Origin of the sequence: Streptomyces sp. NPDC050145, assembly GCF_044460245.1 — a bacterium.
GTDB lineage: Bacteria > Actinomycetota > Actinomycetes > Streptomycetales > Streptomycetaceae > Streptomyces.
Genome location: NZ_JBITJS010000011.1, coordinates 108,578 through 161,811 on the forward strand (window position 1 = coordinate 108,578; position 53,234 = coordinate 161,811).

The 53,234-nt window shown below is 72.5% G+C and carries 60 protein-coding genes and 1 riboswitch (1 of these 61 cut by a window edge); of the genes, 25 read left to right on the top strand and 35 right to left on the bottom strand.

What is annotated here, in order from left to right; genetic code table 11:
* Positions 1-106 precede the first annotated feature (106 nt).
* The 3 genes from ACIBTU_RS22855 to ACIBTU_RS22865 form a co-directional block, all read right to left on the bottom strand.
* The gene (locus ACIBTU_RS22855; protein WP_399128191.1) at positions 107-1,120 is read right to left on the bottom strand and encodes a hemolysin family protein; all 1,014 of its coding nucleotides are present in this window, start codon (positions 1,118-1,120) and stop codon (positions 107-109) included.
* A complete protein-coding gene (locus tag ACIBTU_RS22860) occupies positions 1,117-2,463 on the bottom strand; it encodes a hemolysin family protein (RefSeq protein WP_399128192.1) in 1,347 nt (448 codons plus the stop codon). The genes ACIBTU_RS22855 and ACIBTU_RS22860 overlap by 4 nt, the downstream gene beginning before the upstream one ends.
* 174 nt (positions 2,464-2,637) lie before the next feature.
* Positions 2,638-3,066, bottom strand: coding sequence for a GNAT family N-acetyltransferase (locus ACIBTU_RS22865; RefSeq protein ID WP_399128193.1), 429 nt, complete (start codon positions 3,064-3,066; stop codon positions 2,638-2,640).
* Positions 3,067-3,191: 125 nt separating this feature from the next.
* On the opposite strand from ACIBTU_RS22865, the gene ACIBTU_RS22870 reads away from it, so the two are divergent.
* Both ACIBTU_RS22870 and ACIBTU_RS22875 read left to right on the top strand, forming a co-directional pair.
* Positions 3,192-3,431, top strand: a complete 240-nt coding sequence (locus tag ACIBTU_RS22870) for a toxin-antitoxin system HicB family antitoxin (protein WP_399128194.1) — start codon at positions 3,192-3,194, stop codon at positions 3,429-3,431.
* A 46-nt stretch (positions 3,432-3,477) separates the two neighbouring features.
* Entirely contained in the window at positions 3,478-3,816 is a 339-nt protein-coding gene (locus ACIBTU_RS22875) for a fic family toxin-antitoxin system, toxin component (protein WP_399128401.1), read from the top strand.
* 16 nt (positions 3,817-3,832) lie between these two features.
* Here ACIBTU_RS22875 and ACIBTU_RS22880 read toward each other — a convergent pair whose 3' ends face one another.
* The 4 genes from ACIBTU_RS22880 to bioB all read right to left on the bottom strand — a co-directional run bounded on the left by ACIBTU_RS22880 (position 3,833) and on the right by bioB (position 7,806).
* Positions 3,833-4,504, bottom strand: coding sequence for a class I SAM-dependent methyltransferase (locus tag ACIBTU_RS22880; RefSeq protein ID WP_399128195.1), 672 nt, complete (start codon positions 4,502-4,504; stop codon positions 3,833-3,835).
* A gap of 89 nt (positions 4,505-4,593) precedes the next feature.
* Entirely contained in the window at positions 4,594-5,313 is a 720-nt protein-coding gene (gene bioD / locus ACIBTU_RS22885; RefSeq protein WP_399128196.1) for a dethiobiotin synthase, read from the bottom strand.
* 11 nt (positions 5,314-5,324) lie between these two features.
* Positions 5,325-6,614, bottom strand: coding sequence for an adenosylmethionine--8-amino-7-oxononanoate transaminase (locus tag ACIBTU_RS22890; RefSeq protein ID WP_399128198.1), 1,290 nt, complete (start codon positions 6,612-6,614; stop codon positions 5,325-5,327).
* Positions 6,607-7,806, bottom strand: coding sequence for a biotin synthase BioB (gene bioB, locus ACIBTU_RS22895; protein WP_399128199.1), 1,200 nt, complete (start codon positions 7,804-7,806; stop codon positions 6,607-6,609). The genes ACIBTU_RS22890 and bioB overlap by 8 nt, the downstream gene beginning before the upstream one ends.
* Before the next feature lie 157 nt (positions 7,807-7,963).
* On the opposite strand from bioB, the gene ACIBTU_RS22900 reads away from it, so the two are divergent.
* The gene (locus ACIBTU_RS22900; protein WP_399128200.1) at positions 7,964-9,148 is read left to right on the top strand and encodes an 8-amino-7-oxononanoate synthase; all 1,185 of its coding nucleotides are present in this window, start codon (positions 7,964-7,966) and stop codon (positions 9,146-9,148) included.
* Here the strand turns inward: ACIBTU_RS22900 and ACIBTU_RS22905 are convergent.
* Both ACIBTU_RS22905 and ACIBTU_RS22910 read right to left on the bottom strand, forming a co-directional pair.
* On the bottom strand, positions 9,129-9,362 hold the full coding sequence (locus ACIBTU_RS22905) for a DUF397 domain-containing protein (protein WP_399128202.1): 234 nt from the start codon (positions 9,360-9,362) through the stop codon (positions 9,129-9,131). The two genes, ACIBTU_RS22900 and ACIBTU_RS22905, sit on opposite strands and share 20 nt — an antisense overlap.
* Before the next feature lie 50 nt (positions 9,363-9,412).
* A complete protein-coding gene (locus tag ACIBTU_RS22910) occupies positions 9,413-10,264 on the bottom strand; it encodes a helix-turn-helix domain-containing protein (protein WP_399128203.1) in 852 nt (283 codons plus the stop codon).
* A gap of 279 nt (positions 10,265-10,543) precedes the next feature.
* On the opposite strand from ACIBTU_RS22910, the gene ACIBTU_RS22915 reads away from it, so the two are divergent.
* On the top strand, positions 10,544-10,984 hold the full coding sequence (locus ACIBTU_RS22915) for an ATP-binding protein (protein ID WP_399128204.1): 441 nt from the start codon (positions 10,544-10,546) through the stop codon (positions 10,982-10,984).
* A 50-nt stretch (positions 10,985-11,034) separates the two neighbouring features.
* On the opposite strand, the gene ACIBTU_RS22920 is transcribed toward ACIBTU_RS22915, so the two are convergent.
* The 4 genes from ACIBTU_RS22920 to ACIBTU_RS22935 all read right to left on the bottom strand — a co-directional run bounded on the left by ACIBTU_RS22920 (position 11,035) and on the right by ACIBTU_RS22935 (position 13,572).
* Positions 11,035-11,523 carry a DUF6328 family protein gene (locus ACIBTU_RS22920; protein WP_399128206.1) on the bottom strand — a complete coding sequence of 163 codons (489 nt, stop codon included), beginning with the start codon at positions 11,521-11,523 and terminating at the stop codon, positions 11,035-11,037.
* Positions 11,524-11,591: 68 nt separating this feature from the next.
* A complete protein-coding gene (locus ACIBTU_RS22925) occupies positions 11,592-12,065 on the bottom strand; it encodes a C40 family peptidase (protein ID WP_399128207.1) in 474 nt (157 codons plus the stop codon).
* Between the two features lie 3 nt (positions 12,066-12,068).
* Positions 12,069-12,195, bottom strand: a riboswitch (cyclic di-AMP (ydaO/yuaA leader).
* A gap of 422 nt (positions 12,196-12,617) precedes the next feature.
* Complete coding sequence (locus ACIBTU_RS22930) at positions 12,618-12,926, bottom strand: hypothetical protein (protein WP_399128208.1); 309 nt, start codon at positions 12,924-12,926, stop codon at positions 12,618-12,620.
* A gap of 7 nt (positions 12,927-12,933) precedes the next feature.
* On the bottom strand, positions 12,934-13,572 hold the full coding sequence (locus ACIBTU_RS22935) for an ATP-dependent Clp protease proteolytic subunit (protein ID WP_399128209.1): 639 nt from the start codon (positions 13,570-13,572) through the stop codon (positions 12,934-12,936).
* A gap of 135 nt (positions 13,573-13,707) precedes the next feature.
* Between ACIBTU_RS22935 and ACIBTU_RS22940 the strand changes: the two genes are divergently transcribed.
* The 8 genes from ACIBTU_RS22940 to ACIBTU_RS22975 all read left to right on the top strand — a co-directional run bounded on the left by ACIBTU_RS22940 (position 13,708) and on the right by ACIBTU_RS22975 (position 20,662).
* Positions 13,708-13,998, top strand: a complete 291-nt coding sequence (locus ACIBTU_RS22940) for a type II toxin-antitoxin system Phd/YefM family antitoxin (RefSeq protein WP_399128210.1) — start codon at positions 13,708-13,710, stop codon at positions 13,996-13,998.
* 247 nt (positions 13,999-14,245) lie between these two features.
* Entirely contained in the window at positions 14,246-14,548 is a 303-nt protein-coding gene (locus ACIBTU_RS22945) for an urease subunit gamma (protein ID WP_188340228.1), read from the top strand.
* A gap of 17 nt (positions 14,549-14,565) precedes the next feature.
* The gene (locus ACIBTU_RS22950) at positions 14,566-14,877 is read left to right on the top strand and encodes an urease subunit beta (RefSeq protein WP_399128211.1); all 312 of its coding nucleotides are present in this window, start codon (positions 14,566-14,568) and stop codon (positions 14,875-14,877) included.
* The gene (locus ACIBTU_RS22955; protein ID WP_399128212.1) at positions 14,870-16,591 is read left to right on the top strand and encodes an urease subunit alpha; all 1,722 of its coding nucleotides are present in this window, start codon (positions 14,870-14,872) and stop codon (positions 16,589-16,591) included. The genes ACIBTU_RS22950 and ACIBTU_RS22955 overlap by 8 nt, the downstream gene beginning before the upstream one ends.
* A gap of 18 nt (positions 16,592-16,609) precedes the next feature.
* Positions 16,610-17,284, top strand: a complete 675-nt coding sequence (locus tag ACIBTU_RS22960; protein ID WP_399128213.1) for an urease accessory protein UreF — start codon at positions 16,610-16,612, stop codon at positions 17,282-17,284.
* A 147-nt stretch (positions 17,285-17,431) separates the two neighbouring features.
* Positions 17,432-18,112, top strand: a complete 681-nt coding sequence (gene ureG, locus ACIBTU_RS22965) for an urease accessory protein UreG (RefSeq protein ID WP_399128214.1) — start codon at positions 17,432-17,434, stop codon at positions 18,110-18,112.
* A complete protein-coding gene (locus ACIBTU_RS22970; RefSeq protein WP_399128215.1) occupies positions 18,109-18,897 on the top strand; it encodes an urease accessory protein UreD in 789 nt (262 codons plus the stop codon). Before ureG ends, ACIBTU_RS22970 begins: the two co-directional genes overlap by 4 nt.
* A 130-nt stretch (positions 18,898-19,027) precedes the next feature.
* Positions 19,028-20,662, top strand: coding sequence for an alpha/beta hydrolase (locus ACIBTU_RS22975; protein ID WP_399128216.1), 1,635 nt, complete (start codon positions 19,028-19,030; stop codon positions 20,660-20,662).
* A gap of 84 nt (positions 20,663-20,746) precedes the next feature.
* Here ACIBTU_RS22975 and ACIBTU_RS22980 read toward each other — a convergent pair whose 3' ends face one another.
* Positions 20,747-21,784, bottom strand: a complete 1,038-nt coding sequence (locus ACIBTU_RS22980; RefSeq protein WP_399128217.1) for an NAD-dependent epimerase/dehydratase family protein — start codon at positions 21,782-21,784, stop codon at positions 20,747-20,749.
* A gap of 73 nt (positions 21,785-21,857) precedes the next feature.
* Complete coding sequence (locus ACIBTU_RS22985) at positions 21,858-22,577, bottom strand: lysophospholipid acyltransferase family protein (protein WP_399128218.1); 720 nt, start codon at positions 22,575-22,577, stop codon at positions 21,858-21,860.
* A 205-nt stretch (positions 22,578-22,782) separates the two neighbouring features.
* Between ACIBTU_RS22985 and ACIBTU_RS22990 the strand changes: the two genes are divergently transcribed.
* On the top strand, positions 22,783-23,175 hold the full coding sequence (locus ACIBTU_RS22990) for an SSI family serine proteinase inhibitor (protein WP_399128220.1): 393 nt from the start codon (positions 22,783-22,785) through the stop codon (positions 23,173-23,175).
* 22 nt (positions 23,176-23,197) lie between these two features.
* Here the strand turns inward: ACIBTU_RS22990 and ACIBTU_RS22995 are convergent, their stop codons facing one another.
* The 5 genes from ACIBTU_RS22995 to ACIBTU_RS23015 form a co-directional block, all read right to left on the bottom strand.
* Positions 23,198-23,356, bottom strand: a complete 159-nt coding sequence (locus tag ACIBTU_RS22995) for a hypothetical protein (RefSeq protein ID WP_188340237.1) — start codon at positions 23,354-23,356, stop codon at positions 23,198-23,200.
* Between the two features lie 96 nt (positions 23,357-23,452).
* Positions 23,453-24,406, bottom strand: coding sequence for a cytochrome c oxidase assembly protein (locus ACIBTU_RS23000; RefSeq protein WP_399128221.1), 954 nt, complete (start codon positions 24,404-24,406; stop codon positions 23,453-23,455).
* A gap of 136 nt (positions 24,407-24,542) precedes the next feature.
* On the bottom strand, positions 24,543-25,568 hold the full coding sequence (locus tag ACIBTU_RS23005) for a 6-phosphofructokinase (protein ID WP_188340239.1): 1,026 nt from the start codon (positions 25,566-25,568) through the stop codon (positions 24,543-24,545).
* Between the two features lie 177 nt (positions 25,569-25,745).
* Positions 25,746-26,477: a type 1 glutamine amidotransferase gene (locus ACIBTU_RS23010; RefSeq protein WP_399128223.1), complete on the bottom strand. Its 732-nt coding sequence runs from the start codon at positions 26,475-26,477 to the stop codon at positions 25,746-25,748.
* Between the two features lie 41 nt (positions 26,478-26,518).
* Positions 26,519-27,757, bottom strand: a complete 1,239-nt coding sequence (locus tag ACIBTU_RS23015; protein ID WP_399128224.1) for a MurT ligase domain-containing protein — start codon at positions 27,755-27,757, stop codon at positions 26,519-26,521.
* Positions 27,758-27,899: 142 nt separating this feature from the next.
* Between ACIBTU_RS23015 and def the strand changes: the two genes are divergently transcribed.
* Positions 27,900-28,448: a peptide deformylase gene (gene def / locus ACIBTU_RS23020; RefSeq protein WP_399128225.1), complete on the top strand. Its 549-nt coding sequence runs from the start codon at positions 27,900-27,902 to the stop codon at positions 28,446-28,448.
* Between the two features lie 7 nt (positions 28,449-28,455).
* Here def and ACIBTU_RS23025 read toward each other — a convergent pair whose 3' ends face one another.
* A complete protein-coding gene (locus ACIBTU_RS23025; protein WP_399128226.1) occupies positions 28,456-29,109 on the bottom strand; it encodes a TetR family transcriptional regulator in 654 nt (217 codons plus the stop codon).
* Positions 29,110-29,272: 163 nt separating this feature from the next.
* Between ACIBTU_RS23025 and ACIBTU_RS23030 the strand changes: the two genes are divergently transcribed.
* On the top strand, positions 29,273-30,499 hold the full coding sequence (locus ACIBTU_RS23030; RefSeq protein ID WP_399128227.1) for an acyl-CoA dehydrogenase family protein: 1,227 nt from the start codon (positions 29,273-29,275) through the stop codon (positions 30,497-30,499).
* A 20-nt stretch (positions 30,500-30,519) separates the two neighbouring features.
* Here the strand turns inward: ACIBTU_RS23030 and ACIBTU_RS23035 are convergent, their stop codons facing one another.
* The 6 genes from ACIBTU_RS23035 to ACIBTU_RS23060 all read right to left on the bottom strand — a co-directional run bounded on the left by ACIBTU_RS23035 (position 30,520) and on the right by ACIBTU_RS23060 (position 38,407).
* Complete coding sequence (locus ACIBTU_RS23035; RefSeq protein WP_399128228.1) at positions 30,520-31,275, bottom strand: SDR family NAD(P)-dependent oxidoreductase; 756 nt, start codon at positions 31,273-31,275, stop codon at positions 30,520-30,522.
* Complete coding sequence (locus ACIBTU_RS23040) at positions 31,272-31,811, bottom strand: cupin domain-containing protein (RefSeq protein ID WP_399128229.1); 540 nt, start codon at positions 31,809-31,811, stop codon at positions 31,272-31,274. The genes ACIBTU_RS23035 and ACIBTU_RS23040 overlap by 4 nt, the downstream gene beginning before the upstream one ends.
* Positions 31,808-33,037, bottom strand: coding sequence for a cytochrome P450 (locus ACIBTU_RS23045; RefSeq protein WP_399128230.1), 1,230 nt, complete (start codon positions 33,035-33,037; stop codon positions 31,808-31,810). Before ACIBTU_RS23045 ends, ACIBTU_RS23040 begins: the two co-directional genes overlap by 4 nt.
* Complete coding sequence (locus ACIBTU_RS23050) at positions 33,034-34,116, bottom strand: type III polyketide synthase (protein WP_399128232.1); 1,083 nt, start codon at positions 34,114-34,116, stop codon at positions 33,034-33,036. Before ACIBTU_RS23050 ends, ACIBTU_RS23045 begins: the two co-directional genes overlap by 4 nt.
* A gap of 134 nt (positions 34,117-34,250) precedes the next feature.
* Entirely contained in the window at positions 34,251-35,594 is a 1,344-nt protein-coding gene (locus ACIBTU_RS23055; protein ID WP_399128233.1) for an SWF or SNF family helicase, read from the bottom strand.
* Positions 35,594-38,407, bottom strand: a complete 2,814-nt coding sequence (locus ACIBTU_RS23060) for a DEAD/DEAH box helicase (protein WP_399128234.1) — start codon at positions 38,405-38,407, stop codon at positions 35,594-35,596. Before ACIBTU_RS23060 ends, ACIBTU_RS23055 begins: the two co-directional genes overlap by 1 nt.
* A 356-nt stretch (positions 38,408-38,763) precedes the next feature.
* Between ACIBTU_RS23060 and ACIBTU_RS23065 the strand changes: the two genes are divergently transcribed.
* Both ACIBTU_RS23065 and ACIBTU_RS23070 read left to right on the top strand, forming a co-directional pair.
* The gene (locus ACIBTU_RS23065) at positions 38,764-39,831 is read left to right on the top strand and encodes a fatty acid desaturase family protein (protein WP_399128235.1); all 1,068 of its coding nucleotides are present in this window, start codon (positions 38,764-38,766) and stop codon (positions 39,829-39,831) included.
* A gap of 137 nt (positions 39,832-39,968) precedes the next feature.
* Positions 39,969-40,151, top strand: a complete 183-nt coding sequence (locus ACIBTU_RS23070; RefSeq protein WP_151475341.1) for a hypothetical protein — start codon at positions 39,969-39,971, stop codon at positions 40,149-40,151.
* On the opposite strand, the gene ACIBTU_RS23075 is transcribed toward ACIBTU_RS23070, so the two are convergent.
* The 4 genes from ACIBTU_RS23075 to ACIBTU_RS23090 form a co-directional block, all read right to left on the bottom strand.
* A complete protein-coding gene (locus tag ACIBTU_RS23075; protein WP_399128236.1) occupies positions 40,148-41,554 on the bottom strand; it encodes a tannase/feruloyl esterase family alpha/beta hydrolase in 1,407 nt (468 codons plus the stop codon). The two genes, ACIBTU_RS23070 and ACIBTU_RS23075, sit on opposite strands and share 4 nt — an antisense overlap.
* Positions 41,555-41,677: 123 nt before the next feature.
* Positions 41,678-42,532: a hypothetical protein gene (locus ACIBTU_RS23080; protein WP_399128237.1), complete on the bottom strand. Its 855-nt coding sequence runs from the start codon at positions 42,530-42,532 to the stop codon at positions 41,678-41,680.
* A gap of 352 nt (positions 42,533-42,884) precedes the next feature.
* Complete coding sequence (locus tag ACIBTU_RS23085) at positions 42,885-43,205, bottom strand: hypothetical protein (RefSeq protein ID WP_399128238.1); 321 nt, start codon at positions 43,203-43,205, stop codon at positions 42,885-42,887.
* Positions 43,206-43,334: 129 nt separating this feature from the next.
* Complete coding sequence (locus ACIBTU_RS23090; RefSeq protein ID WP_399128239.1) at positions 43,335-43,889, bottom strand: PadR family transcriptional regulator; 555 nt, start codon at positions 43,887-43,889, stop codon at positions 43,335-43,337.
* Between the two features lie 130 nt (positions 43,890-44,019).
* On the opposite strand from ACIBTU_RS23090, the gene ACIBTU_RS23095 reads away from it, so the two are divergent.
* On the top strand, positions 44,020-44,772 hold the full coding sequence (locus ACIBTU_RS23095) for an alpha/beta fold hydrolase (RefSeq protein WP_399128240.1): 753 nt from the start codon (positions 44,020-44,022) through the stop codon (positions 44,770-44,772).
* Between the two features lie 33 nt (positions 44,773-44,805).
* On the opposite strand, the gene ACIBTU_RS23100 is transcribed toward ACIBTU_RS23095, so the two are convergent.
* Positions 44,806-45,405 carry a class I SAM-dependent methyltransferase gene (locus ACIBTU_RS23100; protein WP_399128241.1) on the bottom strand — a complete coding sequence of 200 codons (600 nt, stop codon included), beginning with the start codon at positions 45,403-45,405 and terminating at the stop codon, positions 44,806-44,808.
* Positions 45,406-45,623: 218 nt separating this feature from the next.
* On the opposite strand from ACIBTU_RS23100, the gene ACIBTU_RS23105 reads away from it, so the two are divergent.
* The 5 genes from ACIBTU_RS23105 (at position 45,624) to ACIBTU_RS23125 (ending at position 50,587) form a co-directional block, all read left to right on the top strand.
* Positions 45,624-46,397, top strand: coding sequence for an MHYT domain-containing protein (locus ACIBTU_RS23105; RefSeq protein ID WP_399128242.1), 774 nt, complete (start codon positions 45,624-45,626; stop codon positions 46,395-46,397).
* 45 nt (positions 46,398-46,442) lie between these two features.
* The gene (locus ACIBTU_RS23110; protein ID WP_399128243.1) at positions 46,443-48,986 is read left to right on the top strand and encodes a nitrate- and nitrite sensing domain-containing protein; all 2,544 of its coding nucleotides are present in this window, start codon (positions 46,443-46,445) and stop codon (positions 48,984-48,986) included.
* Positions 48,983-49,420, top strand: coding sequence for a roadblock/LC7 domain-containing protein (locus tag ACIBTU_RS23115; RefSeq protein ID WP_399128244.1), 438 nt, complete (start codon positions 48,983-48,985; stop codon positions 49,418-49,420). The genes ACIBTU_RS23110 and ACIBTU_RS23115 overlap by 4 nt, the downstream gene beginning before the upstream one ends.
* Before the next feature lie 203 nt (positions 49,421-49,623).
* Entirely contained in the window at positions 49,624-49,968 is a 345-nt protein-coding gene (locus ACIBTU_RS23120; RefSeq protein ID WP_399128402.1) for a DUF742 domain-containing protein, read from the top strand.
* Positions 49,949-50,587, top strand: coding sequence for a GTP-binding protein (locus ACIBTU_RS23125; protein WP_399128245.1), 639 nt, complete (start codon positions 49,949-49,951; stop codon positions 50,585-50,587). The genes ACIBTU_RS23120 and ACIBTU_RS23125 overlap by 20 nt, the downstream gene beginning before the upstream one ends.
* A 10-nt stretch (positions 50,588-50,597) precedes the next feature.
* On the opposite strand, the gene ACIBTU_RS23130 is transcribed toward ACIBTU_RS23125, so the two are convergent.
* Complete coding sequence (locus ACIBTU_RS23130; RefSeq protein ID WP_399128246.1) at positions 50,598-51,026, bottom strand: PPOX class F420-dependent oxidoreductase; 429 nt, start codon at positions 51,024-51,026, stop codon at positions 50,598-50,600.
* A 113-nt stretch (positions 51,027-51,139) separates the two neighbouring features.
* On the opposite strand from ACIBTU_RS23130, the gene ACIBTU_RS23135 reads away from it, so the two are divergent.
* The gene (locus ACIBTU_RS23135) at positions 51,140-51,553 is read left to right on the top strand and encodes a roadblock/LC7 domain-containing protein (protein WP_399128247.1); all 414 of its coding nucleotides are present in this window, start codon (positions 51,140-51,142) and stop codon (positions 51,551-51,553) included.
* A gap of 169 nt (positions 51,554-51,722) precedes the next feature.
* A complete protein-coding gene (locus tag ACIBTU_RS23140; protein WP_399128248.1) occupies positions 51,723-52,610 on the top strand; it encodes a DUF6397 family protein in 888 nt (295 codons plus the stop codon).
* 25 nt (positions 52,611-52,635) lie between these two features.
* Here the strand turns inward: ACIBTU_RS23140 and ACIBTU_RS23145 are convergent, their stop codons facing one another.
* Both ACIBTU_RS23145 and ACIBTU_RS23150 read right to left on the bottom strand, forming a co-directional pair.
* A complete protein-coding gene (locus tag ACIBTU_RS23145) occupies positions 52,636-53,139 on the bottom strand; it encodes a tetratricopeptide repeat protein (RefSeq protein ID WP_399128403.1) in 504 nt (167 codons plus the stop codon).
* A gap of 77 nt (positions 53,140-53,216) precedes the next feature.
* Positions 53,217-53,234, bottom strand: partial view of an acyl-CoA thioesterase gene (locus ACIBTU_RS23150; protein ID WP_399128249.1) — the end only. 855 nt of this gene lie beyond the right edge of the window; the window shows 18 of its 873 coding nt (coding positions 856-873); its start codon lies beyond the right edge, outside the window; its stop codon occupies positions 53,217-53,219.

Genomic DNA, 53,234 nt, shown 5'->3' on the forward strand with positions numbered 1-53,234 from the left:
TTTTTTTTGACTCCCACACACATACCCCCCCCCCCCCCCCCCCCCCCCCCCCCCCCCCCCCCCCCCCCCCCCCCCCCCCCCCCCCCCCCCCCCGGTCCGAGGGGCGTCAGGCGGGCTGTCCGAACAGCTCGCGCAGCACGTCCTCCATGGTCACCATGCCCGCGAGCCGGCCGTCCGCGCCGAGCACGGCGGCCACATGTGTCCGGCTGCCGCGCATCGCGGTGAGCACGTCGTCGAGCGGCGTCGCCTCCCGCACGCGCGCGATCGACCGCATGTCCGGCACCCGGAACGGAAGGTCGCGCGGCATCGCGTCCAGCGCGTCCTTCACATGGAGGTAGCCGACGATGCGCCGGCCCTCGTCCACGACCGGGAAGCGCGAGAAGCCCGACTCGGCGGACAGCCGCTCCAACTGCTCCGGAGTGACGCCCACGCGCGCGTAGACGACCTTCTCGAGGGGGAGCACGACGTCCTTGACGGGGCGGCGCCCCAGCTCCAGGGCGTCGTGCAGCCGCTCCTGGGCGCGGTCGTCGATGAGCCCCGCGTCGGAGGAGTCCTTGACCATGCGGGCCAGCTCGTCGTCCGAGAACGTCGCCGCCACCTCGTCCTTGACCTCCACCCTGAGCAGCCTCAGCAGGCCGTTCGCGAAGGCGTTGATCGCGAAGATCACCGGACGCAGGGCGCGTGCCAGGGCCACCAGCGGCGGGCCGAGCAGCAGCGCCGAGCGCACCGGCTCGGCGAGCGCGATGTTCTTGGGGACCATCTCGCCGAGCAGCATGTGGAGATACGTCGCGAGCGACAGGGCGATCACGAACGAGATCGGATGGATCAGCCCGTGCGGCACCCCGACCGCGTCGAACACCGGCTCCAGAAGGTGCGCGATGGCGGGCTCGGCCACGATGCCCAGCACAAGGGTGCACAGCGTGATGCCGAGCTGCGCCGCGGCGAGCAGCGCCGACACGTGCTGCAGCCCCCACATGACGCTGCGGGCCCGCCGGTCGCCCTCCTCGGCGCGCGGCTCGATCTGGCTGCGGCGCACCGAGATCAGGGCGAACTCGGCGCCGACGAAGAACGCGTTGACGACGAGCGTCGCCAGGCCGATCAGCAGCTGGATCGCGGTCATCGTCGCGCCCCCTTCTTCGTGGTGTCCTCCGTGGTCCCGGCGGCCGGCGCGTGCAGCAGCACGCGCGCGGCGCGGTGCCCGTGCGCGTCGACGACGTCGAGCCGCCAGCCGGCGACCTCGACACTGTCGCCGACGCCGGGGATCCGGCCCAGCTCGGTCGCCATGAGGCCGGCCAGCGTCTCGTACGGGCCGTCGGGCACCCGCAGTCCGACCCGCGCGAGCCGGTCGGTGCGGGCGGCGCCGTCGGCCGAGTACAGGGTGCGGCCCTCCTCGTCGGTGCCGGCGGCCGCGATGTCCGGCGTCTCGTGCGGGTCGTGCTCGTCCCGCACCTCGCCGACGACCTCCTCGACGATGTCCTCCAGCGTCGCGACTCCGGCGGTGCCGCCGTACTCGTCGATGACGACGGCCATCGTGCGCTTGCCGGACAGCCGGTCGAGGAGCCGGTCCACGGTGAGCGTCTCCGGGACGAGCAGCGGCTCGCGCAGCAGGTCGGACACGCCCTTGCGGGCGCGCTGGTCGTCGGGCACGGCGAGCACGTCCTTGATGTGCACGACGCCGACGACCGAGTCGAGATTGCCGCGGTAGACGGGGAAGCGGGACAGGCCGGTGGCCCGCGTCGCGTTCGCCACGTCCTCGCAGGTGGCCTGCAGGTCCAGGGCCATCACCTGGACGCGCGGGGTCATCACGTTCTCCGCGGTCAGGTCGGCCAGGTTCAGGGTGCGCACGAACAGCTCGGCGGTGTCGGCCTCCAGGGCGCCTTCCTTGGCGGAGTGCCGGGCGAGTGCCATCAGCTCCTGGGGGCCGCGCGCGGAGGCCAGCTCCTCGGTGGGCTCTATGCCGAGGCGGCGCACCAGCCGGTTCGCCGTGTTGTTCAGGTGGGTGATGAACGGACGGAAGGCCGCGCTGAACCAGCGCTGCGGGGTCGCCACGCGCTTGGCCACGGCCAGGGGCGAGGAGATCGCCCAGTTCTTCGGCACGAGCTCGCCGACGACCATCAGGAACACGGTCGACAGGGCGGTGCCGAGGATGAGCGCGACCGAGGACGACGCCGAGCTCGGCACGCCGACGGCCTCGAGCGGGCCGGCGATGAGCTTGGCGACGGACGGCTCGGCGAGCATGCCGACGACCAGGTTGGTGACGGTGATGCCGAGCTGGGCGCCGGAGAGCTGGAACGTCAGGTTCCGTACGGCCTTGAGGGCGCCGGCGGCGCCGCGCTCACCGCGCTCCACGGCTGCTTCGAGATCACTGCGCTCGACGGTCGTGAGCGAGAACTCCGCCGCCACGAAGGCGCCGCAGGCCAGCGATAGGAGTACTGCGACGGCGAGCAGGAGCACTTCGGTCATCGGGTCACCTCCGTCCCATCTTCGGCCAGTGACGGGAGGGGCGCGCGATCACGGGGACCGTGCGGAGGGAGGGGCCGGATACTGGGAGGCTCGCCCATGGGCGGACGCTCACACCTTTCGCAGAGGATTCGACGGACCATGCCATAGTAAAGGATCGGCAAAGCGTCGCGTGTTTCAGTCGTCGGTCAGGGGCTTCACCCAGCGGGACCACTGCGGCTCGGGCGCGTAGCCGGCCGCCCGCCACGCGTGGTGCGCCCGCTCGTTGCGGTCCAGCACCATCGCGTCGCCGCGCCGCCCGCCCAGCGCCGCGAACCGCTCCTCGGCGGCCGCGAGCAGCGCCGAGCCGATGCCCTGGCGCCGCGCGTCGGGGGACACCGCGAGCCGGTACAGATGACAGCGCCACCCGTCGAACCCGGCGATCACCGTCCCCACCAGGACGCCGTCCCGCTCGGCGAGCAGCAGTGCGTCGGGGTCCCGGGCGACCAGGCGGTCCACGCCCGCGCGGTCGTCGCTGATGCTCGTGCCTTCCGCCGCCGTCCGCCAGAAGGCGAGGACGGCGGTCACGTCGGAGGGGCCCGCGGCCCGGATACGAAGATCACTCATGCGGCGATCCCATCACCGGCCGCCCGCCGGGCGCCGCTGTTTTCACATGCCGGACCGGAGACCGCGGCGAACGGTACGGAAGGTGACCCTTGCCGGTGCTAGCACCACGGCGCTAGCTTGAAAGCATGGCGAAGACGCAGCTGAACGTGCGGGTGGACGAGGACACCGCCCGCGCCGCCCGGGAGCGCGCGCTGTCCCGCGGCATGAGTGTGAACAAGTACATCGAGGAGCTGGTCCGGCGCGACGCGGGCGAGCTCGGGCGGACGTTCGTCGACGCGGCCGCCGACTTCATGAAGCAGTACGAGACCGTGTTCGCCGAGGAGTTCGGCGCCGACAGCGAAGGCCGGCACCGTCCCGTTGACTGAACCGTCGAACCCCTCGCACCTCACCGTCGATCTCGCCTGGCTGCTCATGATCGCCGAGCAGAAGACCCCCGGCGATCCCCAGGTCTCCGACTGGGGCGCCCTCGTCGCGGCCGTGGCCCGCCACTCCGCGGAGATCTTCGACATCCCCGTCTACGCGACGCCCCACGCGCGGGCCGCGGCGCTGCTCCAACTCCTCATCCACGTACCGGCCCTGGAGCGGTCGAACGCGATGTTCGCCTCCGCGGTCGCCTACGCCTACCTCGTCGCCAGCGGACTCAAGGTCGTCATCTCGCCCGAGCAGGTCCGCGAGTTGGCGCGGCTGGTCAAGGACGGGGCCGCGACCGTCCACGACATCGAGAAGGAACTCCGCAAGTGGAGCCTGTGAACCGCCCGGGACGCCCCTAGGGCCGGGTGGAGGTGGCGAGCGGTCGGCGGGCCGTACCGAGCACGCAGTACGACGTCGGCAGCTTCGGCCCGCGCTCCGGCATCAGCAGCTCGCGGTGGTCGATGTCCTCGAAGCCGGCCGCGCGCACCGAGGCCACCGCGTCCCGGCCCACATGGCAGCCGCCGAACAGGCGCGGCCACACGGTCCTGTCGAGGACGCCCTGCACCCGGCGCATCCTGTGCCCCGGCGCCTGCCCGTGCTCGAAGAACCGCACCTGCCCGCCCGGCCGCAGCACCCTGCGCACCTCGGCGAGCGACCGCTCCACGTCGCGCACGCTGCACAGCACCAGGCACACCACGACGGCGTCGTACGCCTCGCTCTTCACCGGCAGCGCCTCGGCCGCCCCCGGCACGACGTCGACCGGCACCTCGGCCCGCAGGGCCGCCTCGACCGCGAGCGTCCGCAGCTCACGCTCCGGCTCGATCGCGACGACCTCGGAGACGGCGGCCGGGTAGTAGCCGAAGTTCAGCCCGTTCCCGGCCCCGACCTCGAGCACCCGCCCGGACAGCCCGTCCAGCAGCTCCCTGCGCACGGGCGCCATCGCGGGCTCGGCCCGCACGCTGAACCGCGCGTAGAACCGCGCGAACCACGGATGGTGCACAGCGTCCTTGGTCCCCCGACCCGCCATACCGACCTCCAGAGCACGAGCTGTCGCCTGCACTCCGAATTGTCCTCCGACACCGGGCCCCTGTCGCCCCCTCCGCGACCAGCCAGGACTCAGTCGGCCGAAGCGGCGCGAAACTCCTCTGCGTCCCAAGTCCCGCCCAACGCGGCCCCGAGCCAGGACCCGGCCCGAGCCTGAAAATCAGCCGGTGCCAGAGCCCCGGCCCCTTCGGGAACCGCCCCCACCAAGCCGACCCCGGCCACCCGAGGCAGGTCCTCCACATTGCACCGCTCCGCGAGCCCGGGGTCCCGGGGCCAGGACCCGATGACGACCCCGGCCTGCTCCAGCCCCCGCGCTCGCAACGCCTCCGCCGTCAACTGGACGGAGTTCAGCGTGCCGAGCCCCGCCGCCGCGACCACGAGCACCGGCGCCCCGAGCAGCCGCGCCGCGTCCGCGAGCGTCGATCCCTCCTCGTCGAAGTGGACGAGCAGCCCGCCCGCCCCTTCGACCAGCACCAGATCGTGCGACGCGGCCAGCTTCTGGGCGGCCTCGGCGATCTGGGCCGGCCGCACCGGCGCCATCCCGGCCCGCGCCGCCGCCGTCCCCGGGGCCAACGGCTCCGGATAGCGCCCGAGTTCGAGACCGGTGACCCGCGACCCGGCGAGCCGCACGACGTCGTCGACGTCGCCCGGCTCGCCCGGCGCGATCCCGGTCTGCGCCGGCTTGAGCACGGCCACCGAACGGCCCGCCCGCAGGGCGACCGCGGCCACCGCCGCGGTCGTCACCGTCTTGCCGATCTCGGTCCCGGTCCCCGTGACCACCAGTACCGTCATGTCCGCTCCGTTCACCCTTCGCGCGCGGCGGCGCACACCGCACGGCCGATCCGTGCCAGATCCTCGTCACCCGTGACGTACGGCGGCATCGTGTAGACGAGGTCGCGGAACGGCCGCAGCCACACGCCCTCCGCCACCGCGGCCCGGGTCGCCGCCGCCATGTCGATCTCGTGGTCCAGCTGCACGACCCCGATCGCGCCCAGGACACGTACGTCCGTGACACCGGGCAGCTCCGCCGCGCCGGCCAGGCCGTCGCGCAGACCGGTCTCGATCCGCTTGACCTCCGCCTGCCAGTCCTGCCCGAGCAGCAGGTCGATCGAGGCGCAGGCGACGGCCGCCGCCAGCGGGTTGCCCATGAACGTCGGGCCGTGCGCGAGCACCGGGACCTCGCCGCGGGAGATCCCGTCGGCGACCCGGGGTGTGCACAGCGTCGCCGCCATCGTCAGGTATCCGCCGGTCAGCGCCTTGCCGACGCACATCACATCCGGGGTCACCGCGGCCTGCTCCGCCGCGAACAGCGTGCCGGTACGGCCGAAACCGGTCGCGATCTCGTCGAACACCAGCAGCACGTCGTGCGCGTCGCACGCCTCCCGCAGCACCCGCAGATACGCGGGGGAGTGGAAGCGCATGCCGCCCGCACCCTGCACCACCGGCTCGACCACCACGGCCGCCAGCTCGTGGGCGTGCCGCCCGATCATGTCCCGCAGCTGCTCCGCGTACGACTCCTCGTACGCGGCCGGCGGCGCGTCGGCGAACAGCTGGCGGGGCAGCACGCCCGCCCACAGCCCGTGCATGCCGCCCTCGGGGTCGCACACGGACATCGGCTGCCAGGTGTCGCCGTGGTAGCCGCCGCGCCAGGTCAGCATCCGGTGCTTCTCGGGCCGGCCCAGCGAACGCCAGTACTGCAGGCACATCTTCAGCGCGACCTCGACCGACACGGAACCCGAGTCGGCGAGGAAGACGTGCTCCAAGCCGTCGGGCGACATGTCGACAAGGCGCTCCGCGAGCCGTACGGCGGGCTCGTGCGTGAGCCCGCCGAACATGACGTGGCTCATCCGGTCCAGCTGGCCGCGCGCGGCCTCGTCCAGGACGGGGTGCCGGTAGCCGTGGATCGCCGACCACCAGGACGACATCCCGTCCACCAGCTCCCCGTGCCCGGCGACCCGCAGCCGCACCCCGGCCGCCGACTCGACGACCAGGGGCTCCTGCCGGCCCGGCATGGGCCCGTACGGATGCCAGACGTGCTGCCGGTCGAGCGCGAGCAGCTCGGTCACGCGCGGATCGGAGGGCTGATCAGGCATTGGGGGCGAGATCCGTCCCCGCGCCACGACGGCGCACCGCGACCAGATCGGTGCGCGCCTCGGACGCCGCCGGCTCCTGCGGGGCGGCCTCGGCCGCGTGGGAACCACAGCCCGACCCGGCCTCGGCCTCGTGCGAGCCGCAGCCGCCGCCCGACTCCGTACCGCACACGGAGCCGCAGCCCGCCTCCACGCGGTGCTCGGGCAGGGTCACCTGGTCGGCGCCCTCCACCTCGAAACCGGCGTCCGCGATCATGTCGAGGTCGGCCTTGCCGGCCTGGCCCTCGCTGGTCAGGTAGTCGCCCAGGAAGATCGAGTTCGCGATGTTCAGCGCCAGGGGCTGCATCGAGCGCAGGTGCACCTCGCGCCCGCCCGCGATCCGCACCTCGACGTCCGGGCAGACGAACCGCACCATGGCGAGGATCCGCAGGCAGCGCTGCGGCGTCAGGTTCCACTCCTTGGCCAGCGGCGTGCCCTCGAACGGGATCAGGAAGTTCACCGGCACCGAGTCCGGGTCGAGCTCACGCAGCGAGTAGACGACGTCGACCAGGTCCTCGTCGCTCTCGCCCATGCCCGCGATCAGACCGGAGCAGGCCGACAGGCCGGCGGCGTGCGCCTTCTGCACGGTGTCCACGCGGTCCGCGTAGGTGTGGGTCTTGGTGATGTCCCCGTACGTCGCCTCGGACGTGTTCAGGTTGTGGTTGTACGCGTCGGCGCCCGCGGTGCGCAGTCGCTCCGCCTGGCCGTCGGACAGCAGCCCGAGACAGGCGCAGACCTCGACGTCCTCGTTCTCCGACTTGATCGCGTCGATGGTCTTGGCGACCCGGTCGACGTCCTTGTCCGTGGGGCCGCGCCCGCTCGCCACCAGGCAGACCCGCTTGGCGCCGCCCGCGACACCGGCGGCCGCCGCCTTGGACGCCTCGTCCGGCTTGAGCCACGTGTACTTGAGGATCTCCGCCTTCGAGCCGAGGCGCTGCGAACAGTACGAGCAGTCCTCGGGGCACAACCCCGACTTCAGGTTCACCAGGTAGTTGAGCTTGACCCGGCGGCCGAACCACTGGCGGCGCACCTTCCCGGCCGCGGCCACCACATCGAGCAGTTCGTCGTCCGACGTCGCCAGTACGGCGAGCGCCTCTTCACGGCTCGGCAGCTCGCGCCGAAGCCCCTTGTCCACCAGCGTGTTCAGCAGGTCCATGGCCTCAGATCCTGACCTATGGCACCGCTCCCGCGAAAGGAGACTTCGTACAAAGCGTGTCGTTCGACGTGTGGGTATCACCACATCCTGACCCGGTGGCGGGGCGGCTAGGGTCTGTGCATTACCTACAAAGCGTCCTCTGCGCAACGAGGGAGTCATGGCCGCAGCCCACTCTTCTTCCGACGGTTCCGCGTTCGACTGGATCGACGACCGGCGCCGCGGCCGCGAGGCCGCCGGGCTCGTGCGCACCCTGCGCCCGCGCCCCGCGGACTCCCCGCTCCTCGACCTCGCGAGCAACGACTACCTGGGCCTGGCCCGGCACCCCGAGGTCGTCGAGGGCGCCGCGCGGGCCGCCCGCCGCTGGGGCGGCGGAGCCACCGGTTCCCGTCTGGTCACCGGCACCACGGAGCTTCACACCCGGCTGGAACAGGAGCTCGCCGCGTTCTGCGGCTTCGAGTCCGCTCTGGTCCTGTCGTCCGGTTACGCGGCCAATCTCGCCGCCGTCACGGCGCTCGCCCCGCACGGCTCGCTGATCGTGTCCGACGCGGGCAACCACGCCTCCCTCATCGACGGCTGCCGGCTCGCGCGCGGGACCACCCAGGTCGTGCCGCACGCCGACCCGGAGGCCGTCCGCAAGGCTCTGTCGACGCACGACGGGCCCTCCGTCGTGGTCTCCGACACCGTGTTCTCGGTCGACGGCGATCAGGCTCCGCTGTCCGAACTCTCCAATGCGGCACGGGAGTTCGGGGCCGGCCTGATCGTCGACGACGCCCATGGGCTCGGCGTGCTCGGCGCGGGCGGGCGGGGTGCCGCGGACGCGGTGGGCCTCGCGGGCGCGCCGGACACCGTCGTGACCGTCACCCTGTCCAAGTCCTTCGGCAGCCAGGGCGGCGCCGTCCTCGGTCCGGCCCGGGTCATCGACCATCTGATCAACACGGCCCGTACGTTCATCTTCGACACGGGACTCGCGCCGGCCGCCGCCGGTGCCGCCCTCGCCGCGCTCGAACTGCTGCGGGCGCGGCCCGAGCTCGCGCGGCAGGCCGGGCAGGTCGCGCGGTCGCTGCACGAGAGGCTCGTCGGGGAAGGCCTGACGGCCGTCGCGCCCGAGGCGGCGGTCGTCTCCGTGCGGGCCCCCTCGCCGGACGAGGCCGTGCGCTGGGCGGCGGACTGCCGGGCGGCGGGCCTGTCGGTCGGCTGCTTCCGGCCGCCGTCCGTGCCCGACGGGATCTCCCGGCTGCGGCTGACCGCCCGCGCCGACCTGACGCAAGATCAGATCGCCGAGGCCGTAGGGGTGATCAGCCGCACGGCGCCCGCCGGAGCGTTCACCGCAGGGAGTCGATGAACCCCTCCCACGCGGCGGGGGTGAACAGGAGCGCGGGCCCGGCCGGGTCCTTGGAGTCGCGGACGGCGAGCCGACCGGCCACGGCCCGGCCGGCCGGCCGCGCCGTCTCGACACAGTTGTTGGCACCCGTGCTGCGGCTGCTGCGGCGCCATCGCGCGGCGCCCAGAAGTGCGGTGGAGGGGACGGTGGGACCGTGCCGAGGCGGAGCGGTCATGGTGCCTCCTTACCCAGCGCCGGGGCAGCGCGAGGCGTCGGCGTCCTCGCCTACCCGGCGATCTGTGCGATGAATTCCAGCGAGTCATCGGGCGAAAGTGCGTGGAGCAGGAGAGCGTCGAAGGCGTGTGCGTACGCCCTGAGGTCTTCTTTCCGCTCGAGATAGAGGCTATTCGTCAAATGGTCGAGGACGACCACATCCAGATCGGATGTGTTCGGAAACGAGAAGACTACGAACGGTCCGGTCAGGCCGATGTGCCCACCCGCGGTGAACGGAAGCACCTGGATCCGGACATGCGGCAGCCGCGCCGCCTCCACCAGCCACGCCAACTGCCCCTCCAGCACCCCCGGTCCGCCCACCACGCGCCGCAGCACCGCCTCGTCGAGCACGGCGGTCAGCTCCAGCGGCGGGTCCGCCCGCAGCACGTCCTGCCGCGCGAGCCGTACCTCCACCAGGGCGTCGATGTGCCGCTCCGGCGTCCCGGCGAGCACCGAACGCGTCACCGCGCGGGCGTACTCCGGCGTCTGCAGCAGCCCCGGCACCACGCTCGTCTCCAGCGTGCGGATGCGACAGGCCTGCGACTCCAGACTGATGAAGTCCCGGTACGAGGGCGGCAGCAGCCCCCGGTAGGCGTGCCACCAGTGCTGGACGCCCGCGTCGTCACCGCCGGCCAGCGCGACCACCAGCTCGCGCAGCCGGGGATCCCTGGCCTCCAGCGCGTCGAGCAGCAACAGCACGTCCGACGGCTTCACGCCACTGCGGCCCGTCTCGATGCGGCTCACTTTCGACTGGTGCCAGCCCACGAGCCGGGCCGCCTCGCCACTGGTGAGCCCGGCGCTCACCCGGAGCGCGCGCAACTCGGCGCCGAGCTTGCGGCGCCGCACCGCGGGACCGTACTTCATGCTGACTCCTCAGGCTTCGCGGCGCGGCGGCCGCATCCTCCCGGCCCGTTCGGCTGCGCTCACCCGCACGACGGTAGAACACCGCGCGTGCGGCCGCCCAAATACGGTCTACCGTCGTAGAGTTCACCGCTTCGAGCGACAGATATATGCATATCTTGGGGGATCGGCTGCCCGTGAGCAGGCCCAAGTGGCACTCTGGCGCGAAGCAGTCGGGGGCCGCGCGCGAGAGATCCGCGAGTGCCGGACAAGCGGCCCCGGCGGGAAAGGGACGACGTCGCCATGGCAGATCACCAGGAAGCATCCGTCACGCTGCCGAGCGACGCCGCATCGGTGTCGGCCGCCCGCTCCTACGTCGCCACCGTGCTGACCGAATGGGGCATGCCGGTGGACTGCGACACCGCCGACACGGTCCGCCTCATCGTCTCGGAGCTCGCGACCAACGCGGTGCAGCACACCCGCGGACAGTCACCCACGTTCACCGTCGACCTCGCGCTGGAGCGGGACGAGCACCTGCGCATCGGCGTCACGGACAGTCACCCGCGCTATCCCAAGCGCCTGCCCGCCGCGGTCCAGCAGGACAACGGCCGGGGCATGGTGATCATCCGCTGTCTCACCGCGGAGTGCGGCGGCAGACTCTCGGTCGCCCCGACCCCCGAGGGCGGCAAGACGGTGTGGATCGCCCTGCCCTGGGTGACCGCGGCGCCGACGTCCGTGTACTGATCCTCGAACCGGCGGGCCCCGGTGCGGCCTCGACCGCCCCCGGGCTCTCGTCAGGCCGGCGGAGCCGCTCGCCGCCTGACGAGCGCTCGCCGCAGCAGCCACGGCATGACCGCCCACAGGCCCGCGCACACGACGAAGGTGCCCACGCCCGCCGCGATGCCCGCGGCGCGGTTCAGCGTCACGTCGACCACCAGGAGCACCGAAGCGCTCAGGGCGAGCACCAGCGCCGCCATGCCGCAGGCCGCGAGCCGCGAGGACACCCGCACGATCTGCGGCTTCGCGCCGAGGTGGAACAGGACGCGGTGCACGGCCGCCGGCGCGGTCAGCAGGGCGGCCGCCAGGACCGCGAGCAGCAGCGTCGTCACGTACGTGGCCCGCTGCACGGTGTCCAGGGACGGGAAGCGGGCCGTGAACGCGAGGGTGAGCAGGAAGGCGAACAGGAACTGCACCCCGGTCTGCATGACGCGCAGCTCCTGCAGCAGCTCACCGAAGTTGCGGTCGGCCCGCTCCAGCGGCGTCTCGTTGCGCTCGTCGTCCATGACGCATGGGTAACCGCCGGCGCGGTTCTCAACCCCTCACGACCCCCCGGGCGGCCGTGCGGCGGGCCTCAGCGCACCCGGCCGTACCAGACGCTCTTCGTCCAGATCTTCTGCAGCCGCACGACGTCCCCGGTCTTGGGGGAGTGCCAGATGCGTCCCTTCCCGGCGTAGATGCCGACGTGGTAGACGCTGCGGCCCGAATGGAAGAACACCAGGTCACCCTGCTTGCGGGTGGAGGCCGAGACATGGCGGGTCTTGTTGTACTGCTGCGCGGCGGTGCGGGGCAGGCTCTTGCCCGCGCGCTTGAACGAGTAGAGCGTCAGTCCGGAACAGTCGAACCGGTGCGGCCCGGTGGCGCCCCACCTGTAGGGCGCTCCCTTCTTCGAAGCCGCGATCTGCAGTGCCTTGGTGGAGGCTGTCGCCGCCGAGGCCTCGGCGGCCGCGCCGGGGACCATCAGGCCCGCTCCGGCGACCGCGAAGGTCAGGGCCGAGGCCGTTCCGGCCCGGCTGAGCAGCGAGGGAACACGATTGAGCGCAGTCATGCGCAACCCTTCGTCAACCGCCTGCGAAGGATGACCTGTCGGGTTCGGACTGGCGAAGACGCCCGGCCGCACAACGCGGCTTCACCCCAAGGGCCCCTCGCCCGCAACTCCGGCTGAGCTGCGGCGGCGGCCCGTCGTACCTGGGTCCTCCACTCCTGCCGATGCACTTCTGTCGACCTGGCATCCGTGCGGCGGCAGGACTCGGCGTCCGCACGGACCGCCCCGCCGCTGTGGCGGGGGCTTGTCGTCGGAAGGGATCTTGACGCACTCGTGTCGTGAAATCCGAGTTGAACCAGCGGTAAGTGAGGCTCCTCACGCTTGGCCCGTTCAGGTGGACAGTGCGGCATTCGATCTTCGGTCGAGGGTGTCGACCATGCCCGTACCAGCGGCGGAACCGAAGATTCCGCTGTCCGCCTACGGTTCTGGCGCAACTCCTTCGGCCCCTAAGTGCGTACGGGCGTCTACGCCGAACGGGGGTACCTCTTCTGGCTCGTTTGGGTCGCCCCGCAGACGCTTCGGGCCGGATCGAGCCGTCGATGACCGCGGAGGTCCTCAACCGACCGTTTCGGGCGGCAAAGTGACCCTCTGTGTTCGCCTCTCGCCGTCGAGGACCCGCAGCGCGCGGGCGAGGGTCGCCGCGTGGACCTGGCTCTCGCCCCTCCGGTGCATCAGGTCGAGCGCGTCCCGCAGTTCGGTCGCCCGGCTCACGAGCGCCTGCGCCGCGCGCAGCCCCCGGTAGGTGTCGTCGCCCCGCGCCGGATTGATCCGCGCGATCAGATCGACCACCTCCAGATAACGGTCGATGAGCTCGCACTCGGCCCGTGTCAGCGAGGGCAGGGGCGGCAGTTCGGGTGGGTACATCGACGTGTCACCTCCGTCCGGGCGTGCCCTGCGCCGACGACTTGCGGCTCTGCACGACCTGGTCCACCAGGCCGTGCTCCAGGGCCTGTTCGGCCGTGAGGACCGTGTCCCGCTCGATGTCCGCGTGCACCTGGTCCCGGGACCGGGACGAGTGCCGCGCGAGCATCTCCTCCAACTGCTCGCGCATCCGCACGATCTCCCGCGCCTGCAGCTCCAGGTCGGTGGGCTGCCCCTGGACCGGCTCCGGCAGGGCCGGCTGGTCGAGCACCACGCGGGCGCCCGGCAGCATCGTCCGCTTCCCGGGAGCCCCGGCCGCGAGCAGCACGGCCGCGACCGAGGCGGTCTGCCCCAGGCAGGTCGTCGCGACCTCGCAGCTGACGAACTGCATCGTGTCGTAGATCGCGGTCATCGCACTGAACGAGCCGCCCGGGGAGTTGATGTACAGGGCGATGTCCCGGTCGGGCGCCAGGTACTCGAGGTGCATGAACTGCGCCATCACGTCGTTCGCCGACGTGTCGTCGATCGGTGTCCCGAGGAAGACGATGCGCTCCTCCAGGAGCTTCGAGTAGGGGTCGAGCGTGCGCTGTCCCGCGCTCGTGCGCTCGGTGAACTCCGGCAGGACGTAACGACTGGTCGGACGGGTCATGGCGGTCGCGCCTCCGCTGCTCGTAGGGGTCTGCCCGGCGGTGTGCCCGGTGACGTGCCGAGGGTGTGCCCGGGGTGTGCCCTGGGGTGTGCCTGTAAAAAATGTACAGGACGTACATGACGTACGATGGGGAGCATGGCCTACGAGATTCCGGTGACGCAAGCGAGAGCTGAGCTCGCCGATCTGATCAATCGCGTGGTGTACGGCGGCGAGCGCGTCGTCGTCACCCGGCACGGCAAGCCGCTCGTCGCCCTCGTATCGGCCGCCGACCTGGAGCGACTCGAAGAGCTCGGGGCTCCGGCGGGGGACTCCGTGGAGGAGCCCGTCATCTCGTCCGTCGCTCGTCTGGGTTCCCTGTCGTCCGCTCCGGGCGAACGGCAGCGCTTCGGCATCGCCGCAGAACACCGGGGCCCCGAGGTCCGCTAGGCCCGAGGCCGGTTGGTCAGGGGCTCACCTTGTCCCGGCAATGGGACGGTCAAGTGACGGTTAACCTCGTTGAAACTCCTCGGTATTAGCCTTCCGGCCCACGTCACCAGGGGTTTTCGTATCCGGGGTGCGCAAGATCGCGCACATTAGATGTGTGTTACATCTATGCGTAACCGGTTACCCCCGTCGCGGTGGCCGCGGCAGCCGGGCCCCGCACGGTCCGGAGCGAAGGACTGAGGTGGGACGCGTGCAACTGACCCCGCACGAGCAGGAAAGACTGCTCATCCATGTGGCCGCCGACGTGGCCGAGAAGCGCCGGGCCCGCGGGGTGAGACTCAATCACCCCGAGGCGATCGCGCTGCTCACCTCGCACATCCTCGAAGGCGCCCGCGACGGCCGCACCGTCGCCGAACTCATGGCGTCCGGACGCAAGGTGCTCACCCGGGACGACGTCATGGACGGCATCCCCGAGATGATCCACGACGTCCAGGTCGAGGCGACGTTCCCCGACGGGACGAAGCTCGTCACCGTGCACGAGCCGATCATCTGACGGGAGCGGACGACACCATGATTCCCGGAGAGATCCTCTACGCCGACGAACCCGTCGTGGTCAACGAGGGCCGCGACGTCATACGTATGACGGTGCTCAACGCCGCCGACCGGCCCGTCCAGGTCGGCTCCCACTACCACTTCGCCGAGGCCAACCCCGGCCTCGAGCTCGACCGTGCCGCGGCCCGCGGCCGGCGGCTCAACATCGCCGCCGGAACGGCCGTCCGCTTCGAGCCCGGCATCCCCGTCGACGTCGAACTCGTCCCGCTCGCCGGCCGTCGCGTCGTCCCCGGCCTGCGCGGTGAGACCGGAGGTCCCCTCGATGCCTGAACTGTCCCGCGCCGCCTACGCCGACCTGTTCGGCCCCACGACCGGTGACCGCATCCGGCTCGCCGACACGGACCTGCTGGTCGAGATCGAGGAGGACCGCTCGGGCGGCCCCGGCCGCTCCGGCGACGAGGCCGTCTTCGGCGGCGGCAAGGTCATCCGCGAGTCCATGGGGCAGTCGCGCGCCACCCGCGCCGAAGGCACCCCGGACACCGTGATCACCGGCGCCGTCGTCCTCGACCACTGGGGCGTCGTCAAGGCCGACATCGGCATCCGCGACGGCCGCATCACCGGGATCGGCAAGGCCGGCAACCCCGACACGATGGACGGCGTCCACCCCGACCTCGTCATCGGCCCCGAGACCGAGGTGCTCGCCGGAAACGGCAAGATCCTCACCGCCGGCGGCATCGACACCCACATCCACTTCATCTCGCCGACCATCGTCGACGAGGCGCTCGCCGCCGGCGTCACCACGCTGATCGGCGGCGGCACCGGCCCCGCCGAGGGCAGCAAGGCGACCACCGTCACGCCCGGCTCCTGGCACCTGGCCCGGATGTTCGCCGCCATGGAGCACAGCCCCGTCAACATCGGCTTCCTCGGCAAGGGCAACACGATGTCGAAGGAGTCCATGCGCGACCAGCTGCGCGCGGGCATCCTCGGCTTCAAGATCCACGAGGACTGGGGCGCCACCCCCGCCGTGATCTCCGCCTGCCTCGACGTCTGCGAGGAGTCCGGCGCCCAACTGGCGGTCCATACCGACACGTTGAACGAGGCCGGATTCGTCCAGGACACCTTCGACGCCGTCGCGGGACGCACCCTGCACGCCTTCCATGTCGAGGGCGCGGGCGGCGGTCACGCACCCGACATGATCACCGCCGTGTCGCTGCCCCACATGCTGCCCAGCTCCACCAACCCGACCCGGCCGCACACCGTCAACACGGTCGAGGAACACCTCGACATGCTGATGGTCTGTCACCACCTCAACCCCGCCGTGCCGGAGGACCTGGCCTTCGCCGAGTCCCGTATCCGGCCCACCACCATCGCGGCCGAGGACATCCTGCACGACCTCGGCGCCATCTCGATCATGTCCTCGGACTCGCAGGCCATGGGCCGCATCGGCGAGGTCATCATGCGCACCTGGCAGACCGCACACGTGATGAAGCGCCGCCGCGGCTTTCTGCCCGGAGACACCCGCGCCGACAACGCCCGCGCCCGTCGCTACGTCGCCAAGTACACGATCAATGCGGCGATCTCGCAGGGCATCGAGCACGAGATCGGCTCCGTCGAGAGCGGCAAACTCGCCGACCTCGTGCTGTGGGACCCGAAGTTCTTCGGCGTGAAGCCGCAGGTGGTGCTCAAGGGCGGCCAGATCGCCTACGCGCAGATGGGCGACGCCAACGCCTCCATCCCCACCCCGCAGCCGGTCCTGCCGCGCCCGATGTTCGGGGCCCGCGGCGCGGCGCCCGCCGCCAACTCGTTCAACTTCGTCGCCGAGGCGGCGATCGAGGACGGGCTGCCGGAGCGCCTCGGTCTCGGGCGCGCGTTCGTGCCGATCCGGTCGACGCGCGGCCGTACCAAGGCCGACATGGTCAACAACGACGCACTGCCCCGCGTCAAGGTCGCCCCGGACTCGTTCGCGGTGACCATCGACGGCGAACTCGTCGAGCCCGAACCGGCCACGGAACTGCCGCTCGCCCAGCGGTACTTCCTCTTCTGAGGGGCGCGTGCCCGCCTCATGACACGCGCCGCCCTGCTCGTCCTGGCCGACGGCCGCTTCCCCGCCGGAGGGCACGCCCACTCCGGCGGGGCGGAGGCCGCCGTCAAGGCGGGCCGCATCACCGACGCCGCGAGCCTGGAGGAGTTCTGCCGCGGCCGGCTGCACACCAGCGGCCTGGCAGCGGCCGCCCTCGCCGCGGCCGCCGCGCTCGGCGTCGACCCGGTCGCACTCGACACCGCGGCCGACGCCCGCACCCCCTCCGAAGCCCTGCGCACCGCCGCCCGCAGACTCGGCCGGCAGCTGATGCGGGCCGCCCGCGCCACTTGGCCGGACCCCGAACTCGACGCCCTGGCCGCGAAGTTCCCCAAGGGCGCGCACCAGCCCGTCGTGCTCGGCCTCGCCGCCCGCGCCGCCGGACTCGGCCCCGAGGACGCCGCGTACTGCTCCGCGTACGAAGGGGTCGGCGGGCCCGCGACCGCCGTCGTACGCCTGCTCAGCCTCGACCCGTTCGACGCGACCCGTGTGCTCGCCCGGCTCGCCCCCGAGCTGGATCTGGTCGTGCGGGACGCGGTGGACGCGGCCCGGTCGGCCGTCGACGAAGGGGTCGACGTGCTGCCCGCCGGGTCGGCGCCGCTGCTGGAGATCAGCGCGGAGGCGCATGCCGCTTGGGCTGTGCGGTTGTTCGCGTCCTAGCGGTGCGCGTCCTAGGGGTGCGCGTCCGTCGCCACCCTTCTGTCACTGATTCGGGGGCTGCGCCCCCGGACCCCCCTCGGCCTGGACGGCCTTGTCCTCAAGCGCCGGACGGGCTGGGGGCCTGTCTCATTGGAGTTGAAGCACGTCATGCACCTTGGTCACTCTCACGACGACGCGTCCGCCGTCTCCGCCGACGCCCGGCGGCCCGACGGGAACCGGCGCGCCCTGCGCATCGGGCTCGGCGGGCCCGTGGGGTCCGGCAAGACCGCGACCGTCGCCGCCCTGTGCCGTGCCCTGCGCGACGAACTGTCCCTCGCCGTCGTCACGAACGACATCTACACGCGCGAGGACGCCGAGTTCCTGCTGCGCGAGGCCGTCCTGCCGCCCGAGCGGATCACCGCCGTCGAGACCGGCGCCTGCCCGCACACCGCCATCCGCGACGACATCTCCGCCAACCTGGAGGCCGTCGAGGACCTGGAGGACGAGGTCGGGCCGCTCGACCTGGTCCTCGTCGAGTCCGGCGGCGACAACCTGACCGCCACCTTCTCCAAGGGCCTCGTCGACGCCCAGATCTTCGTCATCGACGTCGCGGGCGGCGACGACATCCCGCGCAAGGGCGGCCCCGGCGTCACCACCGCCGACCTCCTCGTCGTCAACAAGACCGACCTCGCCCCTCATGTCGGCTCCGACCTCGACCGGATGTCCGCCGACGCCGACAAGCAGCGGGGCGGGCTCCCCGTCGTCTTCCAGTCGCTGCGCGCCGAGGGCGGCGTCGGCGAGGTGGCCGGCTGGGTGCGGGAGCGGATCGCCGCCTGGACCGCCGCATGAGCACCCGTCAGGCCCGGGCCGGCGTCCGGGCCGGGGTCCGGTCCGTCGCCCGCGTCGTGGCCCGCGGTGACGGCCGGGGCGGCACGGCCCTGCCCGTGCTGGAGAGCGAGGGCTCGTTCGCGCTGCGCCGCACCCGGGGCGCCGGGACGCAGGCCCGCGTCCTGCTGGTCGGCGCCATGGGCGGCCCGCTGGGCGGTGACCACGCGACCTTCGAGGCGCACGCGCAGGAGGGCGCTCACCTGCACGTCGGGTCGGTCGCCGCGACGATCGCGCTGCCCGGCCAGTCCGGGGGCGAGGCCCGTCAGGACGTACGGCTCACGATCGCGGACGGGGCCCGGCTCGACTGGCTGCCCGAGCAGCTGATCTCGGCCGGCGGCAGTGACCTGCGCGTCACCACGCGCGCGGAGCTCGCACCCGGAGCGCACCTCGTGCTGCGCGAGGAGCAGATGCTCGGCCGGGTCGGCGAGCAACCCGGACGGCTCACCAGCCGTCTCACCGTGTGGCGTGCGGGTCGGCCGCTGCTCGACCAGGAGCTGGCCTGCGGCCTGGGCGCGCCCGGGGGCTGGGACGGTCCGGCGGTCCTCGCGGGCCACCGGGCACTGGGGCAACTCGTGGTCGTACGTCCCGATTTCGAACGGGACAAGCCCGCGGCCTGCCTGCTCGACGAGACGGGGACGGCCGCGCTGACCCCGCTCGCGGGTCCCGCCGTGCTGGTCACCGCCGTCGCACCGGACGGGCTGCGGCTGCGCCGGACGCTCGACCTGGCGCTCTCCCGGCTCACCTGACCGCTGACCGGGACGAGTTATACCGTTTATCGGATTGGTAAAGAACGCCCGTCAACCCTGTTGCCGGGGTCGCGCGCACGACAGGATCCGCGTACCGATCAGCAACACGATCGACGTAACGATCGAATCGATGTGCGGGAGGGCTCACTTGAGACGGACTCGACAGACGAGTCGCGGCAGCCGGAAGGTGGTGATCGGCTCCGCGGGCGCCTTTGCGGCCGCGGCGCTGATAGCGGGCGCGGTCAGCGCCCCCGCCGCCAACGCGGCGCCGCAGAAGAGCGGTCAGACGTCCTACGACCGCGAGGCACGCGGAGCGGCCATGGCCGCCGCGCGCGCGGAGAAGCAGGGCATCGACTGGAAGGACTGTCCCGCGGACTGGGGTCTGGCCTCGCCGATCCAGTGCGGCTGGGTCAGCGTTCCGCTCGACTACGCCAAGCCGAACGGCAAGCAGATCAAGCTGGCCGTCGACCGCGTCGGCAGCACGGGCACCAAGGACGAGCGCCAGGGCGCCCTCGTCTACAACCCGGGCGGCCCCGGCGGTTCGGGCATGCGCTTCCCGACGCGCGTGACCAACAAGAACCCGATCTACGCGAAGATGGCGAAGGCGTACGACTTCGTCGGCTTCGACCCGCGTGGTGTCGGCCACTCCGCCCCGATCTCCTGCATCGACCCGCAGGAGTTCGTCAAGGCGCCCAAGGCCGACCCGGTCCCGGACACCGAGGCGGACAAGCTTGCCCAGCGCAAGCTCGCCAAGGAGTACGCGGACGGCTGCTACGAGCGCAGCGGCGAGATGCTGCCCCACATGACGACGCCGAACACCGCGCGTGACCTCGACGTCATCCGGGCCGCCCTCGGCGAGAAGAAGCTCAACTACCTGGGCGTCTCCTACGGCACCTACCTCGGCGCCGTCTACGGCACCCTCTTCCCGGGTCACGTCCGCCGCATGATTGTCGACTCCGTCGTCAACCCGGCCAAGGACAACATCTGGTACGAGGCGAACCTGAACCAGGACATCGCCTTCGAGGGCCGCTGGAAGGACTGGCAGGACTGGGTCGCCAAGAACGACGCCACCTTCCACCTAGGCGACACCCGCGACAAGGTCCAGAAGCAGTGGGAGACCCTGCGCGCGACCGCGAAGAAGAGCCCCATCGGCGGGGTCGTCGGCCCGGCCGAGCTCATCAGCTTCTTCCAGAGCGCGCCGTACTACGACTCCGCGTGGGTGCCCACCGCCCAGGTGTGGAGCAAGTACGTCGCCGGTGACACCCAGGCACTCGTCGACGCCGCCGCCCCCGACATGTCGGACACCAAGGGCAACGCGTCGTCCGAGAACGGCAACGCGGTCTACACGGCCGTGGAGTGCGCCGACGCCAAGTGGCCCACCAGCTGGCAGCGTTGGGACCGCGACAACACGGAGCTGCACAAGCAGTACCCGTTCATGACGTGGGCCAACGCGTGGATGAACCTGCCGTGCGCCACGTGGAAGACCAAGCAGCAGACCCCGCTGAACGTGAAGACCGGCAAGGGTCTGCCCTCGGTCCTCATCGTCCAGTCGGAGCGCGACGCCGCCACGCCGTACGACGGCGCCGTCGAGCTGCACAAGCGGTTCCAGGGTTCCCGTCTCATCACCGAGAAGGACGCCGGCTCGCACGGCGTCACGGGCCTGACGAACCCCTGCATCAACGACCGGGTCGACACCTACCTGCTCACGGGCAAGGTGGACGACAAGGACGTGACGTGCGCCCCGCACGCCACGCCCAAGCCGTGACGGTTCGCTGAGCACCACGCACACGACCGGCCCGGTCCCCGCCACCACGGTGGGGGCCGGGCCGGCCGCGTGGGCGCCCGCGGCTCAACCGCGCGACGCGAGCCAGGCGTCCTCGGCCGCGTAGTCGAACAGCCCCGTCGTGTAGTTCCGCACCATCTTCGGGAAGCCCACCGTCCAGTCCGGCTCCTCCGTCATGCGCCGCGTCAGCCACTCCACGGTCTCCGGGAGCGCCTCCACGTACGTGGTGACGGGCTCGTAGCCGAGCTCCTCGCGGGCCGCCGTCATGTCCATCAGCACCGGGTTCGGCATCCCCCACGGGCTGTCCCCGACGGTCGGCGCCGGCGGAGCACCGTCCAGCAGCACCGTCTCGGTCTCCACCCCCATCAGAGCGTCGATCATGGCGCCGATCTCGGCGACCGTGGGGGAGTCGGGGTCCGCCCCGTTCAGGATCCGCGAGCCGGGCCGCAGCGCGGCGAGCCGCACCAGCTCCGCCAGGTTGTACACGCTCGCCGGGTGGAAGCGGGACTCCCCGCGGTACGCCAGCACGCGCGTGCGCCGCCCGTCCAGGTTCCGCTTGACGAAGTACAGCTCGCGCGGGGTGCGGCAGTGCGGGCCGTGCACCGCCGACGCCCGGATCATCGTCGTCGGAAGCTTCTCGCCCAGCGCCAGCAGATCCCGCTCGATCCGCACCTTGCGCGGCCCGTAGCCCTCGTCGGCGGGGGCCACCGTCCGGCAGGTCTCCGGGATCGGCACCGGATAGACCGGCATCCCGTCCGGCTCCTCCTGCGTCGCGAAGCCCCGGCCCTGCTCGTCCTCGTACACCGCGCCGCTCGAGATCACCACGGCCGAGCCGACCCGGCCGGCCAGCGCCGCCAGCTGCCGCCCGTGCCGCGGCTCGAACGCCACCATGTCCACGACCACGTCCACGCCGTCGCCGACCAGGGCGGCCAGCGCCGCGTCGTCGTCCCGGTCGAGCCGCACCGAGCGCACCTCGTCGGGCCACGCCGCGTCCCGGTTCCCGCTCAGCGACGCCGCCGTCACCGCCCAGCCGTCCTCCGCGAGCGCCCGTACCGCCGGGCGCCCGATCTGTCCCGCTCCACCGATCACCAATGCCGTCTTCATGCCGCGACCGTATGCGCCCGGCACCCCGAGGACCGAGCGTTTTCTGCTCAGCGCAGAGCGGTCGGCGGCGCGCTCAGCTCAGGGGCATGCGGGGGAACCTGCGGGACTTGGCCGCCGCCTCGGCCTCGGCCTTCGCCACCGCCGCGTACTGGTCCACGTACTCCTGACCGGACAGCTCCAGGATCGCGTAGATGATCTCGTCGGTGACCGCGCGCAGGATCGCCTTCTCGCCCTCCATGCCCGCGTACCGGGAGAAGTCCAGCGGGCGGCCGAAGCGGATCGTCACCCGGCGCAGGCTCGGGATCTTCTGGCCCGGCGGCTGCGCCTCGAACGTGCCGATCATCGCGCACGGGATCACCGGCACCCCGGCGCCGAGCGCCATCGCGGCGACGCCGACCTTGCCCTTGTAGAGGCGGCCGTCGTGCGAGCGGGTGCCCTCCGGGTAGATGCCCAGCAGCTCACCGCGCCCCAGCACGCCGAGCCCCTCGCGGATCGCCGCCTGGCCCGCCTCCCGGCCCGACCGGTCCACCGGGATCTGGCCCGCGCTGCGGAAGAACGCCGCCGTCAGCCGGCCCTTGATCCCCGGACCCGTGAAGTACTCCGCCTTCGCCAGGAACGTGATCCGGCGCTTCAGGATCGCCGGCATCAGGAAGTGGTCCGAGAACGACAGATGGTTGCCGGCGACGATCGCCGCGCCCGAGTCCGGAATGTGCTCCAGACCCTCGATCCGCGGCCGGAACATCAGCCGCAGCAGTGGCCCGAGCAGCACGTACTTGAGCAGTCGGTAGAACATCGCCGGTCGCCTTCCCCCGTGGATCGCATGCGGTGCGCGCACCGCATGAAGAGCTGTGATGCGTGCGCACAGTAGTCAATCCCCGGCGACGGCGCGAGAGCCCTTTCGGGCCCACTGCCCGGTTCGCACGGCGCGTCCCTTTGGCCGGACGCCGTGGGAGGAGTGCTCTGGTCCCACCTTGTCGTCCTCGTATCGGGAGGCCCGCATGCGGACCCTGCACCTCGCCACTGCCGCCCTGCTGTCACTCGGCGCGGTCGCCCCGGCCGCCGGAGCCGCCGAACCCGTACCCGTACCCGGTGACGGCCTCTACCTCACGGTCTCCGGCGACGGCGAGACCTGGACCCGCGGCGTCCGCCTGGAGTGCGTGCCCGTCCCGGCGGGGCACCACCCGTACGCCGCCGAGTCCTGCGCCGCGCTCGCCGCCGCGGACGGCGACCTGGACGCGCTGGAGGGGCAGCCCTGGCGCTGCACGGAGGAGAACGCGCCGGTCACCGCCGCCGCGCACGGAACCTTCGCAGGGCGGACGATCAACTGGCGCAGGACCTTCACGAACGCCTGCACGCTGGAGGCCTCGACCGGGGACGTCTTCCGCTTCTGACCCGCGTGGCGCCGAGGCCGGCTCAGGCGCTGCGCGAGGCCACCATCGCCACGGTGATCAGGCCGAGCACGACCCAGCCGAACCACAGCCAGCCGTTGCTCCCGAGCGCCACCGTGTACGCGGTCACGGCCACCAGGCCGCCGACGGTGAAGGCACCCATCGTCTTCGTCGATCCGGGCATCGCGCACTCCTCCCGGCAGCCCGGACGGCGTACGACGGTGTGCGGCGCCCGAACCGCGGCCAGAAGGCCATAGTCACCCGGCGACGGGCCGCGGCGCTACTGTCCGCGCGTGTTCAGCGAGGCCAGATAGGCGTTGTACGCGGCGAGCTCCGCGTCCCCGTCCCGGTCCGCCTTGCGGTCCTGGCGGCGCGCCTGCCGGTCCTCGGACTTCTTCCACTGGAAGAGCAGCGCGAGCAGCACCAGGACCGACGGGACCTCGCTGAACGCCCACGCGATGCCGCCCGCCGCCGTCTGGTCCGCCAGCGGATCGATGCCGAGCGAGGCGGGCGGGTTGTCGAAGGTGCCCACCATCGTGGTGCTCGCCATCATCAGCGCGATGCCGAAGAACGCGTGGAACGGCATGCCCGCGAACAGCTCCAGCATCCGCATCACGTAGCCCGGCCGGTGCGGGCCCGGGTCCACGCCCATGATCGGCCAGAAGAACACCAGGCCCACGGCGAGGAAGTGCACCATCATGCCGAGGTGCCCGACCTTCGACCCCATCAGGAAGTCGAAGAGGGGAGTGAAGTACAGGGCGTACAGGCTCGCGATGAACAGCGGGATCGTGAACGCGGGATGCGTGACGATCCGCATGTAGCGGCTGTGCAGCAGCATCAGGAGCAGTTCGCGCGGGCCCTTGTTGCCGCGCTTCGCCGCGACCGGCAGCGCCCGCAGCGCGAGCGTGATCGGCGCCCCCATGAGCAGCAGGATCGGCGACAGCATGCTGATCACCATGTGCTGCACCATGTGCACGCTGAACATGACCATCCCGTAGTCGTTCAGCTTCGTGCACATCACCAGGGCGATGGTGAGCACGCCCACGACGAACGACAGGGTGCGCGACACCGGCCACTTGTCACCGCGGCGCGCGAGCCGCACGACCGCCCAGCCGTACAGGCCGAGGGCGACCAGACAGCCGATGAGGAAGAAGGGGTCGGCCGACCAGCCAAGGCCACGCCCCAGCGTGAACGGCGGCAGATCCATGTTCATGCCGTGCCCGCTGTGATCCATCCGCCGGCTCCTGTTGCTCGTTTCGTACGGATTGTGCGCCACCAGACTAGAACTGCCCCCGGCCGGGACTTCGGCCGGGGGCAGCTCACTACAAAGAACAACTAAAAAGAGCGCGGAGCGTAGAAGGCGCGGTGACTCAGAGCACGCACTCCGCCTCGGCGTAGCGCTCGTCGGGGACCGTCTTGAGCGTCTCCACGGCCTCGGCCAGCGACACCATCACGATGTCCGTGCCGCGCAGCGCCGTCATCCGCCCGAACTCGCCGCGATGGACGGCCTCCACCGCGTGCCAGCCGAACCGCGTCGCGAGGACCCGGTCGTACGCGGTCGGGGTGCCGCCGCGCTGGACGTGCCCGAGGATCACCGGACGCGCCTCCTTGCCGAGGCGCTGCTCCAGCTCGATCGAGAGCTGACGGGCGATGCCGGCGAAGCGCTCGTGCCCGTAGACGTCCTTGCCGCCCTCGTCGAACTCCATCGAGCCGGCCCGGGGCTTGGCGCCCTCCGCGGCGACGACGATCGCGAACTTCTTGCCCGCCTCGAAACGCTCGCCGACCTTGCGGGTCAGCTCCTCGATGTCGAAGGGGCGCTCCGGGACGACGACGGCGTGCGCGCCGGCCGCCATGCCCGAGTGCAGGGCGATCCAGCCGGTGTGCCGCCCCATGACCTCCACGATCAGCACCCGCTGGTGCGACTCGGCGGTGGTCTTGAGTCGGTCGAGGGCCTCCGTGGCGACCCCGACGGCCGTGTCGAAACCGAAGGTCACGTCCGTGACAGCGATGTCGTTGTCGATCGTCTTCGGGACACCGACGATCGGCAGGCCGTTGTCGGACAGCAGCCGGGCCGCCTTGAGGGTGCCTTCCCCGCCGATCGGGATGATCGCGTCGAGTCCCAGCTCGGCGACGTGGCCCTTGGCGCGCTCGACGCCGTCCCGCAGATGTGCGGGCTGGACCCGGGAGGAGCCGAGGATGGTGCCGCCGCGGGCCAGGATGCCGCCGACGGCGTCCAGGTCGAGCTTGCGGTAGTCGCACTCGAGCAGACCCTTCCACCCGTCGTGGAAGCCGATGACCTCGTCGCCGTGGTCGACGACGGCTCGGTGCACGACCGAGCGGATCACCGCGTTCAGTCCGGGACAGTCTCCGCCGGAGGTGAGGACACCAATACGCATAAGCCCGCAATACCTTTGCAAACGTGGGCCGATGACCGGACCACGCCGTCCGGCTGGACCCCCGTACCTTATCGGCGCCCGGGGGCCCCGCCGTACGGGGCGTCCGACTGCTGGACAACCCCGCTCATATGGGCGTGGGGCTGCCCCGAAGGTGCGTACGCGGAGGGTTCCGCAGGCCTAGGCGGGCTGCGCCGTGGCGGACGCGATCCGCTCGTTGCGCAGCGCCTCGTACCACTGCTCGTCGACCGGCGGCAGCGCGTTCACATCGAGGGCCAGCTTCAGGAGCAGGTCCGCGATCTGCGGGTTGCGCGCCATCACGGGCCCGTGCATGTACGTGCCGAACACCGTGTCGTTGAAGGCGCCTTCGGTGCCGTCGCCCGTGCCGTTGCCCCGGCCGATGCGGGTGCGCGCGAAGGGACGGGCCGTGGGGCCCAGGTGCGTGACGCCCTGGTGGTTCTCGAAACCGGTCAGCGGCGGCAGGTTCAGCTGCGGGTCGATGTCGGCCAGCACGTCGCCGACGCAGCGCTCGCCCTCGCCGCGCGTGGAGACCACGTCGAGCAGGCCGAGGCCGGGCTCGCGCTCGCCCAGGTCGTTGATGAACTCGTGGCCGAGGATCTGGTAGCCGGCGCAGACGGAGAAGACGATCGCGCCGTTGCCGACCGCGCGCTGCAGGCCGCCGTCACGGCGCAGCCGTTCGGCCGCGAGTCGCTGCGGACGGTCCTCGCCGCCACCGATCAGGTAGATGTCGCCGGAGGTGGGGATCGGCTGGTCGCTGCGCACGTCGTAGCGCTCGACGTTCAGACGGCGCTGGCGGGCGCGCCGCTCCACCACCAGGGCGTTGCCCTGGTCGCCGTAGGTGCTCAGCAGGTCGGGGTAGACCCACACGAGACGCAGGCTGCTGTCGCTCATGCTCATCCTTAGCTGTTTCCGCTGGTTCTCGTCGGGGCGGGTCAGTTGCCGACGCGGCGGCGGACGTCCTGGAACGCGGTGTAGTTGGCGATCAGCTCGATCCGGCCCTGGGGCAGGACCTGCACGGCCTCGTCGAGCGTCTCGCAGACCCGGAAGTCCAGGCCCGCGACCTCGAGCCGGACCGCGAGGTCCAGCTTGCGGTCGCCGATCACGCAGATCGGGTGCCCGGCCAGACGCGTGTAGTCGACGTCCCACAGCCAGGAGGTGTCGGTGCCGTCCGCGCCCCGCGCGTTGACCGAGAGGATCACCGGGGTCGGCGGCGGGTCGATGAGGGTAAACGTTTCGAGCCAGCCCGCCGGGTTCTTGGCGAGCAGCAGTCGCAGGTCGCGGTCCATGAACTGGACGACGTCGTAGCGGCCCGCGACGGCCTGCACCTGGTACATGCGCTCCAGGGCCACCTGCGGCGGCACGCCGAAGACGGCGGCGACGGCGGCGGACGTGGCCGCGTTCGCCTTGTTGGCACGGCCGGGCAGCTGGAGGTGGATCGGCCAGGCGGAGCCGTGCGGGTCCAGCACGTAGTCGCCCTGGAGCGCCCAGCTCGCGGTCGGGCGGCGGAAACCGCACTCGCCGCAGAACCAGTCGTCGCCGGGACGCTGCATCACGCCACCGCAGGCGGGGCAGGACCAGGCGTCGTCCTTCCACTCCTGGCCGGCCGCGACCCACACGACGTTCGCCGAGGAGGAGGCGGCCCAGACGACCAGCGGGTCGTCCGCGTTGGCGATCACGACCGCCTTCGAACCGGCGAGGCCCTCGCGCCACTTCTCGGCGAGCATGCGGGTCTCGGCGGCGCGGTCGAGCTGGTCGCGCGAGAGGTTGAGCAGCGCGATCGCCTTCGGGCTGGTGTCGCGCGCGACACCGGCCAGGTACTTCTCGTCGACCTCGATGACGCCGAACTTGGCCTCGGAACCACCGGCGAGCGCCGAGGTGATGCCGGCGGGCATGTTCGCGCCCAGCGCGTTCGACACGACCTCGCCGCTCGCGCGCAGGGCCTCCGCGATCAGGCGCGTGGTCGTCGTCTTGCCGTTCGTGGCCGAGACGAGCACGACGTCCAGGTGCTGGGCGAGCCGTCCGAGCAGCTCGGGGTCGAGCTTGAGCGCGACCTTGCCACCGATCACCGAGCCGCTGCCACGGCCCGCCGCGCGCGAGACCGCCGCCGCGGCCTTGCCCGCCGTCACGGCCAGCTTGGCCCGCGGAGTCATCGACTCCGAGTTGCCTGCCATCTTCCTGGGTCCTCCTTGCGTACGGCGCCGCGCCTGCCCCCGGCATCGCTTTTCCGCCTCAGCCTATCGAGACTCACCGACAAGCCCGAACAGCGGCACCACCAGCACGGGGAGGCTTGTACCGGACCGTACCCTTACGGCCATGCGACACGGCTCGATCCCGGGCGCCTCAGGGCGCGTACGACCCCTGACCCTGCTCGGAGCTCCCGTACTGCGGGAACCCTGCGCCGAGGTGACGGACTTCGGTCCCGCGCTGGCGCGTCTCGTGGAGGACATGTTCGCCACGATGTACGCCGCTCAGGGGGTCGGCCTGGCCGCCAATCAAGTGGGGGAGTCCTTGCGGGTCTTCGTCTACGACTGCGAGGACGACGACGATGTGCGCCACGTGGGACACGTGGTGAACCCGCGTCTGGTCGAGGCCGACGGCATCGAGATCCGCGGTCCCGAGGGCTGTCTCTCGCTGCCCGGACTGGAGGCGGGGACGCCGCGTTTCGACCACGCGCGCGTGGAGGGTGTGGACGTCCAGGGAGATCCTGTGGTGATTCATGGCACAGGCTGGTTCGCCCGCTGTCTCCAGCACGAGTGCGACCACCTGGAGGGGCGCATCTACGCGGACCGCGTCACCGGCTGGCGGCACCGCAAGGTGATGCGCCAGGCGGCCAAGGCCCCCTGGGCGCGCACCGGGGCGTAGCTCCGGGTCAGAAGCCGGGGCCGTCCGCCTTGTCGCCGGCGGCCGCGAGGCGTCCCCACAGGAGATCCGCGAGGCCGTGGACCAGCTCCGCGCGGGAGCACGGGCGCTCGCCGAGCCACCAGTCGCCCGCGGCGTGCATCATGCCGACGATCCCGTGGCCCCACATCCGGGCGAGCTGCTGTCCGCCGGGCCCGAAGTCGACCCGCTCCTCGATGACGTCCGCGAGGTCCTCGCCCATGCGCCGCAGCAGCGGGGCCGAGTGCTGCCCGACATCGAAGCCGGTGTCGCCGGGGGAGCCCTCCGCGGGGTGCATCAGGAAGCGGTACACCTGCGGCCGGGCCTCGATCGCCGCCAGGTACGTGTCCAGGGTCGACTCCACCCGCTGGCGCCGGGCCGCGGGGGCGTCGAGCGCCGCCCGCAGGGAGGCGAGGAGCGCGTCGGTGTGCCGCTTGGCGAGCGCCGCGTACAGGCCGCCCTTGTCGCCGAAGTGCCGGTACAGGATCGGCTTGGTGATGCCCGCCTCGGCGGCGATCGCGTTCATGGAGGCGCCGGGGCCGTCGCGGAGCACCACGCGGTCGGCGGCCTCGAGCAGCTCACGCCGCCGCCGCTCGGCGGCGGACTGCTGGTCCGCGCGCTGATGGGTCCGCTGTGTGGTCTCCATGAGGATCTCCCCGCCCGTGCGATGGCTTGACGCACGCGAAAGGTAACACCCGGCGAATGTCGGGCATCGAACGCGTACTCGGCGGTTGACATCACCTACTGGTGAGTAACAGACTTCGGTTACCGCAAGTAACGCATGCAGTGTATGCAGCCCTGGAGGGGTCATGGCCGAGTTCACGATGGATCTCAACGACGAGCAGAAGGAAGTCCGTGACTGGCTTCACGGTTTTGCCGCCGATGTGATCCGCCCCGCGGCCGCCGAATGGGACGAGCGCGAGGAGACCCCCTGGCCGGTCATCCAGGAGGCCGCCAAGCTCGGAATCTACTCCCTGGACTTCTACGCGCAGCAGTTCTTCGACCCGACCGGCCTCGGTATCCCGATGGCCATGGAGGAGCTCTTCTGGGGCGACGCGGGCATCGCCCTGTCGATCGTGGGCACGGGCCTCGCCGCGGTCGGCGTCCTCGCCAACGGCACCGAGGAGCAGATCGGCACCTGGATCCCGCAGATGTACGGCGACGCGAACGACGTGAAGGTGGCCGCCTTCTGCTCGTCCGAGCCGGACGCGGGCTCCGACGTCGCCGCCATGCGCACGCGCGCCGTCTACGACGAGGCCAAGGACGAGTGGGTCCTGAACGGCACCAAGACCTGGGCGACGAACGGCGGCATCGCCAACGTCCACGTCGTGGTCGCCTCCGTGGACCCGGAGCTCGGCTCCAAGGGCCACGCCTCCTTCATCGTGCCGCCGGCCACCGAGGGCCTCTCCCAGGGCCAGAAGTTCAAGAAGCACGGCATCCGCGCCTCGCACACCGCCGAGGTCGTCCTCGAGAACGTGCGCGTGCCCGGCTCCTGCCTGCTCGGCGGCAAGGAGAAGCTCGACGAGCGCCTCGCCCGCGCGCGTGAGAAGGCCAAGTCGGGCGGCGAGCGCGTGAAGAACGCCGCCATGGCCACCTTCGAGGCCTCCCGCCCGGCCGTCGGCGCCATGGCCGTCGGCACCGCCCGCGCCGCCTACGAGGAGGCGCTGGAGTACGCGAAGACGCGCGAGCAGTTCGGCCGCCCGATCATCGACAACCAGGGCGTCGCCTTCCAGCTCGCCGACATGCGCACCTCGATCGACGCCGCGCGTCTCCTGGTGTGGCGCGCCTCCTGGATGGCGACCACGGGCAAGAAGTTCGAGAACGCCGAGGGCTCCATGTCCAAGCTGTTCGCGAGCGAGACCGCCAAGAAGGTCACCGCCCAGGCCGTCCAGATCCTCGGCGGCAACGGCTTCACGCGTGAGTACCCGGTGGAGCGCATGCACCGCGACGCCGCGATCTACACGATCTTCGAGGGCACGAGCGAGATCCAGCGCCTGGTCATCGCCCGCACCCTCTCGGGGATGCCGATCCGCTAGGACCCGTCCTCGCGGCGGCCTCAGGAGTCGACCAGGGCCCCGCACGAGATGTTCACGGTCGCGGACGTCATCGTGCGGGCCCGGTCCGAGGCGACGAACACGGCGACCTCGCCCACATCGGCGAGGGTCGCCGTACGGCCGAGCAGCGTGGGCTCGGCGAGCCGCTCCGCCAGTTCCGCCCGGCCCTCGAAGCCGGCGGGCAGGCTCTCGGGGATCCCGCCCGTCTTCAGCGTGACGACCCGGATCCCCGCGGGCCCCAGCTCGCAGGCCCACTGCCGGCGCAGCCCCTCCAGGGCGTCGAGCGACACCTTGAAGCCGCCGAGCCCCGGCTGTGTCTGTGGTCCCGAGCCGCCGAACGCGAGCACCACGCCCGACCCGCGCGCCACCATGTGACGCGCCGCCGCCCGCGTGGTGAGGAACTGCGTCCGCATCGTGTTCTCGACCGGCGCCACGAACTCCTCGGCGCTCAGCTCCATGAGCGGCCGCTGCACGTCACCGACGCCGATCAGGTTGAACGAGATGTCGATCCGTCCGGTGCGCCGCGCGACCGCGTCCACGAAACCGTGCACGGCCCGCTCGTCCAGCGCGTCGACCAGATGGGCCTCCGCGCTCCCGCCGGCCGCCCGGATCGCCTCGGCGGTCCGCTCCACCGGCTCGGCCGAGCGCCCGGCGAGGAACACCGTGGCGCCCTCCTGCGCGAACGCCCGGGAGACGGCGCCTCCGACGGCGCCCCCGGCACCGTAGACGAGCGCCACCCTCCCTTCGAGCTGCTTCACGGCAGCGCCCCGTGCCGCAGCGGGGTCAGCTGCTCGATGTCGTAGCGGGACCGCAGCTCCTCGATGGCGGCGTGGTCGGGCGGGCCGTCCGACGCCAGGATGTCGAGGAGCTCCTCGAAGTACCGCTCGTGGTCCGGCGGGGGAGAGGCCTGGAAGAACATCTTCGCCGGGCTGCCCGTGGGGTTGGCGAAGGCGTGCGGACACCCCGGCGGCACCACGATGACCGTCCCCGGGGTGGCCCGCACGACTCCGCCGCCCGAGGCCGACCGCCAGCGCTGCCAGTGGTCCGGCGTCCTGATCCGCGGCTCGAAGGCGAGCACGTCCAGCTCGCCCTCGAGGACGTAGAACAACTCCTCGCTCCTGGTGTGCACATGGGCGCCGACGTCGAACCCCGGTGGCACCACCACCTCGAAGCTCGACGCCATGCGGGAATGGTCGCCGGTGACCTTGAAGGTGACCTGCTGCGCCGCCGTCTCCACGGTCCGTCCGTGACCTGGCGGCACCAGCAGCCCCTCCGCGGGCGTCAGTGCGGTCATCCGCTCTCCGACCACGTCACGGGCATCGCCTCCGGACCACGGATCAACGCGCCCTTGCGGAAGGGCACTTCCTCGGCGGGCACGGCCAGCCGCAGACCGGGGAAACGGTCCAGCAACGCACCCACGAGGAGCTCCGACTCCAGCCGCGCCAGCATGCCGCCCACGCAGTAGTGCGGTCCGAACCCGAAGGAGACATGCGGATTCGGGGTGCGGTCGAAGTCGATCCGGTCGGGGTCCGGGAACACGTCCGGATCGCGATTGGCGGCGAGATAGGAGACGTAGACCGCGTCGCCCTCACTGATGCGCACGCCCGCGACGTCGACGTCCTCCAGGGCGATGCGCGAGAGACCCACCGCGCTGCGGTGCGGGATGTAGCGCAGCAGCTCGTCGATGGCCTGCGGGCGCAGCTCCGGCTCCGCCCGCAGGCGCGCCGTCAGGTCGGGGCGCGTGAGCAGGATGTACGCCATGTTGCCGCAGTTGTTGGTGACGGCCTCGCCGCCGATCTGCACCAGGACCGCGAGGCCGACCGCCTCGTCCTCCGTGATCTCACCGGCCGCGACGGCGGCGCCCAGCAAGGAGGTGACGTCCTCGCGCGTGCTGTCGCAGCGCGAGCGCACCAGGTGCGTGAAGTACGCCGACATCTCGTTCCGGGCGCGCTCGCTGACCTCGGCGCCGTGCGCGGACGACAGGATCAACTGCGTCCACGTGTGCATCAGATGACGGTCGGCAGCCGGGACGCCCATCAGCTCGCAGATCACGGCGATGGGGAAGGGGGCGAGCAGCCGCTCGGTCAGATCGGCCGGCGGCCCGTCGGCCAGCAGTCCGTCCACCATCTCGTCGAGCATGCTCCGCGCGCTCGCCCGCAGCCGCTCGACCCCGCGCGCGGTGAACGCGGCGGCGACCGAACGCCGCAGCCGGGTGTGGTCCGGTGGATCGGCGAAACCGACGGCGCCCGCCTGCGGGATGAAGTGCGGTGCCAGACGCGTCACCTGCCGGCCCATGACGGCCTCACGGCTGAAGCGCGGGTCGTTCGTCACCGTACGGACGTCCTCGTGGCGCGTCACCAGCCAGGCCCAGCCCTCGCCGTTCGGCAGCTGGATCCGGGTCACCGGGCCCTCGCGCATCAGCCGCGTCAGCACCGGGTCGAAGTCGACGCCGTGCAGGTCCAGGGCGGGCCACTCACGGACCGGCGGGCGCGTGGCGGTCTCGGTGGTCTTCTCTGTCATACGGCGGCCTCCACGAGCCCGGAACGATCGGTGGGGCGGCTCCAGCGGCCCAGCGACATCTCCGCGGTGATCCCGGGCCCGAACCCGGCGAGCAGACCGCGGGCCGTGGGGTGCGCGCCGCCCTCGTCGAAGAGGCGGCGCAGCGCGTCCAGGACGACGGCGCTGGCGATGTTGCCGTACTCGGTGAGCGTGGCCCGGCTGAACCGGAAGGCGTCCGGCGGCACCTGGAGGAACTTGCTGAGGTCGTCCAGGATGCGCGGACCGCCCGCGTGAATGATGTAGAAGTCCAGCTCGGACGCGTTCCAGCCGTGCAGTCCCGCGAGCTGCTGGAGCGCCGGTGCGAGCGGCTCCATCGTGGTGGGCACCCGCTTGTCGAGCAGGAAGTGGAAGCCCGTGGCCCGGATGTCGTACGCGATCCAGTCCTCGGTCTTCGGGATGAGGTACGAGCCGTTGCGCTCCAGCGTGATGCCCGTGCCGCCCGAACCGCGCACGACCGCCGCGGCGACCCCGTCGCCGAACAGGCCGTTGGACAGCAGCGAACCGACGCCCAGGTCGGTCGGCTGGTAGCACAGCGAGCAGAACTCGCAGGCCACGATCAGCGCGTTCGCCTCCGGGTAGGCCGTGCAGAAGTCGTGCGCCCGGTTCACCGCGGCGCCGCCCGCCGCGCAGCCCAGCTGGGCTATGGGTATCTGCCTGGTGTCGCTGGAGAACTCCATCTCGTTGATCAGCCACGCGGTCAGCGACGGCATCATGAAGCCGGTGCACGACACGTAGATGATCACGTCGATGTCCTGGGCGCGCAGCTCCGCGTCCTCCAGCGCCCGGCGCACCACGGCGGGCACGCGGGCCTTCGCCTCCGCCTGGTAGAGCGCGTTGCGCCCCTCGAAGCCGGGGTGCTTGAGGGTCTCCTCGATGGGCTGCACGATGTGCCGCGTCCGCACGCCCGTGTTCTCGATCAGGCGCAGGGCCAGCGGGAGTTGAGGGTGCCCGTCATGGTGGGTGCGCGCCAGTGCGAGGGTCTCCTCCATGGTGATCACGTGTTCCGGTACGGAGACAGCTGGTCTGCACAAAGTCGCCATGAGCCCGCGCCTTCCGATCGCCCCCTGGTGGTCGCCGCCCGCTTGTCGTGGGCGGCTCAACCACGATCCCCCGCCGCGCACCGTTCGGCCCGCAGGACTACTCCGTACCGGTGGCGGCGGGGGCTTGCGCGGCGCTACTCCTCGCCCGCTCCCAGGGCTGTGGCCAGCGCGGACGCCGGATCGGCCGCGGCCGGACCGACGGGCGTCCAACGGCCCCGCTCCCTGCGGTACGGCCACCAGCGGCCGTCGCCCCCCAGACGCAGCTGGGCCGCCCCGCCGGCCGCAGTCCAGCGGCCGCGGGACGCCTCGAGCACGGGCCGCTCACCCTCGTCCCATGCGGCGTCCAGAGCGGCACGCGCGCGTGCCGCGGACTCCGGGTCCGGTGTCTCGTCCCGCTCCAGGACGGCGAGCGCCGCCGGGCCGCCGCACTCCCAGGCCCGCACGGCCAGGGCCAGGCCCTCGCGGTCCCGGCCCGAACCCTCGGCCAGCCGCAGCGCCACCCGCTCCCCGGGCCCGCCGGCGGCCAGCCGCACGGCGTCCTCGGCCGCGGACGGCTCGGGCACGGGCGCCCGCAGCGCGTGACCGTCGGCGAGCGCGTCGGCCAGCAGCCTGCGCGCCTCCGCGGCCGCCTGCGCGCCCAGGAACTCCAGGGCGTCCGCGTCGAGCCCCTCGGGCGCGGGCGTCTCCGTGTCCAGGGACGGCGGCACGCCCGGCTCCTGGGGCAGCTCCGGCTCCCCGGGCAGCGGCGGCAGCACGAGCGCCGACGCGTACGCCTCCGCGGCGTCCACACCGTCGGGCTCCGCCACCGGCTCGGGCCCCGGTTCGGGGGCGCTGCGGGCAGCGCTGCGCACCTGGAGCTCGTCCAGCAACTCCCGCTCGCCCCGGCCGCGCAGCAGGAACAGCAGGAACGGATCCTGGTCGAGCAGCCGCGCCAACTGGTAGCTCAGCGCCGTGGTGTGGGCGCAGTGGTCCCAGGCGCCGCACTCGCACTCCGGCTCCAAGTCGCCGACGCCCGGCAGCAGTTCCACGCCCGCCGTCGCGGCGTCCTCCACCAGGTGCGGCGGCATGTCGCGGTCCAGGAGCGCCGCGATGTGCCCGGCACGCTCGACGGCCATGTCCGCGAACCGGTCCCACGCGTCCGTGTCCCACTGCCCCAGCAGCACGTCCGCGCGGTGCCGGGCGCCGCCGCGGTCCCGCACCACCGCGGTGATGCGACCAGGGCGCACCGACACCGCGCCGACCGAGCCCGCACGGGCCAGCCCGCGGCCCGACTTGAGCTGCCGGAGCTCCAACGCCGTGTCCTCCAGCGCCTTCAGCCACGCCTGGCCCCACCAGGTGACGGCGAAACCCCTCCCGTGGATGGGCGGCAGCGCGGCGAAGGTGAGCTCCCTCGAAGCGCTCGCGCCGGACGCCTCGCCGTGCTCCTCGTGCTCCTCGTGTTCGAGCTCGGGCTCGTAGTCGTCGTACAGCTCGCTCATCAGGCGCCGCCCCCTCGCAGCTCGACCAGATCGGCCAGTTCGGCATCGGTCAGTTCGGTCAGGGCGGCCTCCCCGGCGCCCAGCACGGCGTCCGCCAGCTCCCGCTTGCGATCCAGCATCGCGGCGATGCGGTCCTCGATCGTGCCCTCCGCGATCAGCCGGTGCACCTGCACGGGACGGGTCTGTCCGATGCGGTACGCGCGGTCGGTGGCCTGGGCCTCCACCGCCGGGTTCCACCAGCGGTCGTAGTGCACGACGTGTTCCGCGCGCGTGAGGTTCAGCCCCGTGCCGGCGGCCTTCAAGGAGAGCAGGAACACCGGGACCTCGCCGTCCTGGAAGCGCTCCACCATGGCCTCGCGCTCCGCCACGGAGGTGCCCCCGTGCAGGAACTGCGTCGCGACGCCCCGCGCGTGCAGATGCCGCTCCACGAGGCGCGCCATCTGCACGTACTGGGTGAACACGAGCACGCTCGCGTCCTCGGACAGGATCGTGTCGAGCAGCTCGTCCAGGAGCTCCAGCTTGCCGGAGCGGCCGGGGATGCGCGGCGCGTCCTCCTTGAGGTACTGCGCCGGGTGGTTGCAGATCTGCTTGAGCGCCGTCAGGAGCTTCACGATCATGCCGCGCCGCTCGAATCCCTGCGCCCCCGCGATCTCCGCCAGCGTCTCGCGCACCACCGCCTCGTAGAGCGCCGTCTGTTCCTTCGTCAGCGACACCGCGCGGTCGGTCTCGGTCTTGGGCGGCAGCTCCGGGGCGATGCCCGGGTCGGACTTGCGGCGGCGCAGCAGGAAGGGCCGCACCAGGCGGGCCAGCCGGTCCGCCGCGGCCGGGTCCTTGCCGCCCTCGACGGCCTGCGCGTACCGCGTCCGGAAGGTACCGAGCCGGCCGAGCAGCCCCGGGGTCGTCCAGTCCAGGATCGCCCACAGCTCCGAGAGGTTGTTCTCCACCGGGGTGCCCGTGAGCGCCACACGCGCGCGGGTGCCGATCGTGCGCAGCTCCTTGGCCGTTGCCGAGTACGGGTTCTTGACGTGCTGCGCCTCGTCCGCGACGACCATGCCCCAGGTCGTCGAGCCCAGCCGCGCGGCGTCCAGGCGCATCGTCCCGTAGGTCGTCAGGACGAACTCGCCCTCGGCCAGGTCCTCCAGGGAACGCCGCGCACCGTGGAAGCGGCGCACGGGAGTGCCCGGCGCGAAGCGCTCGATCTCGCGCTGCCAGTTCCCCATGAGGGACGTCGGGCAGACGACCAGGGTCGGCCCCGCCGTCTCCGGAGCGGTCTGCCGGTGCAGATGCAGCGCGATGAGGGTGATCGTCTTGCCGAGGCCCATGTCGTCGGCGAGACAGGCGCCGAGACCCAAGGAGGTCATGCGGGCCAGCCAGTTGAGCCCGCGCAACTGGTAGTCGCGCAGTTCGGCGTCGAGCGCGGCCGGGCTGCCGACCGGCTCCATGCCCTCCGGGTCCGCGAGACGCTCCCTGAGCTCCGCGAGCCAGCCGGTGGGAAGTACGTCGACCCGGCGCCCGTCGAGCTCCGTGGAGCCCGTCAGGGCGGCGCTGAGCGCGTCGACCGGCGTCACCTTGCGGTCCTGGTGGGCGCGGGCCCGCCGGGCCTCTCCGGGATCCATCAGGACCCACTGGTCGCGCAGCCGCACCACCGGCCGGTTCGACTCGGCGAGCCGGTCCAGCTCGGCGCGGCTCAGCTCCAGGTCGCCGACGGCGAAGCGCCAGTCGAAGGCGAGCAGCGCGTCCGCGCCGAGGAACGACGGTGTGCCTGACGTGATCTCGTCGCCCTCGGGCGGTCCGACCACCGCGCGGGCGGTGAACCGGCGGGCCAGCTCCTTGGGCCAGTGCACGTCGGTGCCGGCCGCCGCCAGCGCGCGGGCCCCCTCCCCGAGCAGCTCGGTGATCTCGTCGTCCGCCAGCTCCAGCGCGTCCGGGACCGCCGCCGACAACAGGGGCGTGAGCGGCGCCCACGCGCGTGCCGCGCGGCGCAGGGCGAGCAGCGCGTCCATGCGCGCCCGTGCCCCGAAGGCCCGGCCGGCCGCGCCCGCCCCCGCCCACACCTCGGCCGCGTCCGCGACCAGGGAAGGATCACTGACGCTGTGGATCTGCAGCACGGCGCGGAAGGGCAGCCGGTCCTCGTCGTCGACGGCCGCGGCGAGCCCGGGCACCTCCACGCGCAAGGAGACCCGCACGCCCGCGTCGTGCCCCGCCGCGACGTCCGCGGCCCAGTCGGCCAACTCGGGCGCCCGGCGCGGCTCGCGGGCGGCGAACGCCGGCGAGCCCGTGGCCAGCGCCGCCGCGGGGGATCGGGGGAGCGTGTCGGCCACGGCGTCCAGGAAGGCCCGCAGCAGGCGCTCGGGCGCGTGCAGCCGCAGCGGCCCCGTCCCGTCGTCGAGCGGTGCGTCGTCGAGCGGCACGGCGTGCGCCTCGGGAGGCATCGCCGCGGCCAGGTCGCGCAGCCGCGCCACGTCGTCGGCGCGCAGCGGTCCGGCCCGCCACGCGTCGTGCCCGGCCGCGCTGAGTCCGGGCAGGAGCAGTCCGCGCGCGGCGAGTTGGAGGGCGAACAGCGCGGCGGCGCCCCAGAAGGCCGTCGTCGGCTCGGGGTCCGCGACGGTGCGCGCCCGGGTGAGGACCGGCAGGGCGGCGCGCACCGGCAGGGCGACCGCGGCGACCGTGACCGTGTCGACCGTGCCGTCCTCGGCGGGCAGCGCCAGCGGCAGGTCGACGGGGGTGCCCGCGAGCGGGGACGGCGGCTGCTCGCCGTCGGGGCGCCAGAAGACGACCGTGGACGCGCGCGCGGGGTCGTCGGGGGTGAACACGGCACAGCACTGTGCGAGTTCGGTGATCTCGGCCGGAGTGGGTGCGGGGTGCGTGAGTGCGGAGATGGTGACTTCCTCGTATCAATCAAATTTGACTACGCGGCCTGGAGGTCGCCGAGGGTACACCGCTCGGTCCGGCGGACGGACGCATTCAGGTCGTGATGTGGGTCACCTCGCCGGGGCGCCCCACCCCTAAGGGTGTAGCCAGCCCCCGTACGGCGGCGGGCAGCCCCCCGTGCGTACCCGGGTGGTGGCGCCATGGCCCCGCGAGGCCCCGAAAACCTACGTTTTTCCAGGTCGGGCCGGAGCGAAGCCGGCCGCACCGACCCTCGTCCACCACAGACCGGAGACCCGCCATGTCCACGGCCGTCGGAACCCTCGCCCCAGCCGCACCAGGCGCCACCGCACGGCAACTCCCGCCCGAGACCGGCAGCGAGTTCACCCCGTTGCTCAAGGACGTCAAGGGGCAGGGCCTCCTCGACCGGCGCACCGGCTGGTACGCGCTCACCATCGCCGTCAACGCCCTCTGCCTGGCCGGGGTCGTCACCGGCATGGCACTCCTCGGCGGCTCCTGGTGGGTGCTCGCCCTTGCCCCGGTGCTCGCCGTCCTCGGCGCGCGCACCGCCTTCATCGGGCACGACGCCGGCCACGCCCAGATCACCGGAAACCGCTCCGTGAGCCGTGCCATCGGCCTGATCCACGGCAATCTGCTCCTCGGCATGAGCTACTCCTGGTGGAACGACAAGCACAACCGCCACCACGCCAACCCCAACCACACCGAGAAGGACCCCGACGTCGCCGCCGACGTCCTCGTCTTCACGAGCAGGCAGGCCGCCACGCGCGTGGGCTTCCGCGGCTGGCTCACCCGCCACCAGGCGTGGCTCTTCTTCCCGCTCACCCTCCTGGAGGGCCTCGCCCTGAAGATCTACGGCTTCCAGGACCTGCGCCGCCAGTCCGGCCGTGAGCGGCTGGTCGAGGGCGGCCTCCTGGTGGCGCACGTCCTCGGCTACCTCACCCTGCTGCTCACCACGATGCCGCTGGGCCACGCCCTCGTGTTCGCCGCGCTCCACCAGGCACTCTTCGGCCTCCACCTGGGTCTGGCGTTCGCGCCCAACCACAAGGGCATGGAGATGCCCGACCCCGACGGCGACAAGTGGGGCCACCTGCGCCGCCAGGTCCTCACCTCGCGCAACATCAAGGGCGGCGCCCTCACCGACTGGTTCCTCGGCGGCCTGAACTACCAGATCGAGCACCACCTGTTCCCGAGCATGCCCCGACCGCATCTGCGACTCGCCCAGCCCATGGTGAAGGCGCACTGCCGCGACCTCGGCATCCCCTTCACGGAGACCGGGCTCGTCGACTCCTACCGGCAGGCGCTGCGCCACATGTACGAGGTGGGCGAGCCGCTCCGGGCCGACATCTGAGACCCGGGGACTTCTGGGATCAGGGTTCTCTCAGGGTCGTGCACAGGAACCGTGGACGCCGCGGGCCCGTTCCTACAACAGAGGGCGGGCCCGCTCCACTCAGCCGAGGGCGAGCCGCCCCGAAGGAGGCCACAGACATGTCGAAGAACGCGAAGATCGCAGCGGGAGGCGTGGCGGCCGGGATCATCCTGCTGATCTGGCTGCCCTGGTGGGCCGCCCTGCTCATCGTCCTCGGCGTGCCCGCCGCGGCGTACCTGACCCTCGACCCCTCCCAGCGCCGCCGGCTGCGCCGAGTGACCCGCAAGGAGATCGGGCGCTAGGCGGACGGCTCCCGGGGCGGCGCGACCGAGCAGGTGTCCACGACATCACCGGTCGCGGGCCGGGGGACGACACGGTCCGCGGGCGGCGGCGTGCCGCGCTCCACCCACCGGGTGAGCGCGTCGAAGGCGTCCCGGTAGCACGGCAGGATCGGCCGCAGCCGGTCCGGATACGTGTCGTACAGGCCGTCCGTGTGAGTGCCGCCCTGGATCGTGTACGTCCGGTGCAGCGCCCCGCGTCCCCGGTCCCGCACCATGCGCGCGTAGGCGTGGGCGTCGGTCGAGATCGGCAGCAGGGTGTCCAGGTCGCCCTGGAGCGTGATCAGCGGCCTGCCGACCCGCCCGGTGAGCGCCGCCCGCTCGACGGCCCGGTGCACCGAGGCGGGCCGGTCCGCGTACCGGTAGGCGGCGTCGGAGGCGCAGGGCGCGAGGAGTCGCTCGGTCGTGGACCCGGCGGAGGCGCCCGGACAGTCCGGGTCGTACCCGGGGTCGAACGCGGCGCGGTACACCTTCTGCGTGAGCCCCCAGTAGACCTTCTGGTGATACGGCCACAGGAACTCCGAACCCCGCGCGAACCCCGCCGCGTACATGGCCTCCGCACCGGCGGCCCCCTGGTCGTACGCCACGGCGGTCGGCAGCGAGGTCAGCAGCGGCGGCGCGTCCGCCCGCCACAGGACGCCCTCCCAGTCGACGCCGCCGTCGTACAGCTCGGGGCGGTTCTCCAGCTGCCAGCGCGTCAGGTAGCCCGCGTTGGAGATGCCCGTCATGTAGGTGCGGCGCGGGCCCTCTCCGTAGCGCAGGGCGACCGCGCGGCGGGCCGCGCGGGTGAGCTGGGTGGTGCGGGCGTTCCACTCGGCGACCGCGTCGCCGGGGCGCTCGCCGTCCCGGTAGAAGTCCGGCCCCGTGTTCCCCTTGTCCGTCGCCGCGTACGCGTACCCCTGGGCGAGCACCCGGTCCCCGATCGCGGCGTCGGTCGCGTACTGCTTGCGGTTGCCCGGCGCGCCGGTCACCACCAGGCCGCCGTTCCACCGGTCGGGCAGCCGGATCACGAACTGGGCGTCGTGGTTCCAGCCGTGCGTGGTGTTCGTGTGCGAGTCGTCCGGGAAGTAGCCGTCGATCTGCAGACCCGGGACGCCGGACGGTACCCGCGTCCCCTTCGCCGTCAGGCCGGCCTGGTCGGCCGTGTCCGTGTACGGCGTGCCGGCGAGGCCGGTCGTCGTCAGGTCCGCCAGACAGGCCTGCCGCTGCAGCTCGGCGCCGGGCACGTGCGTGCGCTCCTGCCGCGCGCAGTGCGCGGCGGACCCTGAGGGTGACGTGGGCGCCGCGGCGACGGCCTGGGGGCCGGACGCGGCCAGCGCCACGAGGACGGTCGCGGCCAGCACGGGGACGGATCTGGGCGTGCGCATGGAGAGGGCCTCCTTCTCGACGCGGGAAGAGGCCTCATCGTGAAGGGGACGCACCGGCACAACCATGGGGCGGGGCCACATCGGGTGCCTGCCCCGTATGTGGCCCCGAGACCGGTCCGCGGCTCAGACCGGGCGGACGGCCATCTTGTCGAGGGCCTCCAGCAGGCTGGGCAGTTCAGGGCCCCGGCCGACCGGCAGAACCTCGCCCGGCTCGTCGTCGAGCAGGACGAAGGCGATGTCGTCCGTACGCGCCACCATGGACCAGCCGGGCCCGTCGGCCCGCAGCGTACGGGCGTCGCCCGAGGCGAACGCGGACCGCACCCGGCCCAGCGGCGGCGGGGTGTCCACGTACCCGCGGACCTCGGCCAGGACGCGCTGCACGCCCGTGTGGCCGCTCGTACCGGCCGGTTCGGCAGTGTCGCCGACGCTCTCGCCGTCGACCTCCGCCGTCGCGCCGTCGGTCGTGGCGGCGAACTGCTCGTCGTCGATCTGCTCGCGCCACGCGGCCCACTGGAGCGCGATCTCGTCGGCGCCGAGGCGGCGTTGGGCCGGGCCCCAGCTCGCCGTGTCCGGCGGGGTCAGCGGCGTCAGGTCGGCCTCGTCGGGGCCGGGCTCGGGATCGTGCGGCTCCGGGACGCCCGGCGCCGCCACGGCGAGCGCCAGCGGCCACCCGGGCAGCGCGGCCACCATGCTGTCCTCGTCGGGGGAGAGCTCGTACTCCATGCCGCAGTCCCACGACGCGATGGCCACCGCCACCAGCGACACATCGTCGACCACGACCGTCCAGCGGGCTCCCTCGGCGTCCTGGCCGAGCACCAGACCGTAGCCGTCGGCCAGCGGGGCGAGACCCAGAGCCGCACAGGCCTCCGGGTAGTCGTCGCCGAGCACGCTGGGGAACTTCGCGGGCGTCAGCAAGATCGCCGTGAGTACGTACAGCGCGTCGTCCCCGGTGACGACGGCGTCGTCCGTCCCGGCCATGCCAGCCTCCCCTGAGCTTTGATTGTTCGGCGTGACCTTAGTCAGATTCCGGGGATGCCGTACAGGGGCGATGACCAGGAAAAATCCGTCGGCCTCCCTGGTGTGTACGCCTTCGGTGGACGGCATGGTCGGCAATCGTGCGCGCTTTGTGTGCCTTCCGTGCCGGGGCGCCTTCGGGAAGGGCCCCAAAACCGGGCGATCGTGGCGTGCGTGTGCCCGCGGGGCGGAGCTGGGCCGCTGGGGCGGACACGGCGCCGACGGTCCCGAAAAAGCGCGACACGGCGGGCCGGCGGCCCGGATCGCCATGCCCGCGCGGGGGCCCTGGAGCGCTCCGCCCCGACCTGTGAGGGCGTCAGGCGGCAGGCAGGCCGAGGAGACTTCGCGCCACGTCGCGCGGCGCCGCGTCCCGCTCCCGCGCGAGGGCGATGACCGCACGCCGCGCCAGCTCGTCGACCCCGAACGCCAGCGCACCCGGATCCACCCAGGCCGCGGCCTCCTCGGCCCGGTCCTGGTCGCCCTCCGCGCGCGCCGCCACATAGACGGCGGCGGCCTCGAAGAGATTGTGCCGGCGCTGCTCCCCGCCCCGGGGCGCCGCCGCCCGGAGGGACTTGTCCTCGCTCCGGGTCGCCCCGGTGCGCCAGGTCTGCCATGACGTGCGGACTCTGCCGAGCATGCGTGCCACCGTCCCCTGCCGATCGCCACGCGGCGCCGCGGAAGGGGCGCTTCGCAACTGACCCCGCACGGCGCGGAGTTGGCTTCATGGTGACAGAAGGCGACCCCGGGGGACCCTCCGCGGAGCCGGTCAGTGGCCGGGCGCCTCCAGCTCGCTATCGGGCGTCCCCAGCGCCTTCAGGGTCGCGCGCAGCCATTCGAGCTCGGCGCGGCTGGTGGCCCGCGCGATCGTGAGCACACCCCGGCGGAACGGGTCGGGGAGATCCTCCGCGCGCAGGGCGCGCTCGCCCTCGTAGAAGAAGCTCGCCGGTTCCTCCAGGAAGGCGAGTCTGCGCCGCAGGACGGCCGCCTGCGCCGCGGGGCTGTCGAGATGGCGCAGGAACGCGAGGACGGTGAACCAGCGGTTCTCGTCCGTGATGTCCGGCCGCGCCGGCTCGGCGAGCCTCCCGCGCAGCTCCGTGCGGCCCTGCTCGGTGAGGCTCAGGACGTGCCGCGGTGCCGCCGCGGCGCCCGGCTGTGTCTCGCGCACCAGCAGTCCGGCCTTCTCCAGACGCTTGATCGCCGGGTAGAGCGTGCTCTCCGCGACGGGCCGCACGTGCCCGGTCAGCGCGGTGATGTGCTTGCGCAGCTCGTAGCCGTGCAGCGGGGTGTCGTAGAGGAATCCGAGGATGGCGAGCTCCAGCATGCCGCCATCTTCGCCCATCGGGCCGGGTTGCCCGGGTCAGGTAATACATCGTTGACGTAGTACTACGGTGGCGAGGTATGGTGGGCGCGCAAGGTGACGCGACACGAACTGGGGCGGAGAGGGGACCGGGATGCGGCAGGCGGCGTTCGACGGGCGGGGGAGTTGCATCCGCTGGACCGAGGCGGAGGGTGAGGGGCCCGCGCGCGTGTACGTGCACGGGCTCGGCGCGGCCTCGACCGTGTACCACGCGCACATCGCGGCCCGGCCCGAACTGGCGGGGCGTCGCTCGCTGTTCGTGGACCTGCCGGGGCACGGCATCAGCGACCGGCCCGCCGACTTCGGGTACACGCTGGAGGACCACGCGGACGCGCTGGCGGCGGCGCTCGACGCGGCCGGGGTGCGCGGCGCGGAGATCGTCGGGCACAGCATGGGTGGCGCCGTCGCCATCGTGCTCGCGCACCGGCGCGGCGATCTCGTCTCGCGCCTGGTCGTGGCCGAGGGCAATCTCGACCCGTACCCGCCCACGAGGGCCGGCAGCAGCGGCATCAGCGCGTACGAGGAAGCGGACTTCGTGACGGGTGGCGGTCACGCGCGCGTGCTGGAGAAGGTCGGCCCCACGTGGGCGGCCACCATGCGGATCGCCGATCCGCTCGGCCTGCATCGCACGGCCTGCGGCCTGGCGCGCGGCACCGAGCCGACCATGCGCCGCATGCTGGAGGAACTGCCGGTCGAACGGGTCTACCTCCAGGGCGAGTTGAGCGGCGAGCTGCCCGGAGCCGCGGCGCTGACGGCGGCCGGTGTGAAGGTCGTGCGGGTGCCCGGTGCGGGGCACAACATCATGTTCGACGCCCCCGCCGCCTTCGCCGCGGCCGTACGGGGCTGACGGGCGCGGCCCTGCCCCTGGTCCGTGCCCCGCTCAGCCCTCGCGGACGGCCAGCGCGAGGTAGCGGGTGTCCTCGTCCACGTACGAGGTCATGCGCCAGCCCGCCGCCGCCAGCAGGGGGCGGAGCCGCGGCTCGGCTCTCAGGTCGTCCGGGGTGATCTCGCGCCCGTGCCGTGCGGCGAGGGCCGCGCGGCCGATCGGGTGGAAGAGCGCCAGCAGCCCGCCGGGGCGGACCACGCGCGCGAGCTCCACCAAGTCCCGCTCCGGGTCCGGGAGATGAGAGATCAGGCCCGCGCCGAACACGGCGTCGAGCGAGCCGGACCGCAGCGGTAGCCGGGAGACGTCCGCGAGCAGCAGGTGGCCGGCGCGGTCGCGGCCGGCGCGCTCGGCGGCCCGCAGCATCGCCGGTGTCAGATCCGCCCCGAGCACCACTCCGGACGCCCCGACGGCCGCGCGCAGCGCCGGAAGGGCCCGGCCCGTGCCGCAGCCCGCGTCCAGCACACGGTCGCCCGGCCGCAGGCCCAGCGCGGCGATCGCGGCCTCGTACGCCGGACCGTCGTCCGGGAAGCGGGCGTCCCAGTCGGCGGCCCGGGATGTGAAGAACTCCTGTACACGCGTCCGGTCGTCGTTCATGCCGTCCATGATGACCGAGGGCTCTGACAGTCGGTCCGCCCCTAACGGGTGACGGCGGGATCGAAAGGTCCGTATCCGGACCGAAAGCTTCGTATGCGCGTACGGTGCACATGTTCGACCCTGACGCGATCGTTCCGTACCCCATCTCTGTCATATTCCAGCAGCTTTCGAAATGCGCCCCTGCTGTGCGCCCCCGTCGCGACTAGCGTCCCGGGGCCATGGGACACCTGGACCACGCAGCCTTCGGTTGGCTGACCCCCGTGCTGTCGTACGTCATGGCCTGCATCGGCGCCGCGCTCGGCCTGCGCTGCACCGTGCGCGCCCTCGCCACCACGGGCCGCGCCCGCCGCAACTGGCTGATCACCGCAGCCTCCGCCATCGGCACCGGCATCTGGACGATGCACTTCGTCGCCATGCTCGGCTTCAGCGTCACCGGAACCGAGATCCGCTACAACGTGCCGCTCACCATCCTCAGCCTCGTCGTCGCCGTGACCGTCGTCGGCGCCGGGGTCTTCGCCGTCGGCTACAGCCGCGACCGCAACCGGGCCCTCGCCCTCGGCGGCCTCACCACCGGCCTCGGCGTCGCGAGCATGCACTACATGGGCATGGCCGCCCTGCGCCTGCACGGGCACGTCGCCTACGACCCCCTCCTCGTCACGCTCTCGGTGGTGATCGCGGTCGTCGCGGCGACCGCCGCCCTGTGGGCCGGCCTCAACATCAAGTCACCTGCCGCCGTCGCCGTCGCCTGCCTCGTCATGGGCGGCGCCGTCAGCAGCATGCACTACACCGGAATGATGGCCGTGAGCGTCCGCGTGACGCCCTCCACGGACGTACTCCCGGGGGCGACGGCGATGCAGTTCATCTTCCCGCTCGCCGTGGGACTCGGCTCCTACCTCTTCCTGACCTCGGCGTTCGTCGCCCTCTCCCCGACCGCCGACGAACGGGAGGCCTCCGCCTCCGCCCAGCGGCCGCTGGAGAGCCTGGTCCGCTGACGGACCGGCCCGCGCCGAACCACCCACCACCCGAACGAGGAGGCCATGCGCCCGCCCCGCCGAACGTCCCGCCCCGGCCCGTCGCCGACCACCCCCGCGCCCTCGGCGCGCGGACGGCGCGCGCACGCCGGGCCGCCCGCCGCCGAGGACGCGGTGGAACCGGAGCCCGGCCCCACCGCGCCACCCGCGCGCGTGGGCCGCCGGCACCTCAGGCCACGGACCGTCCGCGCCAAGATCGTCTGCCTCCTGATGGTGCCCGTCGTCTCGCTCCTCGCCCTGTGGGCGTACGCCACCGTCAGCACCGCCCAGGACATCGCGCGCCTGCGGCAGTTGCAGCGCGTCGACGCCGCCGTCCGCGAACCCGTCACCGAGGCCGTCGCCGCCCTCCAGGCGGAGCGCACCGCCGCCGTCGGCTACGCCACCGCGCCCGCCGCCGCCCGCGGCGAGGAGCTGAAACGACTCGGCGCCGTCACCGACCGCACCGTCGCTGCCCTGCGCCTGGGCCGCGACAACTCCGTCGCGGACGGCGCGGACCTGCCCCATGGCGTCGCGGACCGGCTCCACACGTTCCTCACCGACACCGGACGGCTGCGCGCCGCACGCGCCGCCGTCCTGGAACGCCGCACCACCTGGGACGACGCCTACCGGCAGTACACCGACAGCATCGCCACCGCCTTCACCGTCAGCGGCGCCCTCACCGGCATCCAGGACGCCGAACTCGGCTCCGACGCGCGCGTGCTGCTCGAGTTCGGCCGCTCCGGCGAGATGCTCGCCCGCGAGGACACCCTCCTGGTGAGCGCCGGCCACGCCGGCACCCTGGACGGCGAGCGCCTGCGCCTGTTCACCGGCGCCGTCGACACCCGAAGGACCCTCGCCACCAGTGCCGCCACCGACCTGCGCGGCCCCGAACGGGCCCGGTGGCACCACCTCGTGAAGGGCGGCGCCTACGCCGACGTACGCGACGTCGAGGACCGCACCCTCGAGGCCCGCCCCGGCGACAAGGCGCTCGCGGAGGCCTCCGACGCGGCCTGGGGACGCGCGCACACCACCGTCCAGGACGGCATGCGGACCATCGAGACGGACGCCGCGCGCAGCGCCGCGGACCGCGCCGACCCGCTGAGCCGCGGGCTGCTCACACCCGCCGGAGCGGCCGTCCTGCTCGGCCTGCTCGCCGTGGCCGCCTCCCTCGTGATCTCCGTGCGGATCGGACGCGGGCTCGTCGTCGAACTTGTCAGCCTGCGCAACACCGCCCTGGAGATCGCCCGCCACAAACTGCCGGGCACCATGCGCAAACTCCGGGCCGGCGAGGAGATCGACGTCGACGTCGAGGCCCCGCCGGGACCGCCGGCCGAGGACGAGACCGCCCAGGTCTCCGAGGCCCTCACGACCGTCCACCGCGCGGCCCTGCACGCCGCCGTGGAACGCGCCGAACTCGCCAGCGGCATCTCCGGCGTCTTCGTCAACCTCGCCCGCCGCAGCCAGGTCCTCGTCCACCGCCAACTCGGGCTCCTGGACAACATGGAGCGCCGCGCCGACGACCCGAACGAACTCAGCGACCTGTTCCGCCTCGACCACCTCACCACCCGGATGCGCCGTCACGCCGAGAGCCTGATCATCCTCTCCGGCGCCGCACCCGGCCGCGCCTGGCGCATGCCCGTCCCGCTGACCAACGTCGTCCGCGCGGCGGTCTCCGAGATCGAGGACTACGCGCGCGTGGAGGTGCGCCGGCTCGCCGCCGCCCACGTCACCGGCGCGGCCGTCGCCGACGTCACCCACCTGCTCGCCGAACTCGTCGAGAACGCCGCCCAGTTCTCGCCCCCGCACACCAAGGTGCGCGTCAGCGGCGAACTCGTCGGCAACGGCTACGCGATCGAGATCGAGGACCGCGGGCTCGGCATGGGCAAGGAGACCCTCGACGAGGCGAACACCCGCATCGAGCACTCCGAGGCGCTCGACCTGTTCGACAGCGACCGGCTCGGCCTCTTCGTGGTCAGCCGCCTCGCCCACCGGCACGACGTCAAGGTGCACCTGCGCGCCTCGCCCTACGGAGGCACCACCGCCGTCGTCCTGCTGCCCACCCCGCTGCTGCACAAGGGCAGCCCCGACCGCACCGGAGGCGAAGCACAGGAGACCGACGAGACGCGCCTCCACGCGCGCGTGCCCGAGACCGAGCCCGAGACGGCAGCCATGAACCACCACTCCGTACCGGCACCCGGCGCCCGCCCCGCCCTGGCCCCGGCCGCGGCGCCCGAACCCGAGACCCCCCGGCACCCGCCCGGCGTCACCGCGCTCCGGGTGCGCAGGGACCCGCCCGACGACGGCGCCCGCCGGCCCGCGGACGACGACGAGGGCTCCCTCGACGGCCTGCCCCGCCGGGTACGGCAGGCCAGCCTCGCGCCCCAACTGCGCGAACGTCCCGAAGAGAAGGCTCCCCCCGCGCGCGTCCCGCAGCCGGACGACCGCACCCCCGAACAGGCCAGAGCCCGGATGACGTCCTACCGGGACGGCTGGGCCAGAGGCGGTGGACGCCGGCCCGGCGGCCACAGCACCGACCCCGGCGGCCACAGCATCGAAGGAGACCGCACATGATCAAAGAACCGACCGCGGGCACCGCCCACGGCTCCGGCGAGCTCGACTGGCTCCTCGACGACCTGGTGCTGCGCGTGACCGAACTGCGGCACGCCGTCGTCCTGTCCAACGACGGCCTGGCCGTGGGCGCCTCGAACGGGCTGGGCCGCGAGGACGCCGAGCACCTCGCGGCGGTCGCCTCCGGGTTCAACAGCCTCGCCAAGGGCACCGGGCGGCACTTCGGCACCGGCGGTGTGCGCCAGACGATGGTCGAGATGGACGACGGCTTCCTGTTCGTGGCCGCCGCCGGAGACGGATCCTGCCTCGCCGTCCTGAGCACCGCCACCGCCGACATCGGGCTCGTCGCCTACGAGATGGCCCGCCTCGTCAAGCGCGTGGGGGAGCACCTGTACACCCCGGCGAGATTCGCCGGACAACCGCCGACGGCGGGCTGACCGGAGCGGTCGTGGACAGGGTGGACATGAACGACGACAACTTCGCCGAGATGTACCGGAACGTCGCCGCCTACCGGGCCCAGGAAGCCGCCTACCAGGCCGAAGAGGCCGCCTACCGGGCCGCGGAGGAGGAGAGCGCGCAGGAGGAGCGCGGCAGCCCCGAGGATCCGGGAAGTCAGTGGTTCGACAACGAGGCCGGCCCCCTGGTCCGCCCGTACGCGATGACCGGAGGGCGGACCACGGCGGGCCCGCAGGGTGTACGGCTCGACCTGATCGCCCTCGTGTCGCTGGACCCCGCCGCTCCCGGCACCCACGACGACACGGCCTTCGGCCCCGAGCACAACGCGATCATCGCGCTGTGCCGGATCGAGACCCAGACCGTCGCCGAACTCGCCGCCGGCACGGACCTGCCCGTCGGCGTGGTCCGCGTCCTCCTGGGCGACCTGCTCGAACAGGGCTGCGTCACGGTCAGCAGGCCGGTGCCGCCCGCACAGCTACCGGACGAGAAGATCCTGAGGGAAGTCATCGATGGGCTCCGAGCACTCTGACGCGGCACACTCCGACACTCCGTACACCGAGGGCGCGGAGCACGACGTGTCCGCGGCCATGGCACTGAAGATCCTCGTGGCGGGCGGATTCGGGGTGGGCAAGACCACCCTCGTGGGCGCGGTCAGCGAGATCCGTCCGCTGCGCACCGAGGAGCAGCTGAGCGAACTCGGCCAGTCCGTGGACGACACGGCGGCGGTCGAGCGCAAGACCACCACGACCGTCGCCATGGACTTCGGCCGGATCACCATCAGGTCGGGCCTGTCGCTCTACCTGTTCGGCACCCCGGGCCAGGACCGCTTCTGGTTCCTGTGGGACGAGCTCTCCCAGGGCGCGCTCGGCGCGGTCGTCCTCGCCGACACCCGGCGTCTGGAGGACTGCTTCCCGGCCGTCGACTACTTCGAGCACCGGAGCATCCCCTTCGTGGTGGCCGTCAACTGCTTCGCGGGCGCCCGGGCGCACGGCGAGCAGGACGTGGCGCGGGCCCTCGACCTCGACACCGGCACCCCGGTGGTCCTGTGCGACGCCCGCAAGAAGGACTCGGGGAAGGAGGTCCTGATCAGGCTGGTCGAGTACGCCGGACGGATGCACACCGCCCGGCTCCTCGACTCGGTCGGCTGACGCGTTCGGATCAGCCCGACACGCCGGCCACGGACACGACCTTCTCGATCTTCACGCGGACGACGAGTTCGCCCGGCACACCGTTGCGCCGGCCGAACTCCTCGGCGCGGTCCGGGCCCATGTAGCGCGCGCCGATCCGCGTGGCCGAATCCAGCAACTCGTCGGCGTCCTCGCTGAGTTCGGCCCGGCCCTGGATCGTCACGAACGAGAAGGGCGGCCGCTCGTCGTCGACACACAGCGCCAGCCGTCCGTCCCGGGCGAGATTGCGGCCCTTCACCGTGTCCTTCCCGGTGTTGAACACGATGTCCTCGCCGTCCAGGACGAACCAGACGGGAGCCACGTGCGGACTGCCGTCGGCCCGGGTGGTGGACAGCTTCCCGGTGCGGGTGCCCGCCGAGACGAAGGCCCGCCATTGCTCATCGGTCATCTTGTGTGCCATGAGGTCATCCTCCTTGCCCGGACGGCGGTCGTGGGGAAGGCTGGCGAAACAGCTCCCCGGAGCGGGGGAGCGGAGCCGTACGGCGGGCCACACGGAAGCGGGGAGACGGGATCATGGGGCAGAGCGAGGGACTCGGCTGGCTGCTGGACGACCTGACGGAGCGGGTCGAGCAGGTGCGGCACGCGCTGGTTCTGTCCAACGACGGCCTGGTCACCGGCGCCAGCGGTGGGCTGCGCCGGGAGGACGCCGAGCATCTCGCGGCCGTCTCCTCCGGGTTGCACAGTCTCGCCAAGGGCTCGGGACGGCACTTCGGCGTGGGCGGCGTCCGCCAGACGATGATCGAGTTCGACGACGCGGTGCTCTTCGTCACCGCCGCAGGCGACGGCAGTTGCCTGTGCGTCCTCAGCGGGGCCGAGGCCGACATCGGCCAGGTCGCGTACGAGATGACCCTGCTCGTGAATCGCGTCGGGGAGCACCTCGGCGTCGACGCGCGCAAGCCGGACCACCGCTCCGTGTCAGAGGTCTGACCAGGGCTTCTCGTTCTCCACCGAGCCGGGTTCCGCAGCCGTCGGCCGGAGTTATCCACAGGCTCCGGCGCGGTGTGCGGGATCCGGCTACGGTTTCTCCCGAGCGGTCACGGAGAGTGACTGAACGGATTTCGGGACGACGGGGGACAGGGCCATGCAGGGCGACATCATGACCAGGCCTCAGGGCGGCGCGGCGCGCGAACTGGGGCTGAAGCGAGGCGAGTTCGACCTCGCCGTACGACTCGGGCGGATTCGCACCGTGGCGGCCCCGGACGGCGGGCGCCGCCGGGTGCCCCACACGGAGATCGAGCGGATCCGCGAGACCGAGGGCTTTCCCGACACCCTGCGTGAGCAGGTGAGGGTCGTGGGCACGGCGCAGGCCGCCGAGCTGATGGACATCCCGCCGACCCGCTTCACGCGGCTCGCCCGCGCCGGAATGCTCACCCCGGCCAAGTTCTACGTCAACCGGTACAAGGCCGTGGTCTGGCTCTATCTCGCCCAGGAACTAAGGGAGTTCGCGCGGTCCGAGATCAATGCCCCACTGCTGACCGGCCGCACCCCCGACCGGCTGCGGGCCCGTCTGGCCGCCGGCGACGACCTGCGGCCCCGGACCTGGCGAGCCCGCCACGCGAGCTATCTGCTGGGCCGGAGCACCGACCCCTGGGAGCGGGCCGCCGCCATCGCGACGCTCCTGGACCCGACCCAGCTCGCCGAGCTCGTCGAGAGCCCCTACGAGCGCGCCCATCTGCACCGCCTGCGCCCCGAGGAGACCTGGTACGGGGCGCCCGAGTCACCCACCGCCCAGGTCGTCGAGCGCATCCTGACCGCCGACCACCCCGACGAGATCAGCTGGCTGCGGGGCAATCTGATGCTGAGGATGGCCGAGGCGCGCCGCCTGTGCCCCGCGCCCGTACCGGCCTCCGCCCGGACGACGCGTGCCCGGCCCGCGGTGGAGGCCGCGCCCGTCGCGCTGACCGCACCGGACCCGGTGACGGCACCCGAGGAGACGACCACCCGCCGGAGCCTGTGGTCCCGCCTGCTGGGCAGACGAGCATGAGCCGGCCCGCGGGTCGACGTCCCGCTCAGGCCTGGCCCGCGTCGCCCTCGACGGCGTCCAGATCCCGCGCGTAGTACTCGATCGCGGCTCGGTACCCCACGACCCCCGGGTCGGCACTGGTCTCGGCCAGCACCGTGAGCAGCAGTCGCATCCCGTCGTGCGCACGGCCCACGTTGTAGAGCGCCATCGACAGGAACGTGCGCAGCGCCTGGTCGTCGGGGAACTCCTCCACGGCGGCGCTCAGCGTGGCCACGGCCTCCGGATGGCGCCCGAGCGTGCGGTACGTGCTGCCGAGACCGAGCAGCGCACCCCGCCGGTCCTCCTCGGACAGGCCGGGGCGCGCGACGGCGGCGACGTAGTGCGGGACGGCCTCGGCCTCCAGGCCGAGGGTGTCGTGGACCCAGGCGGTCTGATAGGCGACGCGGACGTTGTCGGGACAGCGATCCCTCAGATCGAGCAGCAGCGTGCGGGCCTCCTCGCGGCGACCCTCCTCACGCAGCCGCACGGCCCGCGCGAGCCGTGCGTCCAGGTCCGTACCGGAGTCCGGGTCCGATGCGGAGTCCGAGTCCGCACGGGAGCCCAGGCCCGCGTCGACGGCTTCGCCGCTCACGCGTCCAGCTTCCG

Coding starts and splice junctions, on each gene's coding strand:
- bioB (WP_399128199.1), bottom strand. CDS start 7,806: ATGGACCTGCTGAACACGCTGGTGGACAAGGGGCTTCGGCGCGAGCTG.
- ACIBTU_RS22910 (WP_399128203.1), bottom strand. CDS start 10,264: ATGAAGTACGGTCCCGCGGTGCGGCGCCGCAAGCTCGGCGCCGAGTTG.
- ACIBTU_RS22870 (WP_399128194.1), top strand. CDS start 3,192: ATGGCGAAGACGCAGCTGAACGTGCGGGTGGACGAGGACACCGCCCGC.
- ACIBTU_RS22975 (WP_399128216.1), top strand. CDS start 19,028: ATGTGCGGGAGGGCTCACTTGAGACGGACTCGACAGACGAGTCGCGGC.
- ACIBTU_RS22990 (WP_399128220.1), top strand. CDS start 22,783: ATGCGGACCCTGCACCTCGCCACTGCCGCCCTGCTGTCACTCGGCGCG.
- ACIBTU_RS22955 (WP_399128212.1), top strand. CDS start 14,870: ATGCCTGAACTGTCCCGCGCCGCCTACGCCGACCTGTTCGGCCCCACG.
- ureG (WP_399128214.1), top strand. CDS start 17,432: ATGCACCTTGGTCACTCTCACGACGACGCGTCCGCCGTCTCCGCCGAC.
- ACIBTU_RS22920 (WP_399128206.1), bottom strand. CDS start 11,523: ATGGACGACGAGCGCAACGAGACGCCGCTGGAGCGGGCCGACCGCAAC.
- ACIBTU_RS22890 (WP_399128198.1), bottom strand. CDS start 6,614: ATGCCTGATCAGCCCTCCGATCCGCGCGTGACCGAGCTGCTCGCGCTC.
- ACIBTU_RS22875 (WP_399128401.1), top strand. CDS start 3,478: ATGATCGCCGAGCAGAAGACCCCCGGCGATCCCCAGGTCTCCGACTGG.
- ACIBTU_RS23050 (WP_399128232.1), bottom strand. CDS start 34,116: ATGGCGACTTTGTGCAGACCAGCTGTCTCCGTACCGGAACACGTGATC.
- ACIBTU_RS23000 (WP_399128221.1), bottom strand. CDS start 24,406: ATGGATCACAGCGGGCACGGCATGAACATGGATCTGCCGCCGTTCACG.
- ACIBTU_RS23115 (WP_399128244.1), top strand. CDS start 48,983: ATGATCAAAGAACCGACCGCGGGCACCGCCCACGGCTCCGGCGAGCTC.
- ACIBTU_RS22900 (WP_399128200.1), top strand. CDS start 7,964: ATGGCCGCAGCCCACTCTTCTTCCGACGGTTCCGCGTTCGACTGGATC.
- ACIBTU_RS22880 (WP_399128195.1), bottom strand. CDS start 4,504: ATGGCGGGTCGGGGGACCAAGGACGCTGTGCACCATCCGTGGTTCGCG.
- ACIBTU_RS22860 (WP_399128192.1), bottom strand. CDS start 2,463: ATGACCGAAGTGCTCCTGCTCGCCGTCGCAGTACTCCTATCGCTGGCC.
- ACIBTU_RS23130 (WP_399128246.1), bottom strand. CDS start 51,026: ATGGCACACAAGATGACCGATGAGCAATGGCGGGCCTTCGTCTCGGCG.
- ACIBTU_RS23055 (WP_399128233.1), bottom strand. CDS start 35,594: ATGAGCGAGCTGTACGACGACTACGAGCCCGAGCTCGAACACGAGGAG.
- ACIBTU_RS23045 (WP_399128230.1), bottom strand. CDS start 33,037: ATGACAGAGAAGACCACCGAGACCGCCACGCGCCCGCCGGTCCGTGAG.
- ACIBTU_RS23100 (WP_399128241.1), bottom strand. CDS start 45,405: ATGAACGACGACCGGACGCGTGTACAGGAGTTCTTCACATCCCGGGCC.
- ACIBTU_RS22935 (WP_399128209.1), bottom strand. CDS start 13,572: ATGACCCGTCCGACCAGTCGTTACGTCCTGCCGGAGTTCACCGAGCGC.
- ACIBTU_RS23135 (WP_399128247.1), top strand. CDS start 51,140: ATGGGGCAGAGCGAGGGACTCGGCTGGCTGCTGGACGACCTGACGGAG.
- ACIBTU_RS22925 (WP_399128207.1), bottom strand. CDS start 12,065: ATGACTGCGCTCAATCGTGTTCCCTCGCTGCTCAGCCGGGCCGGAACG.
- ACIBTU_RS23110 (WP_399128243.1), top strand. CDS start 46,443: ATGCGCCCGCCCCGCCGAACGTCCCGCCCCGGCCCGTCGCCGACCACC.
- ACIBTU_RS23015 (WP_399128224.1), bottom strand. CDS start 27,757: ATGGCAGGCAACTCGGAGTCGATGACTCCGCGGGCCAAGCTGGCCGTG.
- ACIBTU_RS22985 (WP_399128218.1), bottom strand. CDS start 22,577: ATGTTCTACCGACTGCTCAAGTACGTGCTGCTCGGGCCACTGCTGCGG.
- def (WP_399128225.1), top strand. CDS start 27,900: ATGCGACACGGCTCGATCCCGGGCGCCTCAGGGCGCGTACGACCCCTG.
- ACIBTU_RS23065 (WP_399128235.1), top strand. CDS start 38,764: ATGTCCACGGCCGTCGGAACCCTCGCCCCAGCCGCACCAGGCGCCACC.
- ACIBTU_RS22950 (WP_399128211.1), top strand. CDS start 14,566: ATGATTCCCGGAGAGATCCTCTACGCCGACGAACCCGTCGTGGTCAAC.
- bioD (WP_399128196.1), bottom strand. CDS start 5,313: ATGACGGTACTGGTGGTCACGGGGACCGGGACCGAGATCGGCAAGACG.
- ACIBTU_RS22970 (WP_399128215.1), top strand. CDS start 18,109: ATGAGCACCCGTCAGGCCCGGGCCGGCGTCCGGGCCGGGGTCCGGTCC.
- ACIBTU_RS23025 (WP_399128226.1), bottom strand. CDS start 29,109: ATGGAGACCACACAGCGGACCCATCAGCGCGCGGACCAGCAGTCCGCC.
- ACIBTU_RS23040 (WP_399128229.1), bottom strand. CDS start 31,811: ATGACCGCACTGACGCCCGCGGAGGGGCTGCTGGTGCCGCCAGGTCAC.
- ACIBTU_RS23005 (WP_188340239.1), bottom strand. CDS start 25,568: ATGCGTATTGGTGTCCTCACCTCCGGCGGAGACTGTCCCGGACTGAAC.
- ACIBTU_RS23030 (WP_399128227.1), top strand. CDS start 29,273: ATGGCCGAGTTCACGATGGATCTCAACGACGAGCAGAAGGAAGTCCGT.
- ACIBTU_RS23105 (WP_399128242.1), top strand. CDS start 45,624: ATGGGACACCTGGACCACGCAGCCTTCGGTTGGCTGACCCCCGTGCTG.
- ACIBTU_RS22940 (WP_399128210.1), top strand. CDS start 13,708: ATGGCCTACGAGATTCCGGTGACGCAAGCGAGAGCTGAGCTCGCCGAT.
- ACIBTU_RS22930 (WP_399128208.1), bottom strand. CDS start 12,926: ATGTACCCACCCGAACTGCCGCCCCTGCCCTCGCTGACACGGGCCGAG.
- ACIBTU_RS22905 (WP_399128202.1), bottom strand. CDS start 9,362: ATGACCGCTCCGCCTCGGCACGGTCCCACCGTCCCCTCCACCGCACTT.
- ACIBTU_RS22855 (WP_399128191.1), bottom strand. CDS start 1,120: ATGACCGCGATCCAGCTGCTGATCGGCCTGGCGACGCTCGTCGTCAAC.
- ACIBTU_RS23070 (WP_151475341.1), top strand. CDS start 39,969: ATGTCGAAGAACGCGAAGATCGCAGCGGGAGGCGTGGCGGCCGGGATC.
- ACIBTU_RS22915 (WP_399128204.1), top strand. CDS start 10,544: ATGGCAGATCACCAGGAAGCATCCGTCACGCTGCCGAGCGACGCCGCA.
- ACIBTU_RS23140 (WP_399128248.1), top strand. CDS start 51,723: ATGACCAGGCCTCAGGGCGGCGCGGCGCGCGAACTGGGGCTGAAGCGA.
- ACIBTU_RS23090 (WP_399128239.1), bottom strand. CDS start 43,889: ATGCTGGAGCTCGCCATCCTCGGATTCCTCTACGACACCCCGCTGCAC.
- ACIBTU_RS22980 (WP_399128217.1), bottom strand. CDS start 21,784: ATGAAGACGGCATTGGTGATCGGTGGAGCGGGACAGATCGGGCGCCCG.
- ACIBTU_RS22995 (WP_188340237.1), bottom strand. CDS start 23,356: ATGCCCGGATCGACGAAGACGATGGGTGCCTTCACCGTCGGCGGCCTG.
- ACIBTU_RS23125 (WP_399128245.1), top strand. CDS start 49,949: ATGGGCTCCGAGCACTCTGACGCGGCACACTCCGACACTCCGTACACC.
- ACIBTU_RS23010 (WP_399128223.1), bottom strand. CDS start 26,477: ATGAGCGACAGCAGCCTGCGTCTCGTGTGGGTCTACCCCGACCTGCTG.
- ACIBTU_RS22960 (WP_399128213.1), top strand. CDS start 16,610: ATGACACGCGCCGCCCTGCTCGTCCTGGCCGACGGCCGCTTCCCCGCC.
- ACIBTU_RS23080 (WP_399128237.1), bottom strand. CDS start 42,532: ATGGCCGGGACGGACGACGCCGTCGTCACCGGGGACGACGCGCTGTAC.
- ACIBTU_RS23075 (WP_399128236.1), bottom strand. CDS start 41,554: ATGCGCACGCCCAGATCCGTCCCCGTGCTGGCCGCGACCGTCCTCGTG.
- ACIBTU_RS22865 (WP_399128193.1), bottom strand. CDS start 3,066: ATGAGTGATCTTCGTATCCGGGCCGCGGGCCCCTCCGACGTGACCGCC.
- ACIBTU_RS23095 (WP_399128240.1), top strand. CDS start 44,020: ATGCGGCAGGCGGCGTTCGACGGGCGGGGGAGTTGCATCCGCTGGACC.
- ACIBTU_RS23085 (WP_399128238.1), bottom strand. CDS start 43,205: ATGCTCGGCAGAGTCCGCACGTCATGGCAGACCTGGCGCACCGGGGCG.